Source organism: Halomonas urmiana (genome assembly GCF_005780185.1).
GTDB classification, from domain to species: domain Bacteria; phylum Pseudomonadota; class Gammaproteobacteria; order Pseudomonadales; family Halomonadaceae; genus Halomonas; species Halomonas urmiana.
Genome location: NZ_VBUI01000012.1, coordinates 1 through 56,570, shown reverse-complemented (window position 1 = coordinate 56,570; position 56,570 = coordinate 1). Strand labels below are relative to the sequence as shown.

Genomic DNA, 56,570 nt, shown 5'->3' with positions numbered 1-56,570 from the left:
CGCAGCGCCTTAGCCTGGCGAATCAGGTAGCCGCGCTCCACCAGGGTCTCGAGGATGCCGGCCCGGGTGGCCTCGGTGCCCAGGCCGTCGTGCTCGCGCAGGGTGCGGCGCACGGCCGGGTCGTCGACGTAGCGGGCGATGTTCATCATCGCCTTGATCAGGCTGGCATCCGTGAAGGGCTCGGGCGGGCGCGTCTCGCGATCTTCCACCTCGGCCTGCTCGACCCGGCAGGTCTCACCCTCGGTGAGCGATGGCAGGGGCGGCGCCTGCTCGCGGGTAGTGAACAGCGGCTTCCAGCCGGGGTCGAGGATCTCCTGACCCTTGGCGCGGAAGTGCTCATCGAGGATCCGGAAGTCGGCCTGTATATCGCGCACGGCGAGGGGCGGATAGAACTGGGCCAGCACGTTGCGGGCGATCAGTCGGAAGACGTCCGCCTCGGCCTTCTCGAGCCGCGAAAGATCGGCGGGCTTGCCGGTGGGTGCCAGGGCGTGGTGCGCGCCGACCTTGCGGTCGTTCCAGGCCTTGGAGCGGCGCGAGAAATCCGCGCCGCCGAGCCAGCCGCGCAGGGTGTCGTCGGCACGACAGGCGCCCTCGAGGGTGGTGCGGGCGGCAGCGAAATGCTCCTCGGGCAGGTAGCGACAGTCCGAGCGCGGGTAGGTGATCAGTTGATGGCGCTCGTAGAGGCGCTGGCAGACGTCCAGGGTCGCCTTGGCCGAGAGTCCATGGCGTCGGGCGGCGTCCACCTGCAGTGCCGAGAGCGAGTAGGGCAGGGGCGCGGCCTGGCGCTTGTCGCGGCTCTCCAGCTGGGTCAGCCGGCCCTGAGCGCCGGGCAGGCGCTCGGCGAGGGCGGCGGCGGGTTCCCGCGCCAGCAGCCGCCCCTGATCGTCCAGGGGGTGGGGCTCCCCGGGTTGCCACCAGACGCGCAGCCGGCCCCGGGCGACGGCGAGATCGGCCCACAGCACGAAGAAGGGCCGGGGCCGGAAGTCGCGGATCTCGGCGTCGCGGCGCACGACGAGCCCCAGTACCGGTGTCTGCACGCGACCCACCGACAGCACGCCGTCGTGGCCGGCCTGTCGCCCGCTCACCGTCCAGGCGCGGGTCAGGTTGATGCCGTACAGCCAGTCGGCCCGGGCCCGGGACTGGGCCGCCCGATAGAGAGGCGTGAAGCGGGCATTGTCCTCGAGTCGTCCCAGCGCCCGCTGCACCGCCGGGCGGTTGAGGTCGCTGACCAGCAGCCGCGAGACCGGGCCCTTCCAGCCCAGGTGCTCGATCACCTCCTGCACCAGCAGCTGGCCCTCGCGGTCCGGGTCGCCGGCGTGAACCACCTCGCGGGCCTCCTTGAGCAGCTTGCGGATCACCGCCAGCTGACCGCGCGCCTTGGGTCGGGGCATCAGTTTCCAGCGGCCCGGCAGGATCGGCAGATGGTCGAGGCGCCACTGCTTGAGGGCGGGATCGTAGGCGTCCGGCGGGGCCTGCTCCAGCAGGTGCCCCAGGCACCAGGTGACGGTGGTGTCGCCGACCACGACGGCGCCGTCCTGGCGGCGCGGGTGGCCGGGCAGCGCGTCGGCGATGGCCCGACCCAGGCTCGGTTTTTCGGCGATGATCAGGCGCATAACGGCTCGTCGGCGGGAATGACATGGACATTCTTCCAGTATTCTCGGCGCCTCGCCAGGTGTAAGCTGATCAACAGATGTACAATGGTTGTACAAAATTATTGTGAGGAGATAAGGCGATGCGCGAACATGGCCGAACTCGACGCCTGCTGGGCCTCGGCGCCCGCACCGGCGGCGCGCTGATCCGCACCCGGCTGGGCGGGCAGGCCGACTGGCGGGCCCTGGGCGAGGCGCTCTTCGAGGGGCTCTCCGAGCTCAAGGGGCCGGCCATGAAGCTGGCCCAGATCATGTCCCAGTGGGACGACCTGCTGCCGCCGGATCTCGCCGAGGAACTCGCCCGCCTGCAGCGCCAGGCCGAACCGATGCCCTGGGCCGACATCCGGCGCACCCTGGTCGAGCAGTACGGCGATCTCGACGCCCGGTTCCGCGAGATCGAGCAGCGCCCCTTCGCCAGCGCCTCCATGGGGCAGGTGCATCGTGCCGTGACCCACGACGGCGAGACCCTGGTGCTCAAGGTCCAGTACCCCGGTCTCGCCGAGGTACTGGAGAGCGATCTGGCCCAGGTGCGGCGCCTGATGCGCCTGGGGCGCTGGTTCAAGGTGCCCCAGGCGCGCCTCGATGCGCTGTTCGAGGAGCTGGCGGTGAGCCTGCGCGGCGAGCTCGACTACCACGCCGAGGCCGAGGCGCTGGCCCGCTATCGTGCGCGCTATGCCCATCTCGAGCGCCTGGTGATCCCCGAGCCGCTGCCCGAGTTCTCCGGCCCGCGGGTGCTGGCCATGCGCTACGTAGCCGGCACGCCGCTGCGCGAGCTGGAGCAGGCCGACCATGAGCGGCGCCAGCAGGTGGCGACCACGCTCGCCGACTGGCTGACCGAGGAGCTCTTCACCTTCGGGGAGCTGCACGCCGATCCTCACGCCGGCAATTTCGCCGCGGACGAGGCGGGACGCCTGGTGATCTACGACCTCGGGGCGGTGATCCCGGTGCCCGAGGCACGCCTCACGGCGATGATGCGTCTGCTCGAGGCGACCCTCGAGGGCGATGCCATGGCCATGGATGCCGCGCTGCTCGAGCTCGGCGGCCGCCAGGGACAGGGGGCGCCGCTGTCGCTCTACCGCGAGTCGGCCGAGGCGGTATCGCCGCTCTTCCAGCCCGGCGAGCAGGACTTCGGCGACGTTCGCGTGCACCGTCGGCTGCGCGAGCTCTCCCCGAAGGTGTGGGCGGCCATGGATCGCCTGCAGCCGCCGGCGGATACCCTGCTGCTCTCGCGCACCCTCAATGGCCACTACTGGAACCTGGTGCGCCTCGGCGCGCGCCTCGACATGCACGCCCGCACCCGCCCGCTGATGCCGAGCGCGCCGGCCTGAGCCACCTGCCCAGCCCGGCGGCGGACTGGTAGACTGTGCTATTTTGTGGATTGCGGAGAGTGTGATGCTGGCAGTATGGGTGGAACAGCTGCTGGGCTTTGCCACGGGCGCCTTGGGAGCCATTCGCCAGGATGAGCGCTATCCCACGCTGATGGCCTGGGCCCGCGAGGAGGGGCCGGCGCTGGTCGGCGGCGATGCGGCCCTGGCCCAGGCGCTGGCCCCGGAGCTATGGTCACAGACGCCGCTGGCGCGGCTCGACTTCGCCGCCGAGTCGCTGGCCCGGCCGGGACGCAACGAGCCCTGCTGGTGCGACTCCGGGCGCAAGACCAAGCGCTGCTGCGGGGCGGTCAGCCTGCCCGGGCACGTGCCGACCCACCTGATGTGGATGCTCTCGCTGCGCGACTGGAAGGGCGCCACCCTCAAGGCGGCGCTGGCCAGCGGCCGGGCGCCGGCCCAGGCCCTGCTGGAGGCCGGGCTGATCGCCGCCGAGTCGGGCCAGCGCGGGCGCGCTCAGCAGATCCTCGAGTCGCTGTTCGAGCGTGCCGACTGGCTGACGCTGCCCGAGCAGGCCGAGCCCGCCTTCGAAATCCTCATCGATCTGTATCAGGAGCGCGGTTTCAACCGCAAGCGCGAGGCGCTGCTGGACGCGGTGCTCGATCGTGGGCCGCTGTTCCTGCGCGGGGTGGCCCTGGAACGCCTCTGCCTGATGCATCTGGACAACGATGATCTGGACAGCGCCCGGGCCGCCTTCGTGCGCGCCCAGCAGGCGCTGCCCGATTCGCCGACGCTGGCCTACATCGAGGCCATGCTGCTGCTGCATGAGGGGCACGAGCAGGAGGCCGCGGAGCGCTCGCGCTTCTGGTTCCGGCGCCTGGCGCGGCAGGGTGACCTGGACCCCGACCAGCTGCAGTTCCTGGCCGACCTGGCCGAGAATCCCGGGGCGACCCTGGCCGACCAGCTGCTTAGCGCCGAGGAGGACCTGGCCGAGCCGCTGGTAGCGCTCCAGGCGCTGCTCGCCGAGCTGCCCGTTGCCCCGCGCCTGGAGATCCGCCGCGACGCCGAGGGCGGCCTCGAGTATCACTCCACCGCCCGCGAGGACACCCTGTTCGCCGCCTGGCAGAAGGTCTTCACGTCCCGGGTCGAGAGCGACGCGCCCATGGGCTTCGACGAGGACCCCTGGGCCTACGCAGGCGAGTGGCTCCCCGCGCTCTGTGCTCACCCCGAGTGGCTGGATTCACCCGCCGTGCTGCAGGCCCTGGCGCTGGCGCTCGCCAGCCGCTTCGGCAGCCTGCCGTGGATGGCGCCGAGCCTGTTCGAGCCGCTGGCGACCCGGCTAGAGCGCTGGCTCGAGCAGGTCCGCGCCGAGGGCGAGGGCGGCTTCCTGTGGGACAGCGCCGATAACGCCGTGCTGCTGCGCTCGGGCCTCGCCCTGGTGGTCGGCATGGAACGCGGCGCCCGTGCCCGCTCGCGGGAGCTGGCCGAGCATCTGCTGACCCTGGACGCCCAGGACAGCCTGGGACTGCGCGAGCTGGTGCTCGACCAGTTACTCAGGGAAGGACGCGACCGCGCGGCGTTGGCGCTCAGCGTGCGCGAACTCGAGGGCGAGGACGACGAGGCGCCGCCGCTGGGGCTGTTGATGGGGCGGGTGCTGGCGCTCTATCGCCTGGAGCGCCGCGATGAGGCCGACGCGGCGCTGGCCGAGGTGCGTCGCCACAATACCCATGTGGTCCCTATGCTGTGTGCCGAAAACCCGCGGCCAGTCGGCAACGGCGGTGACGGGGTCGCCGCGCCCGGCTCCCGGGCCGAGGCCTGGCAGTATCGTACCCTGATGCGCGATCAGTGGCGTACCACCCCGGGCGCGTTGGACTGGCTGCAGGGCCGGCTGGGCGAGTGACCGGGCGCCGGCCGCGCCGAAGCGGCTTGGGTGCCGGCGAGCGAGCCACCCTCAGGCCGTCTGCGGCGACGGCATCAGCGCGCGGTCGCGGCTGATCCAGATCGCCAGCAGTACTGCCGGCGCGCCCAGGGCGGTGGAGATCAGGAAGAAGGTGGCGTAGCCCTCGGCGTTCACCAGCAGGCCGCCGAAGCCGCTCAGGAACTTGCCGGGCAGGGTCATCAGCGACGAGAAGAGCGCGTACTGGGTCGCCGTATAGGCCCGTGAGGTGAGGCTCGAGAGGAAGGCGATGAAGACGGCGCTCGCCAGGCCGTTGGCCAGGTTGTCGCCGACGATGGCCATGACCAGCATGGGCAGGTTCTGTCCCGCCAGCGACAGGGCCACGAACAGCAGGTTGGTCAGCGCCGCCGCCGCCGCGCCCAGCACCAGGATCGGCCCGATGCCGTAGCGGGCCACCAGGAGTCCGCCGAGAATGCCCCCGCCGATGCTCATGGCGATCCCGAAGACGTTGGTGATGTTGGCGATGGTCGCCAGCGAAAACCCCAGGTCGATGTAGAGCGGGTTGGCCATCGAGGCCATCGCCAGGTCGCTGATCCGGAACACCGCCACGAACGCCAGCAGCCAGATCGCCTTGCGACGGTGGCGGCTGAAGAAGTCGGTGAAGGGGCAGACGATGGCGCCGATCACCCAGGCGATCAGGCGGCGCAGCGGCTTCGGCCGCCCGCGAGAGGCGCGCAGGAAGGCGCGCACCCGCGGCTCGTGAATCAGTTGCGTGCCGAGCGAGGTCCGCTCGGGTTCCGGGCGCAGCAGCACCGTGATCGCCCCGACGCCGACCAGCGCCGCCATGCAGAGGTAGGCGGCCTCCCAGGAGATCAGCGAGGCCACGTAGAGGGCCCCGGCGCCGGCGGCCAGCAGTCCCCCGCGGTAGCCGATGATGTAGGTCGAGGCCATGGCGGCCTGGACATCGTCCGGGGCCGACTCGATGCGAAAGGCGTCGATGGCGATGTCCTGGGTCGCGCTGCCGAAGGCCACCAGCAGCGCAAGGGCGGCCACCAGCGGCAGATGATCGACCGGGTCGACGCCGGAGAGCCCCACCAGGCCCGCGGCGATCATCGCCTGGGCCAACAGCATCCAGCCGCGACGCTGACCGAAGCTGCGGGTCAGCAGCGGCAGGGCGAGTCGGTCCACCACCGGTGCCCAGAAGAACTTGATCGAGTAGAGCATGCCGATCCAGGCGAAGAAGCCGATGGCCGCCACCTCGACGCCGCTGCTGCGCAGCCAGGCCGAGAGCGTGGAGAACACCAGCAGGAAGGGCAGGCCGGCGGAGAAGCCCAGGAACAGCATGGTGATGACCGGTGCGCGCAGATAGATCACCAGGGCGTCATGCCAGCTGCGGCGAGCGGTGGGGGGCGGCATGTCGGGCAGGACTCCTTGCGCCGGGGCGTGTGTCGGGACTCGAGGGCGGTCACGCAGGTCCCCGCCATCGATGATAAAATTATGACTCAGTCGCCGGGCCAGTGGCCGTTCGACCCATGTCGTCCGCGGGCCGTTTCCCGGGTCGACATGCGGTGGGATTGTTGCAGAGCGCCGGCAGTGATTCTAGGAGCCTGTCGAACTTAACGCTGATCTGCTGCGAGATCCGGTCTTTCGGCCAACGTCATTCGATCTGATTTATGAAATAGCGCGCTATTCGCCTCATCAGATCGATGACCTTGTCTCGACATCCGCATCTCTCGCGACGATCGGTCAAATCCGACAGGCTCCTTGCAGGAAGCCGATCAGGAGCCATATGAGCGATTCAGAGATTCGTCACGACGAGGCCGATGATGCCGTCCCCCGCTGGTACGCCGTTCAGTGCAAGGGCGGCGAATCCTTCCGCGCCGCCGAGCACCTGACCAACCAGGACTACGAGATCTTCCATCCCGTGCTGCAGGTGCAGAAGAAGCGCCGCGGCAAGCTCGAGTGGGTCAATGAACCGCTCTTCCCCTACTACCTGTTCATCCGGCTCGATCGCCTGGCCAGCAACTGGCGCCCCATCCGCTCTACCCGCGGGGTGCTGAAGATCGTCACCTTCGGCCTCGCTCAGCCGGTGCCGGTCAGCGATGCGCTGGTCGAGGCCTTGCTCGAGCATGGCAGCGACGCCGACGACGCGACGGCGAACGTCTACTTCCGCGCCGGCGAGGCGGTGGAGATCACCGAGGGCCCCTTCAAGGACCTGCAGGCGGTGTTCGCGAGCCATAAGGGCGAGGAGCGCGCCATCGTGCTGCTCAATCTGCTGCACAAGCAGCAGCGCCTGGAGATGCCCGTCGGCCAGCTGCGCCGCCGCGACTAGGCGACCGCCTCGCCCCCCTCTTTATCCCATCGCCCAAGGAGACCCCATGACCATCGACTCTCAACGCGTCGTGACCCTGCACTACGTGCTCAGCGATAGCGACGGTAACGTCCTCGACGACTCCCGGGCCCGGGCGCAGCCGCTCGAGTACCTGCACGGCCATGGCAACATCATGGCCGGCCTGGAGCATACCCTGGCGGGCCGAGCCGTTGGCGCCGAGCTCTCCGTCACCCTGCTGCCGGCCGAGGCCTACGGGCTGCGCGACGAGGCGCTGGTGCGCGAGGTCGGGCGAGACGCTTTTCCCGCCCCCGACCTCGCCCCCGGCATGCGCTTCCAGACCCCCGGCGACGACGGCCCCGAGATCGTCACCATCCTCGAGGTGCGCGACGACGGCGTGCTGATCGACACCAACCACCCGCTGGCCGGCCACACCCTGCGCTATCGCCTCGAGGTGCTCGAGGTCCGCGAGGCGACCCGCGCCGAGCTGGCCAAGGGCCATCCGCTGCCGCCCGGCACCGAGCCCGGTGAGGTCGAAGACAAGAAGATGGTCTGAGTGTCGGCGTCGGTCGACAATGCCCCGGACGCGATCCGGCGTCGCCTGCCGGTGGAGGCGACCGGGTTGATCGCGCTCGATGTCGAGCGCTAAGCACGGCGTTTCGGCGCCGAATCTGCCGTAGGCGCCCCCGAATCTGACCTGCGTCAAGTCTCGCCGGCCTTCGACCCCGGGGCCGGTGACAAACTTGATGCAGGTCAGTTTACGTCCCGCGATGCCGCGCTAGAGTGCACTCAACACATCGCGACGGGAGGACACACCATGTATCTGGATGACGCCGTAATCTTTGGACTCGTTACCGTCGCGATGATGATCGCTTTCATGGGGGGCTGGGTCGCGTTCATCGTTCGCGATCATCATCGCAAGAACAAGCACTGATCCAGCCGCTTCACTAGTCGTCAGGGGAGGGGGGAGCTTTCCCCCCAGTAGCCGACCCACTTGGGTCGGCTTTTTTTCGTCTGTGCGTTGCGCGCTCCGCCCTTACACTGCTAATTCAGCGCCGGGCGGTGGCGCGGCTGGCGTCCTGCAGCGACCAGCGGTTGGCCAGGGCGCGCATCACCCGTTCCGGGTACCAGGTCTTGCCGAGGCTGCCGTTGTAGCGCGCCAGTGCCCGAGTCAGGTCGCCGCGCTCCACGGCCAGGTAGTGGGCCAGGATCGTGCAGCCGTAGCGGAGGTTGCGATGCGGGTCCTTGAGATCGTCGGCGGGCAGGCCCAGCTCGCGGACCCAGAACGGCATGATCTGCATCAGCCCGACGGCGCCGGCCGAGGAGACGGCCTCGGCCTGGAAGGCGCTCTCGACCTGGATCACCGCCAGCACCAGCGCTGGGGCAAGGCCCGCCAGGCGCGCCTCGTGGTGGATGCGGCCCAGTAGCGCCCGGCGACGCTGCGCCTCCGGGACGTAGCGGGCGAGACGCGGCTCCATGGCGTTGAGCCACTGGCGCGCGGCCCAGATATCGGCGGGCGGCACCGGCGCGTCGCGCACGGTGTCGAGGGTGTCGCGTAGGCTGGCGGGCGCCGAGGGCAGGGCCTGCACGAAGGAAACGGGGCGATCGGAGGAGAGCGCCGACGGCACGAGTTCGGCGACCTGGTGGTCGGCGGGCAGGGCGGCAAGGAAGTCCCGGTCGCCCTGGCCCAGGGCCATCACGGCGGGCAGGAAACAGGCCACCGCCAGGGCGGCGTCCCACAGGCGCCTAGATCGCGACCTTCTCGCGCAGGAAGTCGATGATCTCTCCTGCCGGTACCATGGTGGCGTCACTGTCACGGCGTCCCTTGTATTCGAGCTCTTCCTTGTCCAGCCCCCGGTCGCCGACGACCAGGCGGTGGGGAATGCCCATCAGCTCGTGGTCGGCGAAGCGCACGCCCGGGCGCAGGTCGCGATCATCCAGCAGCACCTCGAGGCCGGCGGCGGTGAGCGCCTGGTAGAGTCGCTCGGACTCCTCGCGCACTCGCTGCGACTTGTGGGCGTTCATCGGCACCATGGCGACGTGGAAGGGCGCAATGGCGTCGGGCCAGATGATCCCGGCCGCGTCGTGGTTCTGCTCGATGGCGGCGGCCACGACCCGGGTCACCCCGATACCATAGCAGCCCATCCAGGGATGCACGGCACGACCTTCGTCCCCCAGCACGGTGGCGTTCATCGCCTCAGAGTATTTCTGGCCGAGCTGGAAGACGTGGCCGACCTCGATGCCGCGCTTGATCGCCAGTTCGCCCTGGCCGTCCGGCGAGGGATCGCCCTCCACCACGTTGCGCAGGTCGGCGACCTTGGGCAGCGCCACGTCGCGCTCCCAGTTGATGCCGAAGTAGTGCTGGCCGTCGACGTTGGCGCCGGCGCCGAAGTCGCTCATCATCGCCACGCTGCGATCGATGATGATCGGCATCTCGAGGTTCACCGGACCCAGCGAACCGGGGCCGGCGCCCACCACCGCGCGGATCTCCTCCTCGGAGGCCATGGTCAGCGGGGCGGCCACCTCGGCCAGGTGCTCGGCCTTGATCTCGTTGAGCTCGTGGTCGCCGCGCACCAGCAGGGCGATCAGCCCGCCCTCGGTGCCGTGCACCATCAGTGTCTTGATCGTCTTCTCGATGGGCAGCCCGTGCTGCTCCACCAGGGTGGCGATGGTCCTGGCGTGGGGCGTGTCGACCAGGCGCAGTTCCTCGGTGGGCGCGGCAGGCTCGAGCACGGTACCCAGCGGCGCCGGCAGCGCTTCCGCCTTCTCGATGTTGGCGGCGTAGTCGGACTCGGTGGAGAAGACGATATCGTCCTCGCCGGAGTCGGCCAGCACATGAAACTCGTGAGAGTCGGTGCCGCCGATGGCACCGGTGTCGGCGAGCACCGGACGGAAGTCCAGTCCCAGGCGGGTGAAGATACGCACATAGGCGTCATACATCACCTGGTAGGTCTCCATCAGCGAGGCCTCGTCCACGTGGAAGGAGTAGGCGTCCTTCATGATGAACTCGCGGGAGCGCATCACCCCGAAGCGCGGCCGGATCTCGTCGCGGAACTTGGTCTGGATCTGGTAGAAGTTGGCCGGCAGCTGCTTGTAGCTGGCGATCTCCTTGCGCACCAGGTCGGTGATCACCTCCTCGTGGGTGGGGCCGACGCAGTAGTCGCGCTCGTGACGATCCTTGAGGCGCAGCAGCTCCGGGCCATACTGCTCCCAGCGGCCCGACTCCTGCCACAGCTCGGCGGGCTGCACCGCCGGCATCAGCACCTCCTGGGCGCCGGCGCGATCCATCTCCTCGCGCACGATGCGCTCCACCTTGCGCAGCGTCTTGAGCCCCAGCGGCAGCCAGGTATAGAGGCCGGAGGTGAGGCGGCGGATCATCCCGGAGCGCAGCATCAGCTGGTGGCTGACGACCTCGGCGTCGGCGGGGGTTTCCTTGAGGGTGGCGATCAACAGTTGGCTAGCGCGCATGGGTCCGGCGGTTCCTCGAGCGTGTTCGTGCGGGTGACGGAAGCGGGGCCGCAAAGGGCGGCGGCAATGACCGAGCATTGTACGGCCCGCCGTCCGGGGCGGCAAAAGCTTGTGCCTGCCCGGTGTGGCGGGCCGGGTGACTCTCGGCCCCTTCAGCCCTCGAGCAGCAGCAGGCGCACCAGCATGCCCAGCACCAGGGTGGTGGAGACGCTGAGCAGGGTGCCGAGCAGCACGTATTCGGTGAGCTTGCGGTCGCGGGAGTCGCGCAGGTCGCCGAAGCGCAGCACCGACTTGGCGGCGAGCAGGAAGCCGACCGCGGTGAGCTGGTCGAGCAGCACCAGGGTCAGCACCAGCAGCCGCTCCAGCACGCCGATGCGCGCCCCGGCGCTGGCCAGGGTGCCGGTCTCCTCGAGCTGCTCGCTCCAGCGCTGCATGACCAGGGCGATGGCGATCGACAGCGGACGCGTCACCACCAGGTAGGCGGTGGCCACCCCCAGCACCGTGGGCGTGGCCAGCCAGGCGCCCAGCGCCGCCAGCGGGGCGAGGCTCTCCTGCCAGGCCAGCCACAGCCCCAGCAGCACCAGCAGGTGAGCGGCCTGGTCGAGCAGGAACCAGCGCAGCTCGCCGGCCGGCCGTCGCGACTTGGCCAGGTCGATCAGCCAGTGGCTGGCGGCCACCGTCAGGGCGCCGAGCAACACCGCGGCGAGGCCCCGGGGCATGGCCGCAGTCGCCACCAGCAGCACGCCCCCGGCGAGCAGCCCGTGAAGGCCGGCATGCTGGAGCAGGCGCGGGGAGCGGTGGCGCAGCCGGTAGCGCTCCTCCACCCAGGGGCGCGGCTGCAGCAGGAAGTCGCCGACCAGGTGGGCAAGGAGCAGGCCCATGAGCAGTGACAGGGCATCGGCGCTCATGGCGCTCCCTCCTCGTCGGCGAGGCGCTGCCGCAGGTAGTCGAGGGTGTCGGAGAGCAGGGTCCAGCGGGCGGCACGCAGGCGCTTGTGCACGCTGGGCTGGCGAATGCCGAGACGCTCGGCCAGGGCCTGCTGGGAGGCGTCGTGGTGCAGGCTCAGCCCGACGACCTCGGCGGAGTAGGGCGACCAGCCGTCCAGCAGGTCGTCGATGAAGCGGACCAGCAGGGCGAGGCCGGGATCCTCGGGGGCCTCGAGCCGGGCCAGCGACAGGTGGGCGCTGCTATCGGCCAGGGCATCCAGGGCGCGTCCCGAGGCGACGAAGGTGGCCCCGTCGGCCGCGGCGATGCCGCGCTCCGCCGGCCCGACCGCCACGGCGATACGGGCATCCCAGCGCTGGTCGGGCTCGGAGTGCTCGATCAGCGCCGCCCGCAGGGCCACCGCCGCCTCCATGGCCGGCGCTGCTCGGGGCAGGGCGAGCTGGAAGCCGTCGCCCCGGAAGCGTTCGCCGTGGCCGCCATGCCGGGCGGCCAGCTCGGCCAGGCGCTCATCCAGCAGCCGGTAGAGGCGAGGGCGATCCCCGACCTTGCGCGAGTCGATCACGTCGCCGGTCAGCACCGCGATGCGCTCTGGCATGGGTCTCCTCCCTCCTTCGGGGGCGTGTCTCGAGTATAGCCCGTAAGGGCTATTTGTCGCCATGATAGCCCTTTAAGGCTATATTCATGACAAATAGCCTTTGAGGGCTATATAAGGCCTACCGGGCCAGTTCCCGCATGGCGCTTTCCAGCCCCTCGAGGGTCATGGGGTACATGCGGTCGTCGATCAGCTCGCGGATCAGTTGGGTGGAGTGGGTGAACGCCCAGGCGCGCGGCGGCATGGGGTTGAGCCACGCTAGGCGCGGGAACTTCGCCGTCAGGCGCTGGAGCCAGGCGGCCCCGGTCTCGTCGTTGAAGTGCTCCACGCTGCCGCCGGGATGGGTGATCTCGTACGGCGACATGGCGGCGTCGCCGACGATCACCACCTGGTAGTCGTCGCCATAGGTGTGCAGCACGTCCAGCGTCGGGATGCGCTCATGATGGCGGCGAGAATTGTCGCGCCACAGCCCCTCGTAGGGGCAGTTGTGGAAGTAGTAGGCCTCCAGGTGCTTGAACTCGGCGCGCGCCGCGGAGAAGAGCTCCTCGCAGGTGCGGATGTGGTCGTCCATGGAGCCGCCCACGTCGAGCAGCAGCAGCACCTTCACCGCGTTGTGGCGCTCGGGGCGCATCTGCACGTTGAGAAGCCCCGCGTCGCGGGCCGTCTCGCGGATGGTGGCGTCGACGTCGAACTCCTCCGCCGCCCCCTGGCGGGCGAACTTCCTGAGCCGACGCAGCGCCATCTTGATGTTGCGGGTGCCCAGTTCCAGCGAATCGTCGTAGTCGCGGAAGCGCCGCTCGTCCCACACCTTCACCGCCCGGCGGTGGCGGGAGCCCTCCTGGCCGATGCGGATCCCCTCGGGGTTGTAGCCGTAGGCGCCGAAGGGGCTGGTGCCGCCGGTGCCGATCCACTTGTTGCCGCCGGCGTGGCGCTCCTGCTGCTCCTCCAGGCGCTGCTTGAAGGTCTCGATCAGCTTCTCGAGCCCCCCCAGGGACTCGATCTGCGCCTTCTCCTCCGCGGAGAGCTGCTTCTCGAACTCCCGGCGCAGCCAATCGTCGGGGATCAGCGCCTCGATGGCGGCGTTCATGTCCTCCAGTCCCTCGAACCAGGCGGCGAAGGCACGATCGAAGCGGTCGAAGTGGCGTTCATCCTTGACCATCACGGTGCGGGCGATGCGGTAGAAGGCCTCCATGTCGGCGAATACCACGCCGCGCGCCACCACCGCATGGAGGTCGAGCAGCTCGCGCAGCGACACCGGCACCCCGGCACGCTTGAGGGTCTCGAACAGGCCGATGAACATGGCTCAGCGACTCTTGCGGCGCATCATGAAGGCCAGCCGTTCCAGCAGCTGGGTATCCTGCTCGTTCTTGACCAGCGCCCCGGCCAGCGGCGGGATCGCCCTGGCCGGGGCGCGCTGGTAGAGCGCCTCCCGGGCGAGCTCGTCACTCATCAGCAGCTTCAGCCAGTCGACCAGCTCCGAGGTCGAGGGCTTCTTCTTCAGGCCCGGCGCCTGGCGCAGGTCGAAGAACACCTCCAGCGCCTCGCCGACCAGCCTCGGGGCGATCTCGGGGAAGTGCACGTCGACGATCGCCTGCATGGTCTCCCGGTCGGGGAACTCGATGTAGTGGAAAAAGCAGCGGCGCAGGAAGGCGTCGGGGAGCTCCTTCTCGTTGTTGGAGGTGATGACGATGATCGGGCGGTGCCTGGCGCGAATGGTCTCGCCGGTCTCGTAGACATGGAACTCCATGCGATCCAGCTCCTGGAGCAGGTCGTTGGGGAACTCGATGTCCGCCTTGTCGATCTCGTCGATCAGCAGCACCACTCGCTGATCCGCGGTGAAGGCGTCCCACAGCTTGCCGGGCTTGATGTAGTTGGCGACGTTCTCCACCCCCTCGACGCCCAGCTGGGAGTCGCGCAGCCGGCTCACCGCATCATACTCGTAGAGCCCCTGGGCGGCCTTGGTGGAGGACTTGATGTGCCAGGTGTGCAGCTCGGTGCCCAAGGATACCGCCAGCTCCTCGGCCAGCAGGGTCTTGCCGGTGCCCGGCTCGCCCTTGATCAGCAGCGGTCGCTCCAGGGTCACGGCGGCGTTGACCGCCTGCTTGAGGGCCTCGGTGGCCACATAGGTGGAGGTGGAATCAAACGCCATGGGTCATGCCTCGGCAGGTCGAAGATGGGAAAGTCAAACGAGTGTACGGAAGGGAACCAGGGGCGACAAACCCCGCTGCCTCACTCCGCATAGATCATCCGCCGGGTCATGCCGCCGTCCACCACCAGGTTCTGTCCGGTAATGAAGCCCGCCTGATCGGAGAGCAGGAAGGCCGCCATGGCGGCGATATCCTCGGGGCGTCCCACGCGCCCGACCGGGTGCTGGTCGCGATCGATCTCGCGATGCTCCACCGGGGCGCGATGGGCGGCCTTCTGCCAGTCGCCGACCTCGATCCACCCCGGGCTGATGGCGTTGACGCGTATCTCGGGGCCCAGGCTCACCGCCAGCGCATGGGTGAGCGCGACCACGCTGCCCTTGCTGGCGGCATAGGCCTCCGTATCGGGCTCCGACTGCAGCGCCCGGGTGGAGGCCATCAGCACCATGGCGCCGTGGCTCGCGCGCAGGTGGGGCACGGCATGCTTGGCGCAGAGCATCGCCCCGGTAAGGTTGGTGTCCAGGTAGGCCTGCCAGGTGGCGAGATCCAGAGACTCCACCAGGCCCTGGAAGGGGTCGGCCAGGCCGGCGTTGTGGATCACCCCGTCCAGCCGGCCGAAGCGTGCCACCGTCGCCTCGAGGCTCTCCGCGACCCGCGCCTCGTCGCGCACGTCCGAGACCATGGCCAGCAGGCGCTCGGCATGACCCAGGCGCTCGCGGCACTCGGCCAGCGCCGCGTCGTCGATGTCAGTCAGCGCCACGCAGTCGCCGCGGGCCAGCAGGTGCTCGGCGATGCCCAGGCCGATCCCCTGGGCGCCGCCGGTGAGGTAGACCACCCTGGGCTCGCTCATGCCTCATCCCCCTCGCCGACGGGGCGATAGGCCTCCACCAGGATCGCCGGGTCGTGCTCGGCGTGGCCGCGACTGGCATGGGCACGCATCAGCTGGGCGGCCAGACCGCTCATCGGGGTGGCGCTGTGGCTGCGCTGGCTCTGGGCCACCGCCATGTCCAGGTCCTTGAGCAGGGTACGCAGGTGCCAGGGCGGGTCGGCGAAGTCGCTCGCCGCCATGCGCGGGGTGAGGATCCGGAAGGGGGTCGAGTCGGCGAAGCCGCCGGCGAGCGCCTCGACGAGCCGGGTGGCATCGACCCCGCTCGCCTCGGCCAGCGCCACCATCTCGGCCAGCACCGCCGCCTGGCAGCCGACCACCATCTGGTTGCAGACCTTGGTCACCTGGCCGCTGCCCACGGGGCCCATAGGGGTCACCCGGGAGGCGAGGGGTGCCAGCAGTGGCCGGATCGCCTCGATATCCTCGGCGTCGCCGCCGCACATAATGGCCAGGCTGCCCGCCTCGGCGCCGGCGACGCCACCGGAGACCGGCGCATCCACCCAGCGCATGCCGCATTCGCTCTCGAGCCGGTCGGCGAAGTCACGGGTCGCGGCGGGGTCGCTGCTGGAGAGGTCGACCAGCCGCTGGCCGGCGCGGCCGTGCTGGGCCACGCCTCCCTCACCGAACACCACCTCCTCCACCACGGCGGTGTTGGCGAGGCAGAGCAGTACCGCGTCGACCCCCTCCACCAGGTCGGCGATGGAGCCGGCCACCCGGGCACCGGCCTCGCCCAGGGGGGCGGCCTTGGCGGGGGTGCGGTTCCATACGGTCACGTCGAATCCCGCGGCCAGCAGTCGGCGCGTCATGGGGTTGCCCATCAGGCCGATGCCGATGAAGCCGAGGCGAGGCTGGGTCATGGAGGGTCTCCTGGCGAAGTGGACGGGAAAGGCAGCATGTGTCGCTTGCAGTAAAAGGCTGCAAGGATTCACAAATAGCTTGCATAATTTGCAGCATAAGCCTGCATGGTCTACCTTGCTTAGTAATCTTACACGGACATGGTAGCAAGCTATGTACCGGCGCCGCCTTAAGCATTCCCGCGTCAAGAACTTGTACAAGTTCGCTAGCCCTAAGATAAATAGGGTGCTAACTGTAGAGTCTTCGCTAGAATTCGATGCGTGTTTCCATTTCGAGTATACATCCACTATCAGCTCTTATGAAGCTCAGCCTGAAGGCTTCTACTATTTCTGGGGTGAGAAGCAACTACCCTATACCCCAGACTTTCTAGTGGTGGATAAAGATCGAGGTTCTAGATTCATCGAAGTAAAGCCATACACTGAGCTTGAGAATGAAGAATTTAGGGACAAATTTAGTTGCCGCCAAAGAAGTGCTCTGGAACATGGGGTTCCGCTATTGCTGGTAACAGAAAAACAAATCAGAGTGAATCCAATCCTGAGCAATCTTAAACTTCTCCATCGATATTCCGGATTAAAGACGTTGACGCCTCTCCATCTGATGCTACTGGATATCGTTAGGAAGAGTGGGAAGGTGCGAGTTCGAGATTTGGTGCATGAAACGGGTGAATCAAGCAGTACTGTACTTTCATCTGTTATTTCTTGGTTGGCAATTGGAGAGATAAGTAGTGATCTCTCAGCGGCTAAGCTCGGGATTGACTCGATCGTATGGTGATAATGTGGATGATTATGATCAAGATCTCGGTCTGGATCTTTTTGAAGATGAATTCATAGAGTCTCACGACTCTACCACTCAGTCGGCTACCGCTAATCCTTCCGATAAAGATGTTCTTGCTTGTAAACCTTGTTTCTTTGAATCCGAATACAACAGTGGCAAGCCTCTTGATACGTATCCTGATGAGCTTCGATATGAAGCGCTAAGACGCTTGTCTTATATTAAGTGGTTTGAAAAAAGAATCAGTGGTGGTTGGACGGAGAAGAACCTCCAGCCATTACTGGACGAGGCTGAGTTTTTACAAGCCCTAGGGAAACGCTGCACAAATCCCGCCACAGCTGCCTGGCAGCCGTCGGCGGGGTAAAATCTGGCCACCCTGTCACCACCTGACCGAGCCACCCGATGAAGCAGATCTCTTTCGCCCAGGCAGAGCACCAGAACAGGAAGAAAGTGACCCGCCGCGAGCGGTTCCTGGCCCAGATGGAGGTGCTGGTGCCTTGGCAACGGCTCATCGACGCGCTGTCGCCGTCCTACTTCCCGAACGCAGCGGGCAAGCGCGGCCGCCCGCCTATTGGCTTGGAGCGCATGCTGCGGATCTACTTCTTGCAACAGTGGTATGCGCTCGCCGACGAGGCGCTCGAAGATGCGATCTACGATAGCCAGGCGATGCGTGACTTCGTGGGTATCGATTTGGCCATCGAGAGCGTACCGGACGCGACCACGCTGCTGCGCTTCTGTCATCTGTTGGAGAAGCATGCACTGACCCAGCGGATCTTCGAAGAGATCAACGCCCACTTGGCTGAGCAGGGCCTGTTCATGCGCGAGGGCACCATCGTCGACGCCACCATCGTGGCAGCGGCTCCTTCCACCAAGAACAAGGCCAAGCAGCGCGATCCGGAGATGAAGCAGACCAAGAAGGGCAACCAGTGGTACTTCGGCCTGAAGGCCCATATCGGCGTCGATGCCGTCACCGGACTGACTCACAGTGTCGTCGCGACCTCGGCCAACGTCGCCGATGTCACGATGGCCGGCGCTCTGGTCCGGGAGGATGACAAGCGGGTATACGGTGACGCGGGTTACACCGGCATGTGGAAGCATCTCGACGAAAAGAAGGATGCCCCGGATTCCAAGTGCTGCGTTGCCGCCAAGCGCGGCGCGATCAAGAAGATGGACGACAGCCCGATGAAAACGCTCCTCCTGGCGATCGAGAAGGCCAAGGCCAGCATCCGCGCCAAGGTGGAGCACCCGTTTCATGTCATCAAGAACCTCTTCGGCTACCGGAAGGTGCGCTACAAGGGGCTGGCCAAGAACCAGGCGCAGCTGTTCACCCTGTTTGCCCTCGGCAACCTGGTGCTCGCGGGAAGGTGCGAGGGGGATGCCGGCGGGGCCAGTGTGTCTTGAATTTGGCTTGGCAGCCGGAAAACCGGCTGCCAGGAATAACGGACCACTTAAAGTGGTCATGTAATGACCGCTGAGACGATGATCTGGCCAGGCTGAACGGTTCAGCCGCGCAGAACCGATTTATTCAGTGGTTCCCTTGTTGGCCGTTGTCACGATCAAGGGGTACTTGTAGGCCATGGTATTCACCGGGTTCTCGTCCGAGATGCCGGCCCCCACGGTTTCTGCGAAGGGCTGGAAAAACGGCGCCACATCCCGAATACGCGCCCAGGCCTCTTCATCCTCGGGAGGGATCCCTACCCAATGAATGCCCCTCGGCGACTGCTCGAGCTCATAGAGTTGGCTGGTGGTCGTCAGGGCACAGGTCGCATCGGCCTCATTTTGCGCCATGGAGCTCATGGCGGCACCGTAGGTCGGGAACATGACAACCTCGACATCGTCACGGCTCAGCCCCCCCGCGGCGAGCAGCGCATCGCACTTGACGCTGGTTGACGGGTTGCCAGCCACGTAGGCGATGCGTTTGCCCGCAGCATCGGCGATCTCTCGAATGCCGGCGTCTGCTGCCGTGGGCATGGCGAAGGAGGAGGGCCGGCCGGCGACAACACGGAGGTCCTGCGGCCCCCAGCGACGCGAGGCGAAGTCATGGGTACCTTCCGTCGCGAAGTAGGTTTCGGTGGCGAGGTAGCCGAAGTCGGCACGACCCTGCAGCACCGGCTGCAGGCGGCCGATGGCGGAGCCCGAGGGCTGAATCCGCACCCGGGTGTCATACTCGCGGCCGAAGGCATCGGCGATGGCCGAGGCCTCGGCATAGCCGGCCGAGCCGACATCGTAGGAGGTCCAGATCATCGACGGCGGAAGCTCTGCCGCATGCACGGCGCCTGCCGTGGTGATCACGCCGGCGATGGCGAAGGAAGTGAGGTGACGTGTTGTTGTACGCATTGTGCTTTCTCCTTACCAGATCAGGAAAACTGATCATGAGTTTATCGTTGTTGTGGTGGTGGTAGGCCCCTATTCAGGGGCGCTGGATGGACTTGTATTCCAGGAACTCCTCCAGGCCATATCGTCCTAGCTCGCGCCCATGCCCCGACTGCTTGAACCCGCCGAAGGGGGCATAGAGGTTGAAGGGCGCGCCATTGATATCGACTTGTCCGGCACGGAGCTTTCTGGCGACCGTCATGGCACGCTCTTCGCTTGCCGACCAGACGGCACCGGCCAGCCCATACCGGGTATCGTTGGCGATACGCACGGCCTCGTCCTCGTCGCGATAGGTGATGATGGAGAGGACGGGACCGAATATCTCTTCCTGCCCCATCGTCGAATGCGGCATGACACGGCCGAGAATCGTGGGTTGCACGTAACACCCTTTGGGCAACTCGGCGGGAGGCTCGGCACCTCCGATCAGCAGCTCGGCGCCCTCTTCCAGCCCTGTGCGGATGTAGGCCTGTACGCGCTCCTGTTGAACCTTGGACGCGACCGGCCCCAGCTTGCCCGCATCGCTGAGCGGGTCACCGAGCGTGAAGGAGGATGCGACGTCCCGCGCCAGCTCGGCGGCTTCCTCGTAGCGGTGCTCGGGGACGAGCATGCGGGTGAGGGCGTTGCAATTCTGTCCCGAGTTGAGGAAGCAGTTGTTGACCGTGGCTTTCACGGCCGTCGGGAAGTCGGCATCCTCCATCAGGACGGCCGCCGACTTTCCCCCGAGCTCCAGGGCGACCCGCTTGATGGTGTCGGCAGCCAATGCCGAGATGCGCTTGCCGGCGGTGGTCGAGCCGGTGAAGGAGATCATGTCGACGTCCGGGTGGGTGACCAAGGCCTCGCCGGCCTCCGGCCCGTGGCCCGTGACGAGATTGAATGCCCCCGCCGGCAGGCCGGTATCGTGAATGACTTCGGCCAGGATGAAGGCGTTGAGGGGGGCCACTTCCGAAGGCTTCAGCACGACACTGCAGCCGGCGGCCAGTGCCGCGGCCACCTTGGCGGCCGTCTGGTGAAGGGGGTAGTTCCAGGGGGTGATGCAGCCCACCACACCGACCGGCTCTCGGGTGACCAGCGAGTTGCCGACGGTTTCCTCGAAGGGGAACTCGGCAAGGAGCTTGGCATACATGCCGAAGCTGGCGATGGGCAGGCTCGCCTGAATGCGGGTTGCCATCTTGAGCGGCATGCCCATCTCCGCGGCGATGGTGCGTCCGATCTCCTCCTTGCGCGCCTTCAGCCCGTCATGAATCTGCTGCAGGAAGGCGGCTCGCTGCTCGGGCGTGGTCTGACTCCAGGGAGTCAGGGCGGCCTTCGCGGCCTCGACCGCATCGGAGACATCCTGTGCGCTCGCCGCCGGCACCGAGGCGATGACGGCTTCGGTGGAGGGGCTCACGACCTCGATGGTCGCTTTCCCCTGCGGCGTGGTCCATTTCCCCGCCATGTACAGTTCGTTGTGGTGAATCATCTCGTGCGCTCCGGGGTGAGTTGTTGGCATCTGTGTCAGGAGGTAAGCGCCTCAGCGGCCCTGGAAGACCGGCTGACGCTTCTCGACGAAGGCTCTGGCGCCTTCCAGATGGTCGTCGGTCATGCCGCAGCGAGTGTGATGCCAGGCTTCGAGCTCCATGACCTCCGCCAGGCTGCTCACTTCGGCTGCATTCAGATTGCGCTTCATGTAGCGCAGCGCGATCTCGGGCCCCTCGGCGAGGCGATGGGCGAGCTCCAGCGTCACCGTCTCGAGCTCGTCATCGGTCGTGACCCGATTGACGATGCCCCAGTCCAGGGCTTGTTCCGCCGAGAGTCGCTCGGAGAAGAAGTACAGTTCCTTGGCCTTGGCGGGACCGACCAGGTGGGTGAGGAAATAACTGCCACCGAAGTCACCGGAATAGGCGACATCCTTGAAGGCCGTGAGCAGGCGCGTACTGGTCGAGGCAATACGCAGGTCACAGGCCAGGGCAATGGACAAGCCGGCACCGGCGGTCGCTCCATGCAGCATGGCCAGGGTCGGCTTGGGCATGTCATGCAGCAGCCGTGCGCACTCCATGGCGCGTCGGAGCGTCTGGGCACGCCCCTCCAGAGTGGGCTCGGTGAACTCATCACCCGAGGCCATGCCGGCGACATCGCCCCCGGCGCTGAAGGCACGCCCTTGGCCGGTCACGATCACCACGGCGACATCATTGTCGTAGGCGAGCCGGGCCAGGGTATCGCTGAGTTCGAGGAAACCGTTGGTGGTCAGGGCGTTCAACTTCTCGGGGCGGGCGAGGGTCACCCTGGCCACACGGTCGTGAATCTCGAGGGTCACTTCTTTGCTCATGCGGAGGCCTCCTGATGATGAAGCATGGGGGTATCGTCGGCGTCGGCGGTCGCCTTCACCGAAATCAGTGCGTCGACGATCACGGCTCCCTGCCCGGCTGGCTTGATCAGCACCGGGTTGAGATCGATCTCGTCGAGGGTGGGGGTCACGGCTAGGGTGTTGCCGAGTCGAACCGCGGCATCGCAAAGCGCCGCGATGTCGGCAGGCGCATCGCCGCGGACGCCTTCGAGGATCGGCCAGATCCGAGTTTGCTGGAGGGCTTCGCGGACTTCGGCTGCGGTGAAGGGAGGCACCAGCAACCGATAGTCCTTCACCGCTTCGACATACTTGCCGCCGTCCCCCACCAGTACCACGGGGCCCAGCACCGGATCTTGACGCCCCCCCAGGGCAATCTCACGCAATCCCGATTCCTGACGGGCGACGATGACGGTCCCCTCGATGCCCAGGGCCTCGAGCCGGGTGAGGCAGTCGCCATAGGCCTTCTGGACAGCCGTTTCGGAAGCGAGATTCAACCACACCAGCCCATGCTCGGACTTGTGGGGAATGGCCGGGGTACACGCCTTCAGTACGCAAGTCCCGCCGAGTCGCTGAAAGGCCTCTCGAGCCTGCTCGGCACCATGACAGACGTGATGATCGACGACCGGGAGCCCCATGGCGTCGAGCAGACGCAGGCTGGCGGCTTCATCCATGCCGTCGCCGGCGGCCCCGATCTGTAGCGCAGGAGGTGCGTCATCAATCGGCGGTGGGGCCTGCTGCATGAGACGCCGGTGATGGACGACCTGATGGACCTGTCGAATGACCTCGGTGTCACTCTGATACGTCAACAGGCCCTGGGCCGCGAAGTGAGACAGGATGGCGCGCTGGGGCCCGGAGACGATCACCGGCTTGCCGCTTCGCTCGCTGGCGTCCCTGGCGGCGCGGGCGAAGCCTTCGACGTCGTAGCCTTCGCCTGCCACCGGCATCCCGATATGAAGGATGTCCAGGCGAGGGTCGGCGCAGAGCACGTCGAGGGCCTTGCCGAACAGGGTGCCATCACTCAACAGGCCGGCCGTCAGATCCAGGGGGTTATGGATGGCGCCGAAGGCCGGCATGATCTCGCGCAGGCGCTGGACAGTGGCATCACTCAGGTCGGGGAGGACCACCCCCAGTCGCTCCGCCGCGTCAGCACAGATCACCCCGACGGCCCCGCTGTGGCTCATGGTCAGCATCTGGCCACGGCCAAGGGAGGCGTTCGCCAAGTACAGCTCGCTGGCGGCAGCCAGGTCCTGGATGTCGCGAACGCGCCATATCGCATGACGGCGGAAGAAGGCATCGACGACGGCATCCTCTGTCGCCAGCGCGCCGGTATGGGAACTGGCAGCCGACTGGCCCTTCCGGCTGGTGCCAGACTTGAGGGCCACGATGGCGACACCTCGCTCACGAGCTCGCTGCGCGGCTCGGGCGAGCGAACGCGCATCCTTGATCGCTTCCAGGTAAAGCAGCACCAGGCGAATGTCGGGATCCTCGAGCACCGCCTCGATCAAGTCGGCACTGGTCACATCGGCATCGTTGCCGGTGGCCGCGAGATACCTGACGCCCAGTCCACGCTCGCGTAACAAGGCATAAGGCATGACGCTTGCGGCACCGCTTTGCCCGATGATGGCGATGTTGCCGTCCTGAGGCGGCACTTCCATGAACATGGTCGAGAAGTTGGCGACGACCCCATCCCGGAAGTTCGCGATGCCCTGTGAGTTTGGCCCGATGAGGCGTATCCCGGCCTCCTGGGCGATCGCGACGAGTTCCTGCTCGGCTTGGCGGCCGGCGTCTCCGGTTTCACTGAAACCGGAGGACATCATGACCACACTACGAACGCCTCGTTGGGCACAGGCTTGCATCGCTTCCGATGCCCGCCTGGCGGATACCGCGATGATGACCAGCTCCGGCGACGTGGGTAGGGCGTCAAGACTGGGGTAGCATTTCAAGCCCTGAACCTGTTCGCGTTTAGGGTTCACGGGAAAGAGCACGCCGCGATAGCCGAACCGTGTCATATAGTGGATAGGTCGGCCACCCACACTATTGGGGCTCTCCGAGGCACCGATGATGGCAATCGAACGCGCCTGAAAGGCATGTTCCATCAGCGAGTGTGTCGTCTTGTTATGGCTCATGAGAATACTGTGCTCTGAAGGGAAATTATGCGCTTTTCGTCAGGAAGCGTTGCATGATGGCCTGAGGCTCTCCTGTCAGGTAGCGTTCGTACTGATATCGGACCAGATCCGTACAGGCGGCATCGAACGCCGATTGTGACTGTGCGCGAAAGCGTTGTTTGCTGAGACGCACGGCTTCGCTCGGTAGAGCGGCGAACTCTTCTGCCAGCGTCCAGGCGGTGGTTACTACTTGCTCCTTGGTCACCAGGCGGTTCAGCAGGCCGATATCATGGGCTCGCTGGCCCGTGATCAGATTGCCGAGCAGGGACAATTCGCTGTTGAGGGCATGGCCGAGATGGAGCGCCATCAAGCTGGAGCCCATGATGCTTGCCAGCCCGACCTTGACCTCGGGTTGACCGAGTCGCATGTCCGGGTAGCCGACACGCAGATCCGCCAGCAGGCCAAGCTGGAAACCGACGCCTGCCGCCACGCCGTTGAAGGCCGCGACGGCTGGCTTCTCGAGGTCGCGCATGGCCTGCAACAGTCGGCACTGGTGGGTCATCCAGGCCTCCACCTCTTCGGGCGAGAAGGCGGCGGCCTCGGCCAGGTCCTGGCCGGCGGAGAAGGCCCGATCCCCGGAGCCCGTCAGCACGATGGCTTTCACCGAGGCGTCCTGGTTGAGCTCCTGAAAGGCTTCGATCAAGGCATCACGCATGGCGCCATTGATCGCATTGAGGACACTCGGGCGATTGAGGGTGAGAGTGGCAATATCGCCTCTGCTTTCCCGGACTACAAGTTGTGACATGAGCGGATCTCTTGATTGCTGGTGGTTTCTTATAGGTTTTGACCTGAGGGTTAGGTTCACGGCCTGCGCGTTGAGCGTGGCGGTTGCATCAGGACTGTGGTGACTATGGTCCCCGGTCTTGCTATTTGTGAATAGCATGGCGAACATACCAGGTATGCGTTTTGTGGATATCTGGTCATGAACCTGAAAAACCTAGAAATTTTCTTGAGAGTCCATGAGTCGGGCAGCCTGACCAAGGCTTCGGCCCAGCTCGGCATCACCCAGCCGTCACTCAGTCGGGCCATCAGTGCCCTGGAGGAGGAGCTCGGAGGAGCGTTGTTCCACCGCACCGGACGAGGGGTTGCCCTGACCGAACTGGGAGAGGCGGCGCTGCCCCGCATTCGTAGCCTGATCAGCCATGCCGACGAGGTGGCCTCGGATCTTCGTGATCTCGGAGGATCGCCCACCGGGATCGTGACACTCGGGGTGTTGCCATCCATGACGACGCCACTGGTGGCAAGGCTGTTTAACGAGACCCGGAAGCGGTTTCCGGGCATTCAGCTGCGCATCTATGAGGGATTTAGTGACCAGATTGAACACTGGGTCGCAACGGGGCACGTGGATATCGGGGTGCTGAGCCGCTATCGCGCGGCCAGGCAGGAAAAGGAAGAGGTGCTGCTGGATTCGGGGTTGATGCTTGTTGCACCCCTTGGTGACCCATTGACAGGCTCGACCGTGGGTTTCCAGGCCCTGCAGGGGTTGCCACTGGTCTTGCCGATCTATCCCAATGGTTTAAGAGTCTTGGTGGATGACACTGCCAAGCGCCAGGGAGTGAGGCTTAACATTGTGTTGGAAGCCGATTCGCTGAGGGTTCAGAAGGATGTGGTGAAACAGCATGACTGTTTCACCATTTTGAGTCCCCAGGCGGTGTTCGAGGAAGTGGCAGAAGGGCACCTGAGTGCCAGCCACATCGTCAATCCCGTCTTGACCCGCCAGGCCATCTTGACCAGTACCACAAGCCGTCCCATTAGCCGGGGGGGCAGGGAGGTCATCAAGATGGTCAAGAATATCGTTCAGGGCTTGCGTGAAGAGTTCGATTGGTGAGGATCGTCTCCGAGAGCTGGCTGAACAACCGCGCGACCAACCTCACCCGGGGGCGTATGCTGGCTGTCTGCATGGTGGTCATGTACCTCGGCCAGGGCGGTGGACAGCTGCTGCTGAACGTGGCCGCCCCCTCGGAGGCCGATCTCTTCATCCTGTCGTCGACCCTGATTTCCGTCGCCCTGTTACCGCTGCTGCTCAGCGCCATGCCGGCCCCTGACGTCAGTCTCGCGTCGCGCATGTCCGTGAGCCGGCTATGTCGTATCTCGCTGTTCGGTGCCCGGGGCGTCTTCGTTGCCGGTCTGATCAACGGCACCATCATGGGGATGGGCGCGGTCTATGCCCACGACGCCGGCCTTTCTGTCGCCCGTATTGCCCTGTTCATGGGGGCAGTGATCTGCGGCGGCAGCCCTGCTGCAATGGCCATTGGGGCGACTCTCCGAGCGCATGGATCGGCGCTGGGTCATTCTCGGGGTGACCTTTGCGGCGGGCGAGGCCCGCCGGGCACCATCGGGGGAGCTAGAGGATGCCGCGGACAGGGAAGAACCGCTGCAGGAGCGGCCCTCCGAGACTCCCTAACATCCGGCGTGGCGCCTGGGTCGGTCACCCGGCCGGGGTCGAGGTTTCCCACCGCGGCGACAGGGGGAGGGGGCCTGTGAGGCAGGACCGCTGGTGAACATTGCCTACCGGCGGAGAATATCCATGACGTGGGGCACGGTTTCGGTGCCCCAGACCATTCGGTGCCATCGTCATCTGTCCGGTGGTGATCGGCGCCAACAGTCCGCCGATGGCTCCGATCCTCTACATGTACGTGGCCTGTCGCATCGGCCGGGCCACCCACCGGAAGTTCTAGCCGGCGCTGCAGCTGATGGCTTTCATCGGCACCCCGGTGATGCTGATCACCTCCTTCAGTGCCCGAGCTGTCGCTGTTCCGGCTGCGCCTGCTGGGCTTCCTCTCGTCGCCGAACCGTCGCCAGAGGCGGAAGGCAGTGCCGGCCTTCCGTCTGGGTAAACAGGCGCACCGGCACCATCTCGCCAGCCCTTGATGAGCGTCAACGCCGTCATAGTGCATGCGAAGTACGATTTAACTTCCCAGAGGCGAACCCGCCTTCTCGAATTCCCCAATGGACGGTCCCAGTGAGCGATACCCCGAACAGCGCCCGGCGAGTACTGACCATCGCCGCCATCCTCATCAGCCTGTTGGCGCAAATGCAGGCCATGGGGCTGCTCGGCATTGCCATCCCGCTTTCCCTGGCAAATCAGAGCACTCCCATCGGCGAGATTGGCGCTGTGATGGCCTTCTACTCCGTGGGCCTGATCCTGGGCTGCTGGCAGGGTAAGCGATTGATTCGGCATGTCGGTCATATTCGCGCCTTTGCCGGCTTTGCCAGTCTGGCCACCATGGTGGGCATACTCCACGCCTTTGGCGGGGATGCCCAGCTCTGGGGGCTGTTGCGCCTGAGCAGCGGTTTTGCCGCCGGGGTGATGCTGATCGTACTGGAAAGCTGGTTGAGCAGTTTCGCCGGTCCTCGAAACCGGGGCCGACTACTGGCATTACACCAGATGGTCTTCTACCTGGCACTGGGCTCGGGCCAGCTGTTGATTAACTTCGCAGCCCAGGAGCCGCAGCGGGCTTTCCTGATGGCCGCCCTGCTGAGCGCTTTCGGCGCACTGCCCCTGGCCTGGGTTCGAACACAAAACCCTCCTCTGCCCGATAGCCGGACCATGCCACTGACGGCCTTGTTGCGCCGGGCCCCGGTCGGTGTACTGGGGGCCGTGGGGGCGGGGTGTGCCGTGGGAGCCTTCTACAATCTTGCACCCCTTTATGGCCGGCAAACAGGCCTGTCCACTTACGAGATTTCGATCTTCATGGCGGCGCTGGTGTTCGGCGGCATGCTGCTGCAATATCCGGTCGGCCGCCTGGCGGACCGATACGGTCGCACCACCGTTCTTATGCTGCTGCTCGGTCTGGTCGCCATCACGGCCCTGTCGCTGGTCGGCGCCAAGCCCTCATTCCCCTTGCCAGTGGTGGCCCTGGCTCTGGGCAGTCTTCTGGGCTGCATTCAACCCACCAGCGTCGGCGTGGCCCACGATCGATTGCCCTCTGAACAGCTGGTGGCTGCCAGCAGCGGACTGTTGATCGGCTACGCCATCGGTGGCGTTGCGGCCCCGATTCTGGCCTCGGCCAGCATGGCCCAGTGGGGGCCCACGGCGCTTTTTGCCTTTGTGAGTATCTTTGAAGTGAGCATATTGCTGGCCATCGGCACTTGCTTGATGTTGCGCCATGCCGGTATCGGCGTTTCGCCAGAACGGTTGCAGAGCAATGAATGACAGGCCTATCCCCCCAGTGTCAGGGAATCTGCTGCCTGGAGGCATTGCTTGGCGGGGGTTCATAGCCGAGAGAGCTTGCCCGCCGGTGCAGGCCTTGCGATAGCCCCTGCCGGGCGGGGCCCTTCGAGGTTTCGTGTCATGCTAGGGTTTGAATGTGACAAACCCTGCTTTACTCTCAGCGATGGTAAGATGCTCTCGATTTCAAACAGGTATGACCCATGAAGCGCAAGCCCGCCGTGACATCTCGGGAGGTGGCAGAACTCGCCGGCGTCTCCCAGTCGGCCGTCAGCCGCTGCTTCTCGCCCAAGGCGAGCATTTCCGAGAAGACGCGGCGCAAGGTGCTGAAGGCCGCCAAGGAGCTTGGCTACCGTCCCAACAGCATCGCCAGGTCCCTGATCACTCGCTCGTCACGCACCATTGCCCTGGTGCTGTCGACGCTGGACAACATGTTCTACCCGCTCGCCGTCGAGAAGGCCTCGCTGCGTTTCCAGGCGGAGGACTACCATTTGCTGCTGTTCGTGGTCCCCGAGGACGGCGATTTCGCGGGCGTCATGGATCGGATCCTGCAGAGTCAGGTCGATGGCATCCTGATGATGTCGGCGCTGTTGACTTCCTCCCTCGCCGAGGAGTGCGTGGAGACCGGCGTACCGGTGGTGCTGCTCAACCGCAACGTGGCGTTCGAGGGCGTCAGCCAAGTCTACAGCGATAACTACCACGGCGGCTTCTGGGCCGGTAGCTATCTGGCCATGGGGGGGCACCAGCGTGCGGCGTTCGTGTCCGGGCTGGAGTCGTCGTCTACCAGCCGGCGTCGCCACCAGGGCTTCGTCGATGGGCTAGCCTCCCATGGCCTGACCTGTCATGCCGTGGTCCATGGCAACTACGACTTCGAGCAGGCTCGCCAGGCTACCCGTGAGCTGTTCGCCATGTCTCCCCGTCCCGATGCCATCTTCGTCGCCAGTGACCACATGGCGGTCGCCGTGCTGGAGACGTTGCGCCACGAGCTCGGGCTACGCGTGCCCGAGGACGTCTCTGTGATCGGCTTCGATGACACGCCGGTATCTGCCTGGCCGAGCTATCGGCTGACCACGGTCCGCCAACCCGTGGACCAGATGATCGAAGAGGCGACGACCCTGCTGCTCAAGCAGATTCGCGAGGAGGCCGTCGTCGCCGAGCACCGTGTCTTGCCGGTAACGCCGATCCTGCGCGCCACTGCCCGTCGCCCCGTGGCCGCTTCCGTCGACTGAATCTGCTGACGGGGCTAGACTTTGGTCTAGTCGCGATGCCTCGCTTCCTCCCCGGGGGCTATTTCTATCCTATTGAAATGAAATGCTGCTCTTAGCCACTCGGTGACGCCCCTCGTCACAGCAGCTTTCGGGCCTGTTTTGCAAACGTATTCATTTTGTGCCACGTTTAGCTTTACACCCTGACCGACACTCCGACAACGATACGGAAGCCTGTGATGGAAAATTTCGGCGTACTCAACTGGACGATCCTGATCGTCTATCTGCTCGTGAACCTGGTGATGGGTTCGGTGCTGAGCAAGAAGGTCCACAGCGCCGAGGACTACTACCTGGGCAACAAGACCACTCCCTGGTGGGCCATCGGCCTCTCGGTGATGGCCACCTACGTCAGCGCCATGTCCTTCCTCGGCGGTCCAGCCTGGTCCTATGGGAGCGGCATGGGCGTGATGATGATCCAGATCAACTACCCGCTGGTGGTCTTCCTGGTGATCACGCTGTTCCTGCCGTTCTTCTACAACAGCGGCGTCGTGTCCATCTACGAGTACCAGGAGCGGCGCTTCGGCAAGAAGGCCCGCGGCGTCATGTCGATCATCTTCATGATGACCCAGGCGCTGTCTTCCGCGGCGGTGCTCTACGCGACGGCCCTGGTGATGGCTTACATCACCGGCGTCGACGTGGTCACCGCCATCGTGGTGATCTCGCTGATCGCCCTGGTCTACACCATGATGGGCGGCATCACCGCGGTGATCTGGACCGACGTGCTGCAGGCGGTCATCCTGCTGATCGGCGCGGTGATCATCTTCTACGCTCTGATCGATCGCATGCCCGAGTCGCTGGGCGCTTCCCTGGAGGCGCTGCAGGCCAAGGGCAAGATGAATATCCTCGACTGGTCCTTCGACCTCGGCGTGTCGGCCACCGTGTGGTCCGGCGTCATCGCGATGACCCTCTACCACGTCACCGTCTACGGCGCTAACCAGATGGTGGTGCAGCGCGCGCTGGCCGCCAAGAATATCGGCGACGCCAAGAAGTCCTTCATGTTCATGGGCTTCGCCGCCTTCTTTATCTATTTCCTGTTCCTGCTGATGGGCGTGCTGTTCTTCCATTACTACGATGGCCGCGAGTTCGAGAACAGCAACACCATCGTGCTGCAGTTCGCCGCCGAATACGGCCTGCCGGGGCTGCTGGGCATCGTGGCCGCCGCCGTGGTGGCCGCGTCCATGTCCAGCCTCGACTCCGCGCTGAACTCCCTGGCCACCGTGACCACGGTCGACTTCTACGAGAAGTACTTCCGCAAGGACGCCAGCTCCCAGCACTACCTCAAGGCCTCGCGGTGGTTCACCGTGGTCTGGGCCGTGCTGATCGTGGTCCCGGCGATCCTGTTTGCCCAGAACGAGGGCTCGGTGCTCGAGTTGCTGACCAAGGCCGGTTCCTACTTCGTCGGCGCCAAGCTGAGCATGTACGGCCTGGGCTTCTTCTCCAAGCACACCACCGAGCGTGGCCTGCTGGTGGGGGTCGCGGCGGGCTTTGCGGTGGTCTGGTTCGTGGCCACCAGCACTGAGGTCACCTGGCCCTGGTTCTGCGCCATCGGCGCCGGCGTGAACATCACCGTCTCCTGGCTGGCCAGCCTGCTGCTGGACGGCCGTCAGGCCGAGTACTCCGAGTACACCATCAAGGGGCAGAAGGCGATGTTCCGCGAGCAGGGGCTGGCCACCGAGGAGGGCGGCTGGTCGCGGCTGCCCGGCAAGGTGGACAACGTGAGCTGGCTGCTGGTGGTGTTCTTCTTCGCCACCATGATCGCCCTGTACCTCTTCACCGTCGGTATCTGAGTCTCCCTTGGCCCCGCGCCGTGAGGCGCCGGGTCTTTTTCTCAAGCTGTATTGCATTCGTATGCAGTAAGTGCCAGATTGACACCATGCACCGCCGGTGTGGCCTCGGTCGCCACCTCCGGCCCCCTGACAAGACCCATTAACGACAGCCGTGAGGACACTCCCATGATTCGTCATCTCAAGACCGGCGCTGCCGCCGATACTCGTGCTGAGGCCGACCGCAAGGTCCGCGAGGTGGTCGAGACCACCCTGGCTGATATCGAAGCCCGCGGCGACAGCGCCGTGCGTGAGCTCTCGGAGCGTTTCGACGGCTGGTCGCCGGAGAGCTTCTTCCTGACCCAGGAGGAGATCGACCAGGCGATCAGCGAGGTCGACCCCCAGGCGCTGGAGGACATTCGCTTTGCCCAGGCCCAGGTGCGCCGCTTCGCCGAGGCCCAGCTGGCTTCCATGCAGGAGATCGAAGTCGAGAACAGCCCCGGCATCATCCTGGGCCACAAGCACGTGCCCATCGAGGCGGTGGGTTGCTACATCCCCGGCGGCGGCTATCCGATGGTGGCCTCGGCCCACATGAGCGTGCTGACGGCCAAGGTGGCCGGCGTCAAGCGGGTGGTCGCCGCCGCGCCTCCCTACAAGGGCAAGCCGCACCCGGCCATCGTCGCCGCCATGCATCTGGCCGGCGCCGACGAGATCCTGGTGCTGGGCGGCGTCCAGGCCGTGGGCGGCATGGCCATCGGCACCGAGAGCATCGCGCCGGTGGACATGCTGGTCGGTCCGGGCAACGCCTTCGTCGCCGAGGCCAAGCGCCAGCTGTTCGGTCGCGTCGGCATCGATCTCTTCGCCGGCCCCACCGAGACCCTGGTGATCGCCGACGACAGCGTCGACGGCCTGCTGTGCGCCACGGACCTGCTGGGTCAGGCCGAGCACGGCACCAACTCGCCCTGCGCGCTGCTGACCACCTCCGAGCAGCTGGCCAGGGACACCGAGGCCGCCATCGCCGAGCTGCTCGAGAAACTGCCCACCGCCGAGGTCGCGCGCCAGTCGTGGGAGAATTATGGTGAGATCATCGTCTGCGACACCCACGAGGAGATGCTCCAGGTCGCCAACGAGATGGCCTACGAGCACGTCCAGGTGATGACCGAGAACCCGGACTGGTACCTGGAGAACATGGTCAACTACGGCGCGCTTTTCCTGGGCCCGCGCACCAACGTCGCCTACGGCGACAAAGTCATCGGCACCAACCACACCCTGCCGACCAAGAAGGCGGCGCGCTACACCGGCGGCCTGTGGGTCGGCAAGTTCCTCAAGACCTGCACCTACCAGAAGGTGCTGACCGACGAGGCCTCCGCTCGCATCGGCGGCTACTGCTCGCGGCTGTGCGCCCTGGAAGGCTTCGCCGGCCACGGTGAGCAGGCCAACGAGCGCGTGCGCCGCTACGGCAAGCGTGACGTTCCCTACGCCGGTCAGGTGGAAGCCTGAGGCGACCCGATAAGGAGGCAACCATGACACTCCCTCAGACACCGAGTTCGCGCCTCGACGGGCGCACGGCCCTGGTCACCGGTGCCAGCAAGGGCCTGGGGCTGGCGGCGGCCTGCGCCCTGGCCCAGGCCGGCGCCCATGTGATCCTGGTGGCCCGGGACGCCGCGGTGCTGGACGAGGCGGTGGCGGCGATGGCCGCCGCCGGCCTCGACGCCGAGTCGCTGGCCCTGGACGTTACCGATACCGCCGCGGTGCGGGCCGCCTTGGCCGGTCGGTCCATCGACGTGCTGGTCAACAATGCCGGCACTAACCGGCCCAAGCCCCTCGCCGAGATCGATGAGGCGGACTATGCGGCGGTCATGGACATCAACGTCCGCGCCGCCTATTTCCTGGCCCAGGCCGTGGCCGAGGCGATGCCGGAAGGCGGCTCGATCATCAACATGTCCTCCCAGATGGGGCATGTGGGTGCCGCCAACCGGACTCTCTACTGCACCTCCAAGGCGGCGGTGGAGGGCATGACCCGGTCCATGGCGGTGGAGCTTGGCCCCCGCGGCATCCGCGTCAACAGCGTCTGCCCGACCTTCATCGAGACGCCGATGACCCGGCCCTTCTTCGACAAGCCGGGCTTCCGTGAGGAAGTGCTGGCGAAGATTCCGCTGGGGCGTCTGGGGCAGATCGAGGACATCATGGGGCCGGTGGCCTTCCTCGCCTCGGATGCCGCCGCCCTGGTGACCGGCGGCGCCCTGATGGTAGACGGCGGCTGGACCGCCCACTGACCCCAAGGAGAATTCCATGAGCCTGTCCGGCTTCGACAAGCGCTTCGACGACCTGCGCGACTACATCCTCACGATCACCGAGTGGATCTGGGAAGGGCGCGGCATCGACCTGATCCGCGACTACTACGCCGAGGACTGCCCGGTGAAGACCCCGGCCGGGGCCTTCAGCGGCGTGGAGGGCGTGATTCGCGGCACCCTGGAGACCCTTCAGGAGTTCCCGGACCGCACCCTGCTCGGCGAGGACGTGATCGACAGCGAGGATGCCCCCGGCACCTACTATTCCTCCCACCGCATCTTCTCCCACATGACCCACCAGGGGCATGGCGCCTTCGGCGCGCCCACCGGGGTGCGGGCCGGGGTGATGACCGTGGCCGACTGCCTGTGCCGCGGCGACCGCATCGTCGACGAGTGGCTGGTGCGCGACCAGGCCGGCCTGGCCCTGCAGCTGGGCCATTCCCCCGAGGCCATGGGCCAGGCCCTGGCCGAGAAGGCCCCGATGCCCGGCCGGGAGGCACTGGTCGACCGCTGGCGCGGGCCCGAGGGCGACCTCGACATCGAAACCCTGGGACCGGTCGCCGAGCGCTACCGGGATCTCTGGCAGCACGGTCGCCTGGAGCGGCTGCGCACCGGCTACGACCGGGCCATCGACGCCAAGGTGCCCGGCGCCCGGACCCTGCGCGGCCACGACGACCTGGAGCGCTTCTGGTTCGGCTACAAGGCCGCCTTCCCGGCCGGCACCTTCCGGATCCACCACTGGATCGACCGCGAAGACGCCGGCGCCCCGCGTCGCATCGCGCTGCGCTGGTCCCTGGAGACCGCCCACCAGGGCGGCGGCGTGTTCGGCCCGGCCAGCGGCGCCCCGGTGGTGCTGTTAGGCATCACCCACGCCGAGCTGCGCGGCGACGTCGTGGTGCGCGAATGGCACCAGCTCGACGAGATCGCCATCCATGCCCAGATCGCCCAACATCGCCTGCAGGAGTCCTGATGACCGGCGCCGGGGGGCGGCGAGTAAGGCCGCTGAACTCGCGCTGGAGGCCGCCGAGCCCTTTACCCCTCGCCAGGGCTGGCCGCAGCACCTCGAGGTCGATATCGACGTCGGGGTGGGGCGTGGGGAGGGGGACTTGTGACGACTCATGATGGTTACGCATGCAACAGGATTCCCTTCGCCAAACTGCGGCTGCGATCCTCGGATTCCTGTGGGACGAGTGCTTTTGGTACCTCAGATTGTGATGATTGGCCTGAAACCCCGGCATGCCACCGGGCGCGTGCCCCATCGAACGCAAGATCCGTGGCACGTGGTGAGGCGCTAACCCAAGCACAATGATTCGTCATAAGCATGTACCCAAAACATACGTGTTGCATCGAAAAATAGATTGCAAGCCTGAATGTTTTAGGTCTACTCTCATTGCATACGTATACAAACAAATAAAGTGATGCTCATAGGGGATCTTATGGCTGAAGTAACACTCAAGAATGTTGGTAAACGCTGGGGTTCATTTGTCGGCGTCGACAACTTCGACCTCACCATCGCCGACAAGGAGTTCCTGGTACTTCTAGGTCCTTCGGGATGCGGAAAAACCACTACCATGCGGATGATCGCGGGACTCGAAGATGCCACTGAGGGTGACATTCTGATTGGCGGGGAGCGTGTCAATGACATGGAGCCCAAGGACCGGGATGTGGCGATGGTGTTTCAGTCCTACGCGCTCTACCCCAACATGAGTGTCTACGACAACATCCGTTTTCCGCTGAAGGTGCGCGGGGGCGATTCCTCGACACATGACGAGAAGGTCCGCCGCGCCTCCGCGATGGTCGAGCTGGACGACTTCCTGCATCGCAAGCCGTCGGAGCTGTCCGGTGGCCAGCGCCAGCGTGTCGCCTTGGCTCGGGCAATCGTTCGCGAACCCAACGTCTTCCTGATGGACGAGCCACTGTCTAACCTCGATGCCAAGCTGCGCGTTTCAACCCGCGCCCAGATCAAGAATCTCAGCCATGAGTTGGCGGTGACGACGATCTACGTGACCCACGACCAGATTGAGGCGATGACACTGGCCGACCGGGTCGTCGTGATGAAAAACGGCGTGGTACAGCAAATCGGAAGCCCGACCGAAATCTATGACAACCCGGTCAATATGTTTGTCGCCAGCTTCATCGGCAGTCCGGCGATGAACTTGATTGATGGTCATGTAGAGGGCGGTACCTTCCGCGCATCGCATGTAGAAATTCCCGGCTTGAGTGTGCAGGACGGCCCCTTGACCCTGGGGTTCCGCGCTGAGGATTCCGGCATCGCGTCACCGGGAAAGGGCCAGATCAACGCCCCAATCTACACGCTGGAGATGCTGGGCGATGCGACGATGATCTCGGTGCGCGTTGGCGGTTCGCTGGTCTCGGTCAAGGCGGACAAGAATTTCCGTGCCGAGATCGACGACATGGTGTCGATCTCAGTGCCGCAGGAAATCTGCCACTTGTTTGATGGTCAAACCGGCGTGCGGATCGAGGGTGATCGTGCCCCCTGTCATGTTCCCAACTCCCGGCGTCCATCGTATGGATGCAATCAGATTGGCGCCTAATCTAAAACCAAAACAAGGACAATGACAATGCTATCGAAAAGGCTTGCTGCCGCATCACTGGTTTCCGGCTTGATGTGTTCGTCGGCTTTTGCCGCTGACTGTGGACCGGAAGGGCAGTCCATTCGCATCCTGGCGAGCGACTTCCCGGCGATCCGCGCCGTCGTGGACCAGGCGAGAGCGAACTGTGCAGAGTCCGCCGCCGAGTTTAGCGTCAACCATACCACCGAGGCGCGCCAGATGATGAACGCGGCGCTGACGCCGAACCCGGCGGAATATAGCTCGGTGATCCTGGCCAACTCGACGCTGACCCAGCTGATGAACGATGGGTTGGTAAGGCCGTTGAACGATCTGGTCGAAAAATACGAGGACAACATCCCGGAGCATCTGCGGATCACCATCGATGGCGACGTCATGGCCGTGGCCTTCATGGCCAATTCGCAGCACCTGTTCTCGCGTCAGGACATCCTGCAGCAGGCCGGCGTGGACAGCATTCCGGCGACCTATGAAGAGGTACTGGCGGCGGCGGAAAAGATCCGCTCCGCGGGGGTCATGGAGCACCCGCTGGTGATGAACCTCCAGACCGGGTGGAGCCTGGCCGAAGCGTTCAACACGATCTATCTCGGTCACGATGGCGAGTTCTTCGAGTCGGGGTCCGCCGAGCCTTCGGTCAGCAGTGAGGAGGGCATCGCCACGCTGCAAACCATGAAAGCACTGGTCGAATATGCCCATCCGGATCATTTGACCCATGCCTCGAACGAGACCCAGGGCCTGTGGGAGTCCGGACAGGCGGCGCTGGGCATCATGTGGGGCTCTCGCGGGGCTCCCATCCTGGAGGAAGAAGGCTCCGCCGAGGCGGTGGCGTCGAACACGGTGCTGTCGGCGGCGCCCACCGTCGGCGGTGGCTCGACCCCTTCGGCCACCCTGTGGTGGGACGGAATCTCCATTGCCGCCAATGTTCCGGATGAAGACGCCGAGGCAACATTCGCCGCGCTGGTCAGTGCGCTGACCCCGGAGATGGTGGCGGAAAACAACGATGATGCCGTCTGGATGATCGATGGGTTCGAGCCCGGGCCTGCGGCTGCGGGCGTGACTGCCACGATGCAGGGCGGGGCGCGTCCCTACCCGATGATCCCGCAGATGGCGCTGCTGCATGCGGCACTCGGTTCGGAATTGACCGACTTCCTGAAGGGTAACGAAAGCGCCGAGAAGGCGCTGGCAGATGTCGAGAACGCTTATCGCACCTCGGCCAGGGAAGCCGGTTTCATCAACTAAGCCTTTCGGCTGGAGGGGGCGATCGGCTCCCTCGTTATTTTCCGGACTGAACACCGAGGCGCCTGTCATGAAGCACCGCACCTTCTTCTGGTTCATCCTGCCGACGCTTTCCGCGATGATCCTGTTCATCGCGCTGCCCATCGTTTCGGTTGCCATCCAGTCGCTGTTCGTCGAGAACGAGCAGGTACTGGTGGTATCCGAAAACTGTGGCCCGTTCGGCTGTACCTCCACCACCAAAGTCGATGCCGAGGCGACGGCCCAGCTGCAGGAAGAGCAGCCCCTGGGCCAGTTCAACGGGCTCGGGACTTACCTCAATCGTTCGCACCTGGCCTTTGCGGAAGTCGGCGAGGCCTGGCGTGGCACCGACACCCTGGGCGAGTTCTGGGGGCAGGTCTCCAACCTGCCTTTCTACCGCGCACTGTTCTTCACGCTGACCTACACGGCCGTGGTGACTCCGGTAGTCATCGTTCTGGGCCTGGCGATTGCGGTGGGCGTCAACAACCTGCCCAGGTTGCTCAAGGGGCCGTCGATCTTCATCTCGCTGTTGCCCTTTCTCGTCACGCCTTTGGTGGGCGCGTTGATCCTGTTCTGGATGGTCGATGGCGACGGCGTTATCGGCGCCACTATTCAGAGTGTCTTTGACGATCCCACGCTCAGCCTGAAGGCCTCGACGGCACTCACCTGGACCATGCTGATCGTGTATGGCGTCTGGCACACCCTGCCGTTCAGCTTCATCACGTTCTACGCAGGGCTTCAGACCGTGCCCGAGGACACCATGGAAGCCGCCAAGATCGACGGCGCGTCCAAGTGGCAGCGCATGATCCATGTGGTGGTGCCGCATCTGGCTCCGTTGATGTCCTTCGTGACGCTGATGCTCCTGATGGACAACTTCCGGGTCTTCGAGCCGATCGTCAGTTTCAAGGCCGAGGCCCATGCCACGTCGCTCAGCTGGATCATCTACAACGACCTGCGCGAAAGCGGCAATCCCCTCTACGGTTCCGCCGGGGCGACCTCGATGTTGACGATCATCGGCGTGGTCATCCTCCTGACACCGGTGTTGATTCGCACCTGGCGCGATTTCAACCGTAAAGCACACTGAGGGCACGACCATGACAACCAAAGCACAATCCCGCATCGCAGACTCCGCGGTGAGCAGTAAAGCCCGGTTCCGCTTGTCGCCGCTCACCGTCATCTCCCTGGCTCTCGTAGCGCTCTGGCTGATCGTCGCGGCCTTTCCCTTTTTCTGGACCTTCTGGGGCAGCTTCAAGGTTCAATCGGACTTCTTCTCCAAGGTTGACTGGCAGAACGCCATCTACGGGGTCAACACGATCAAGGAGACCGGCAGTGCCTTTACCCTGGCAGGCTACTACGGCGCCTGGGTCGACGAAGCGTTCTGGCGCAATGTCATCAACTCGGGCATCGTCGTGTTCTTCACGGTGATCATCTCGCTCACCATCGGCACGCTGGGCGGCTACGCGCTGGCTCGCTCCGGCCGCCGCTATGCCTTCTGGCTGCTGATGGCCGCACTGGCATTTCGCGCCATGCCGCATATCACCCTCGTCTCGGGCTATATGCTGCCCTTCTTCGAGTGGAACATCTGGGGCATCCTGCCGACCACCATCATCGTGCTGGTGGCAATCAATCAGCCCTTCACCCTGTGGATGCTGCACTCGTTCTTCCTCAACATCCCCAAGGACATGGACGAAAGCGCCATGGTCGATGGCTGTACCCGCTTCCAGGCCTTCCGGCACGTGATCATTCCGGTCATGTGGCCCGGCGTGATCACCACCGGCCTGTTCAGCTTCCTGCTGGCCTACAACGACTTCGCGGTGACCGCGATGCTGCTGAGTTCGGAGAACGAGACCATCATTCCCGCGATCAACAGCTTCCTGGGCACGACCCAGGTCGAAGGCAAGGTCATGTACGCCGTCGCCGCCGTGGTCTCGGCCACCGCCCCGCTGTTCGTCCTGATCCTGTTCTTCCAGCGGCAGATCGTCAGCGGCCTGACCGCCGGGGCGGTGAAAGGATGATCGTTCACGCCCCCAGGCCATGTCGGGGGGCGGTTCTCCGCATCATTGAAGGTTTCATTGGCACCGCTGGACAAGGCGATATCCACGACCGCCGGCTTGGCGGCAAGAATGTGAGCAATGGAGAGGTTAAAGAATGACCACGGACACCCATACCCAGAACAAAATGATGATTGCCCCGATGCGGGAAGCGATGCGCGATTTTAGCGAGAAAGGCGTTCGAACCGCGCTGGAGGGGCTGATCGCCCCGGACGCGGTGGTGCACATGTGCCACCCCTTCGGCGATCTGGCCGGTCCGATGGAGCTTTACGACAGCTGCTATGCGCCGCTGTTCGAGTCCATGCCCGACCTGGAGCGTCGTGACTGGATCGTCATGGGCGGGCGCACCGAACATGGTGGTGACTGGATCGGTTGCGGGGGCCATTACTATGGCACCTTCGTGAAGCCCTGGCTGGATATTCCACCGACCGGCCATTTGACGCACATGCGCTTCCATGAATTTTATCGCTTCGAGGAAGGCCGGGTCGTCGAGATCCAAACCATCTGGGATATCCCAGAGGTAATGATGCAGGCAAAGGCCTGGCCGCTGGCGCCTTCCCTCGGTCTCGAGTTCTGCATTCCTGGTCCGGCAACGATGGATGGCGTTGTGCCGGGTCCCTGGGATGAGGAGAAGTCAAAGGCCTCCTGCCGCCACATCGTAGAGATGCTGGACCATATGAAGAAACATCCCAGCCAGGGCGGGCCGGAAGTGATGGAGATGCCAAGGTTCTGGCATGAGCGGATGAACTGGTACGGTCCGGCCGGCATCGGCACGGGCCGTGGCATCGCCGGTTTTCGAAACTGGCACCAGATTCCCTTCCTGAGCGGCATGCCCGACCGCGGTCAGTATCTGGACGAGATCATCTATCACTTCTTCGGCGATGGCGATTACGCGGCGGTCACCGGCTGGCCCAACATGATGCAGACGGTGACCGACGATGGCTGGTTGGGCATCGCGCCCTCGGGCAAGAAGATCGCCATGCGATCGCTGGATTTCTGGCGATTGGAAGACGGCAAGATCCGGGAAAACTGGGTGACGGTCGATCTACTGGATGCCTATCGCCAGCTGGGCGTGGACGTCTTCGCGCGTCTGCGCGAGTTCAACAAGGCCCGCGTGGTTGGCGACATTCCATTTCCCGTCGGCGAAGCTTGACATGACCACTCTTCCCAGCACCCCCAGTTTCAGCCTGAAGGGCAAGCGCGCCTGGGTCCTGGACAAGATCAAGCTCGGCCGCCCCGGCGAGATCGAGGACATCATGGGCGCGGTGGTCTACCTGGCATCGGATGCCTCGGCGCTGGTGACCGGCACCGCGATGATGGTAGACGGTGGCTGGACGGCAGGCTGATGGGGGCAAGCAAGGTCACATCCATGCACGTCGCCCACCTGGCTGGGGTCAGTCAGTCAGCGGTCAGCCGAGTCTTCACGCCCGGGGCTTCGGTCTCGAAGAAGACCATCGAGAAGGTGCGCAAAGCGGCCGATGAGCTGGGCTACCGGCCCAATGTCCTCGCCCGCGCCATGGTATCCGGCAAGAGCGGGATCATCGGGCTGGTGGTTGCCTACCTCAACAACCAGTTCTACCCCGAGGTGCTGGAGAAGCTCACCAACGTGCTGCAGGAACGGGGCTACCACGTGCTGGTCTTCCTCGCCTCCCATGCGGCGGGAAACATCGACCGCGTGGTCGAAGAGATCCTGGACTTCCAGGTCGACGGCATCATCGCGGCCTCGGTTGCGCTGTCCTCGGACCTCTCCGCGCGCTGCCAGTCGGCCGGCGTGCCGATGGTGCTGTTCAACCGGGTGCAGGATGATCCGTCGATGTCGACCGTGACCTCCGACAACATCGCCGGCGGGCGCAAGGCGGCCGAGTTCCTGCTCGCGGGCGGGCACAAGAAGGTTGGCTATATCGCCGGCTGGGAAGGCGCCTCGACCCAGCGTGACCGTGAGGCCGGCTTCCGCGCAGGACTGCAAGAGGCCGGAGTCACCCTCCATGCCCGCGAGGTGGGGAATTTCGTCACCGAACAGACCCAGGAAGCCACCCGCCGCATGTTCGCCAGCGATCCGCCCGATGCGCTCTTCGTGGCCAATGACCACATGGCCCTCGCTGTCATGGACACCCTGCGCTTCGAACTGGGCCTCAGCGTGCCAGGCGACGTCTCCGTGATCGGCTACGACGATGTGACCGCCGCCGCCTGGCCCACTTATAACCTCACTACCGTGCGGCAGCCCGCCAACCGCATGGTGGCCGAAACCGTCGATATCATTCTGCGCAAGATCGAAGACGCCGAAGCGCGCCCGCGGCGGGTCGAGATCGACGGCCCCTTAATCATCCGCGGCTCGGCCCGCCTACCTGGAGGATGGAAGAAATGAAGGGTTTTGATCCCAAATTCAAGGACTTCCCAGATTACATCATTGGCATCACCAAGGAGATTTGGGAAGACCGCGGCATCGCCACGCTGCACGATTACTACGCACCGGACATCGTCGTGCGATCACCCGCCTCGGTGGTGGTGGGCAACGAGGGCGTGATCGCCGCCACCATGGCAACGCTCGCCGAATTCCCAGACCGCACCCTGCTGGGGGAGGACGTGATCTGGTCCGGTACGCCGGAGGACGGCATGCTGTCATCACACCGGCTCTTGTCCACGGCGACCCATCTGGGTGACGGGGTTTACGGCAAGGCCACCGGCAATAAGCTCACCTATCGGATCATCGCTGATTGCCACGCCATCGACAACCAGATCAATGACGAATGGCTTATCCGGGACCAGGGCGCGATCGTGCGTCAGATGGGCTGGGACTCCAGGGACTATGCCCGCGATCTGATCGCTCGGGAGGGCGGCCCCGAGGCCTGCGTCCAGCCCTACACGCCTGCCAACGAACAGCCTGGCCCCTACAAAGGCCAAGGCAACGACAATGAGTGGGGCGAGAAATACGCCGGTATCCTGACTCGGATCATGAATGCCGACATGCGTGTGATCGAGGCCGAGTACGACCGGGCAGTGCAATCCGAATACTCCGGCGGCGTTACCGGCCACGGCAGGGGGCCGGTGGACCGATTCTGGATGGGACTGCGCGCCTCTTTCCCCAATGCCGAGTTCAAGCTCCATCACCAGATCGGCTGCGACGATCCGATGATGCCGCCGCGCGCCGCGCTGCGCTGGACGCTGCACGGCAAACACGACGGCTGGGGGGTCTTTGGCAAGCCGACTGGAGCCGAGGTCTTCGTGCTGGGCGCCAGCCACGCCGAGTTTGGCCCCTGGGGCCTGCGCCGCGAATACACGCTATTTGACGAAACCTCGATCTGGAAACAGATCCTGCTGAAAACGGGCGATCTCTGAATGACACCTAGTTGTATGGTCCCGAGAAGCAGCGGATAGGGCTTCGTGAAATCTCTCGAGCTCATCCTGCCAGCGCTCAAGAATGAAGCCAACGGGTGTTTTACCCTTCAACGTCCGTAACGGACGTGCACTGTTATAAGCCCATAGGTAGTTCTGCAGTTGGGAGCCGATCTCCTCCAGGATGACGTAATGAAAGCTGCGAATAGTCGCTTCCTTGATCATGTGGTTCATCCGTACGACCTGCACGTTGGTCCGAGGGGGGATGCGGTAAGCTGGCGTCGTGGCGCGCCAGCGACGACGCTGGCGTCAAGCGCCGGGCATTCTTCGACATCATATTGCATTCGTATTCAAAAAGTGCCAGATTGATGTGACACCCACTGGAGAGGCGTCTAACGCTCATCCGGCCCCCTGACAAGACAACCCCAATGACAGCTATGAGGACCCCACATGATCCGTTATCTCGAGTCCGGCGCTGCCGCCGATACTCGTGCTGAGGCCGACCGCAAGGTCCGCGAGGTGGTCGAGACCACCCTGGCTGATATCGAAGCCCGCGGCGACAGCGCCGTGCGTGAGCTCTCGGAGCGTTTCGACGGCTGGTCGCCGGAGAGCTTCTTCCTGACCCAGGAGGAGATCGACCAGGCGATCAGCGAGGTCGACCCCCAGGCGCTGGAGGACATTCGCTTTGCCCAGGCCCAGGTGCGCCGCTTCGCCGAGGCCCAGCTGGCTTCCATGCAGGAGATCGAAGTCGAGAACAGCCCCGGCATCATCCTGGGCCACAAGCACGTGCCCATCGAGGCGGTGGGTTGCTACATCCCCGGCGGCGGCTATCCGATGGTGGCCTCGGCCCACATGAGCGTGCTGACGGCCAAGGTGGCCGGCGTCAAGCGGGTGGTCGCCGCCGCGCCTCCCTACAAGGGCAAGCCGCACCCGGCCATCGTCGCCGCCATGCATCTGGCCGGCGCCGACGAGATCCTGGTGCTGGGCGGCGTCCAGGCCGTGGGCGGCATGGCCATCGGCACCGAGAGCATCGCGCCGGTGGACATGCTGGTCGGTCCGGGCAACGCCTTCGTCGCCGAGGCCAAGCGCCAGCTGTTCGGTCGCGTCGGCATCGATCTCTTCGCCGGCCCCACCGAGACCCTGGTGATCGCCGACGACAGCGTCGACGGCCTGCTGTGCGCCACGGACCTGCTGGGTCAGGCCGAGCACGGCACCAACTCGCCCTGCGCGCTGCTGACCACCTCCGAGCAGCTGGCCAGGGACACCGAGGCCGCCATCGCCGAGCTGCTCGAGAAACTGCCCACCGCCGAGGTCGCGCGCCAGTCGTGGGAGAATTATGGTGAGATCATCGTCTGCGACACCCACGAGGAGATGCTCCAGGTCGCCAACGAGATGGCCTACGAGCACGTCCAGGTGATGACCGAGAACCCGGACTGGTACCTGGAGAACATGGTCAACTACGGCGCGCTTTTCCTGGGCCCGCGCACCAACGTCGCCTACGGCGACAAAGTCATCGGCACCAACCACACCCTGCCGACCAAGAAGGCGGCGCGCTACACCGGCGGCCTGTGGGTCGGCAAGTTCCTCAAGACCTGCACCTACCAGAAGGTGCTGACCGACGAGGCCTCCGCTCGCATCGGCGGCTACTGCTCGCGGCTGTGCGCCCTGGAAGGCTTCGCCGGCCACGGTGAGCAGGCCAACGAGCGCGTGCGCCGCTCCGGCCAGCGTGACGTTCCCTACGCCGGTCAGGTGGAAGCCTGAGGCGACCCCGATAAGGAGGCAAGCATGACGCTACCTCAAACACCCAAATCTCGCCTGGATGGCCGCACGGCCCTGGTCACCGGGGCCAGCAAGGACCTGGGGCTGGCGGCGGCCGGTGCCCCGGTGGTGCTGTTCGGCATCATCCACACCCAGATCACCCAACACTGCCAACAGGAGGCCTCATGACCTGGACCCTGAACGCCCTGGCCGAGCGCCGCGTGCGCTACCCGGACCTGGTGCCTTGCCGCAATGCCTTCGTCGACACCCGCTCGCCGGGGTCGGATCGCAAGGAAAACTTCACCATCATCGGGCCCGGCGTGGCGGAGAGCGCCGACCAGCACGTGCACATCTCCGAGCCCCATGGCTTCAACGTCGGCGGTGCCCGCCAGCCTGACGGTTGCCTCAACTCTCAGCACTCCCACGAGGAAGCCGAGGTGTTCGTGGTGCATACCGGCCGCTGGCGGCTGCTCTTCGGGCCCGAGCGCGAGGACGGCACTCTCGACATCGGGCCGGGCGACGTGGTGAGCGTGCCGATCCACATGTTCCGCGGCTTCGAGAAGCTTGATGCCGGCACCGGCTTCCTCTGGGTGGTGCTGGGCGGCGACGACCCCGGCCGAGTCCGCTGGGCGCCCAGCGTCTTCGACCTGGCCCGGGAGCATGGCCTGGTCCTGCTCAAGAACGGTCAGCTGGTGGACCTGGCGGGCGGCGACACCCTGCCCGAGGACGCCGAGCTCGAGACGGCGCCGGATGCCGACGAGATCGCGCGGCTGGTCACCCCGTCTCCGGACCGCCTGGCTAAGTGCCTGGTACGCCACGAGGATCTGACGCCCAGCGCCACCTCGCCGCTGGCAGGGGAGGGCGTCGAGGAGTGTCCGGTGATCGCCCCGGTCGCGGCTGCCGACGGCCTCGGTCCCGGTCCGATCACCGGCTGGTGGCCCCACGGCTTCCAGCTGCGCGTGCTGCGCCTGGCGGCCGGCGCCGCGACCCCCGACTACCGCTGCGAGGAGCCGGAGGTGCTGTTCGTGCAGTCCGGCCAGGCGCGCGTCGTCAGCGAGGCCGGCGAGCTGACGCTGGAGACCGGCGACACCTTCACCTCGCCCCAGGGCTGGGATCACCGGGTCATCGCCGACGCCGACGCCGAGATCGTGGTGGTGCGGGGCGGCGATGCACCGATTGGCCCGCGCCTCGTGGCCTGAACAGGGAGACACCATCATGTCCGAGCGACATTCCCTGGTGTTGATCCCTGGCACCCTCTGCGACGAGCGGCTCTGGGCGCCGCAGATCGAGGCCCTGAGCAGTCAGGCGGAGATCCTGGTGCCGCGGATCGACAGCTGCGATGACCTGGATGCCCTGGCCCGGGACATTCTCCGCCAGGTCCCCTGGCCGCGCTTCAATCTGGCGGGACTGTCCATGGGCGGGATCCTGGCGCTGTCCATTCTGCGTCAGGCACCCGATCGGGTCGCGCGCCTGGCGCTGCTCAACACCAACCCCTTCGCCGAGGCCCCGGAGCGTCAGGCCCAGCGGATCGACGACATCGCCCAGGCCGAGGCGATGGGCCTTGCCCGCTATGCCCGCGAGGTGCTCGCACCTCTCTATCCCGCCGAGGGCGCTCCCGCCGATCTAGCCCACACCGAGCTGGTGGTGGCCATGGCCGAGCGGGGAGGGGTCGAGACCTTCCGTCGCCAGTCCCTGGCCCTGCGCGATCGGCCCGACGGCAGCGCGGCGCTCGCCGCCATCACCCAGCCGACCCTGGTGCTGTGCGGCGATGGCGACCGGCTCTGCCCGCCGGCGCGCCACACCTACCTGGCCGAGCACATCCCCGACGCCGAACTGATGATCCTCGAGGGCGTCGGCCACCTCAGCACCCTGCAGGCGCCGGAGGCGGTCAGCGAGGCGCTGGCTCGCTGGCTGGACCGCGACCCGAACCCCCAGACCCGGAGAGACCCATGACCCTGAGCCCGGAACTGCTCGAGACGCTGCGTCGCTTCGACACCCCTACCGTGGCCAACGCCCTGGACCTGGTCCGCGGCACTCGCAGCGCCGAGGGCTTCACCCGTCGGCCGCTGGTGGCCGCCGATCCCCAGGCCGCGCCCCTGGTCGGCTATGCCCGCTGTGCCAAGATCCGCGCCCTGACGCCGCCCGAGGAGGACGTCGCGGTGATCCGGGAGCGGCGCCTTGCCTACTACCGCTACGTGGCCGAGAGCCCCGCCGACAGCCTGATGGTGATCGAGGACGAGGACGGCGAGGACGCCGTGGGCGCCTACTGGGGCGAGGTCAACACCTGCCTGCACAAGCGCCTCGGTGTAAACGGCGTGCTGACCAACGGCGTGATTCGCGATCTCGATGACCTGGAGCCCGACTTCACCGTGCTGGGCGGCCGCGTCGGTCCCTCCCATGCCTATGTGCGGGTCACCGCCGTGGACGAGCCGGTGGAGGTGTTCGGGATGCGCGTGGCCCCCGGCGACCTGCTGCATGCCGACCGCCACGGCGCGGTGCGCCTGACGCCGGAGGAGGCCCAGGCCCTGCCCGAGGCCATCGAGCGGATCGTCGGCGCCGAGCGCGAGTTGCTGGCCAGCGCCCGGGCGCCCGGCTTCGATTTCGACAAGCTGCTCGACGCCTGGGAGGCCTTCGAGAAGCGTCGCGTCTAGTGGTGCCCGTCCCCGGCCCCGGTTGTCTGACACGCCGCCGGCGTGCGCGATCCGCGCGAGCGGACGCCCATCATTGCCCCCTGGATCGATGTAGCGACAACGACAGGAGACCCGGACTAACTGTTCGATCCGCCAACCGAGCAGCGCTTCTAGTTCGACACCGTCGAGCATGGCGGGCTGCAACCCTGCAGTCAGGGGTTGGCTCGCCTGTCGGCCAGCAGGTCGGCACCCACGTCTCGATGTCGGGGAGGCATCGAGGCGGCACCGCCTGGCGGTGTATCGCCGTCAACGGGTTTGCCGTTGCGGCTTCCTCCCTCACTGATGAATGCACAATCACAAATTAAGGGACACATAATGCATTTCAAAGTACCGGCCCTTGCCCTGGGGCTGCTGACCCCCTTTTGCCTGTCTTCCGCTCAGGCGTTCGATCTGTATACGGATGCCGACACTTCCCTGAGTTTCGATGGTCGTGTGCAGTTTCGCTACAACACCTACCAGGATGACAGTCACCGTTGGGATGGTGACTCCCGATGGGCTCTGGTGGCGACCCAGGCCATCAATGACGAACTCGACTTCCTGGCCAAGGGTGAATGGTCGGTCTATGCCACCGAGGATGACTATGATGATGACCAGCACGTCACTCAACGCCTGCTCTATGCCGGACTCGATCACGACCGCTACGGTGAACTGACGGTCGGCAAGCTGTGGGGCGTGGTCTACGACGTGGGCTGGTGGACCGACATGGGCCGCAAGTTCGGCAGTCGTGCCTTCGGGGTCTACAACTTCGACGACTGGGGCCAGGTGAGTGGCGCCGGGCGAGCCGACAACGCCGTGGCCTGGCGCCAGAGCTTCGGCGACTGGAAGCTCGGGCTGCAGTACCAGGGGCGCCGCGGCGACAAGGAGCTGGCCTTTGGCGTCGAGGCCGACCTCACCGAGGGGATCGGCGCCTCGCTGCGTCGGCCGGTGGGCGAGAACCTGGAGGCCGGCGTGGCCTACATCCAGAACACCTACGAGGATGTGACGCCGGGAAGCGGTGTTTCGGATGGCGACAAGGGTCGCCTGTGGCTTGCCGGCATCAAGTACGCCACCGATCACATCCATGCGGCGATGCACGTCGGCTACAGCCAGGACTGGGAGATCGCTCCCAACGGTCAGTTCTACGATGCCCTGGGCATTCAGGCCTACAGCTACTATCACTTCGCCAACGGATTACGGCCCAACGTCAATTTCAACTGGCTGGACGACACTGGCGAGGACAGCGAAGGATATCGCCGCCTGACCTACAGCTTTGGACTGGAATACCACTTCATCCGTGATCGCTTCCTCGTGTGGAGCGACTACCAGATTAATCACGGCAGCAATGGCTGGGACAGCCAGGAGCGGCACTACGGCGATGCCGACAGCGAGTGGGCACTGGGTATCCGCTACGATTTCTGAGCGGTGCGCCATGGTTCTCGCTGTTATGCATACGTAGTACATTGTGGGTGACATCACCGCGCTCGGCGACTGAGGTTGCCGAGCGCTCTCGATTCCATTCCCGTTCGGAAATTGATCATGACCGTACATCAAGCCAACAAGGCCCTGATTCTCGACTTCTATCGCGAGCTGGAAGCTGCCACGCCGGAAAGCGTCACCGACATTCTCGCCACCTACACCAGCGCCGATAGCCATTGGCGTGGCGTTCACCCCTTCGGTGAGCAGTACGGAGCGGAGGCCATTGCCGAGGCCTTCTGGCAGCCTTTCCTCGCTAGCTGGTCCTCGGTCCAGCGCCGTCAGGATGTGTTCTTCGCCGGCACCAACGCCGCCGACGGTAGCGACTGGGTGGTCAGCATGGGCCACTTCATGGGGCTGCGAGACCGCCCCTGGCTGGGTATCCCGGCGACCCGCAAGATCGGCTTCCTGCGCTACGCGGACTTCCACTGTATTCGCGACGGCAGGATCGTGCGCAGCGGATTCTTCTGCGACATCATCGATGTGATGCACCAGGCCGGGATCCAGCCCCTGCCGCTCCAGACCGGTGCCTCCTTCGTCTATCCCGGCCCCCGAACTCATGATGGCCTGCTGTTCGACGACCAGGCCCCCGCAGAAGGCGAGAAGACCCTGTCGCTGGTCAACCGGATGGTCGATGACCTGACTGCCCTCAACAAGAGTGGCAACGACCGCTGTCCCCCCGAGGTGTTGGCGCGCAGCTGGCACGACGACATGATCTGGTACGGCCCCGCCGGCATCGGGGCCACCTACACTATCCCGCGCTATCAGGAACAGCATCAGTATCCCTTCCGTCAGGGCCTGAAGGGCAAGATCTTCAACGGCCACATCACCCGCTTCGCTGAGGGCAACTACGCCGGTTTCTTCGGCTGGCCGAATCTTACCAACACGCCCACCGGGGGCTTCCTTGGTTTGCCCGGTGGCGAGGTGCCCGCCGATATGCGGGTCGTCGATATCTATCGCCGCGAGGGCGACAAATTGGCTGAAAACTGGGTGTTGATCGATCTGCCATATTGGCTGAAGCAGCAGGGGCTCGACATCCTCGAGCGTACCGCCGGGCTGGTGGGCACCGATTACTCGTAGGTGACGACCAGGAAAGCCAGCAGCTCGTCGTCGCTGACGTTCTCGATCACGTGTTCCTGGTCGGCGTGATAGTGCGCTGAATCCCCCTCCGTCAGCTGGCAGTCGCTGTCGCCGGCCACCACCCGGGCACGGCCCCGGGTGATGGTCAATAATTCCCGTGTGCCTTCAAAGTGGGGGGCACTGCGCAGGCTGGCCCGTGGGGCGATGCGCAGTTCGTAGAACTCCACGTGCTTCTCGAGATGCAACGGCGAGAGGGTCCGGATGCGGCACTCCCGATCGTCGCGGAACAGGTGGGTGGCATCGTCGCCGCGCACCACCTCGATGGTGGAGGCGGTCCAAGGCTGGTCGACGAGATCGCCGATGCTGAGCCCGAAGGCCTGGGCGATGCGCAGGGTCACCGCCAGGGTGGGATTGGCGCGTCCGCGTTCGATCTGGCTGAGCATCGAGCGGCTAACGCCGCAGGCGGAGGCCAGCTGGTCCAGTGTCAGGCCGCGCTTCTTGCGCAGCTCGATGACGCGGTCGCAGAGCAGCTGGCCGCCCTGTGGCGGCTGGTGGGATGCCTCTGATGGCGTCATGGCGTCATGGCGTCATGGCGTCGGGGTGCGTGTTGGTCACTCTTGGACTCCTATCCAATATAATGGAATTTTTTTCTTTCATAAGGGATGTTTTCCATTATGCTGGAATTAATTCCTTCATGGTAATCATCCCGGCAGAGATTGCCAGCCATGGGGGCACTCAAGAAGACCACTCACAATTAGTAGGAGAGGCGCATGAAGGCGTTGGTCAAGCGAGAAGCAGCCCCCGGTCTATGGCTGGAAGACGTGCCGATGCCTGAGGTCGGCATCAACGATGTGCTGGTCAAGGTGAAACGCACGGCGATATGTGGGACCGATCTGCATATCTATAAGTGGGATAACTGGGCGGCTAAGACCATCCCGGTGCCCATGGTGGTCGGTCATGAGTTCGTCGGCGAGATCGTCGAGGTCGGTTCCAACGTCAATGATTTCCACCCTGGCCAGATTGTGTCGGGAGAGGGGCATGTCGTTTGCGGGCGGTGCCGCAACTGCCTGGCAGGGCGTCGCCATCTCTGTCCCCACACCCCTGGCATTGGCGTCAATCGCTCCGGTGCCTTCGCCGAATACGTGTCGTTGCCGATGTCGAATGTCTGGGAGCATCGGCCGGGTATCGACCTGGATGTGGCGTCTCTGTTCGACCCGCTGGGCAATGCGGTGCACACAGCGCTGCAGTTCGACGTCCTGGGGTAAGACGTCCTGATCACCGGCGCCGGACCGATCGGGGCCATGGCGGCGGCCGTCTGTCGGCATGCTGGGGCGCGTCATGTGGTGATCACCGACCTCAATCCGGATCGCTTGGCCTTGGCCAAACGACTGGGGGCCACGCGCACCGTCAATGTGCAGGAGGAGAGCCTGGCCGAGGTCCAGCAATCGCTGGGCATGAGCGAAGGCTTCGATGTCGGGCTTGAGATGTCGGGCAGCCCCGAAGCCCTGAAGAGCATGCTGGCCAGCATGTGTCACGGCGGTCGGGTCGCCATGCTCGGCATTCCTGCCGAGGACACGGCGATCGATTGGAACACCGTGATCTTCAACATGCTGACCATCCGTGGAGTCTACGGGCGCGAGATGTACGAGACCTGGTACAAGATGTCCGTGTTCGTCGAGTCCGGGCTTGATATCTCGCCGGTGATCACCCATCGCCTGCACTACACCGAGTTCGAGCAGGGCTTCCAGGCGATGCTGGAGGGGGAGGCCAGCAAGGTGGTCCTGAGCTGGGACTGAGCCTCCGCGAGGCGTGGTGACGAAGACGGACAACCAAGGACTGCACATCATGTACGGTAATTTTCAGGAACATCTGCGCAACGAGCTTGCTGAAATCGAGTCAGCCGGCCTCTACAAGCGCGAGCGCGAATTGGCTACGGCTCAAGGGGCGCATGTCGGCGTGGCAAACGACGGAGAGGTGCTGAATCTCTGCGCCAACAACTACCTGGGGCTGGCCCAACACCCGGCGGTTCAGTCGGCCGCCCGGGAAGGGCTGGATACGTGGGGATATGGTCTGGCGTCTGTGCGCTTTATCTGTGGCACTCAGACATTGCACAAGGACCTCGAAGCGCGGCTCAGCGAGTTTCTCGGCACCGAGGACACCATCCTTTATCCGTCCTGTTTCGATGCCAACGGTGGGCTCTTCGAGACCCTACTGGGTCCCGAGGACGCGGTGATCTCCGATGAGCTCAATCACGCCAGCATCATCGACGGTGTACGCCTGTGCAAGGCGCGTCGCTATCGCTATCGCAATAGCGATGTTCTGGTCAAGTCAGAGCGGACACATTTTCAAGCTACAGCTGCCAATTCAATCTCCCTCGGCGTCTGGTAGCCCAGGGTCGAGTGGAGCCGGCAGCTGTTGTACTCCATCTCGATGTAATCAATCACGTCCCGCCGCGCTGCCTGTCGGCTCGCATACCGCTGGCCCGCCAGCCACTCGCTTTTCAGTGAGCCGAAGAAGCGCTCCATGACCGCGTTGTCCCAGCAGTTCCCCTTGCGGCTCATCGAAGCCTGGAATCCATGCCGGACCAGCGTGCCGCGGTACTCATGCGACGCGTATTGGCTGCCGCGATCGCTATGATGGATCAGCCCTCTCAAGGGCTGCCGGCGACCTACGGCCATTTCCAAGGCGTTCAGGACCAACTGCGTGCGCATGTGATCGGCCATCGCCCAGCCCACCAACTGCCGATCGTGGAGGTCGAGTACCGCCGCCAGATAGAGCCACCCTTCCAGCGTCCAGATCGCCGTGATATCGGCCACCCAGGCCCGATTCGGTGCCGCCACCATGAACTGGCGGTTCAGTAGGTTGGGCGCCACCGGCAGACTGTGCTCACTGTCGGTCGTATGTCGCCAGCGGCGCCGCTGACGTGCCTCTACACCGGCTTCCCGCATCAGGCTGCGGGCCTGGTAACGGCCGACGTCGTAGCCTCGGCGTCGCAGTTCTCTGGCCATGCGGCGGCTGCCATAGCTGCCACGCTTCTGGCGATGAATCTCTCTGACTTCGTGGAGCAGGGCCTGATGCTGGTCATCAGGGCCACGTCGTCGCCAGGCATAAAAACCACTCCGGCTGACCTGCATGACCCGACACAACACGGCCACGGGATAGGTGGCCTTCTCCGACTCGATGAACTGGTATCTCAGCTCGACTCTTTGGCGAAGAAGGCCGCCGCCTTTTTTAAAATATCCTTTTCAATCTGTAGCTTACGCACTTCTTCGCGGAGCTTTTTGATCTCGGCGTCGCGATCGTCCTCCTGCCGCTCCAGGCTTCCGGCGTCCTGCTGACGGTGCTTGCGGCACCAGCGGTCCAGTACGCTGCGCTCCACGCCCAGGCGTCGAGCAGCCTCGGATACGGAATACCCCTGATCGATCACCAGGCTCACCGCATCCGCCTTGAATTCATCGGAAAACCGACGTCGAGTCTTCTTGGTCATGAACACCTCCATTGCCTCCATTATGAGGCTTATCGGGGTGTCCGCTCCAATTGGACCACTTCACGATATGGCGGACCTGGAGGCACTATAGAGCGACAATTACTCTGACCGGTGGACGACAACTATTCTGACCGGTTGCCCTAAGCTTGACCGCTCGTCCGACCCACCAGGGAGCCGGTATGGCGGTCACCAGCCAACAGGTCACGCTCTATATGTCGCAACGTCAGCAAGGCCAGGCCCAGGAGGTCGCCGCCGCCAAGGCCGGCCTCTCCGTCAGCACCGCCCGCCGCCTCGAGCGACGTGCCGAATCCCCCGAGCCATCGGCCCCTCGCCAGTGGCGAACCCGGCCTGATCCCTTCACCGATGTGTGGGACGATGTGGTCGTCCCCCAGCTGACGACTACCCCGAACCTGCAGGCTCTGACCCTGCTGGAGTGGTTGCAGGAGCAGTATCCCGGCCAGTACCCCGATAGCCTGCTGCGTACCCTGCAGCGCCGGGTCAAGGGCTGGCGGGCCGCCCATGGGCCGGACAAGGAGGTGATGTTTCCGCAGACCCATGGCCCGGGGCTGCGCGGTCTCTCCGACTTCACTGAGCTCAAGGGTCTCGTCATCACCGTCGCCGGGGAGCCGCTGGAGCACCGGCTCTATCACTTCCGCCTGGCCTTCAGCGGCTGGTGCCACGTACGCGTGGTGCTGGGCGGCGAGAGCTACACGGCCCTGGCCGAAGGCCTGACCGGTGCGCTGGAGCGTCTCGGCGGTGTCCCCGCAGAGCACCGTACCGACAGCCTATCGGCGGCCTTTCGCAACCTGGGGCGTGATGCCGAGACGGATCTCACCGAGCGCTATGCCGCCCTGTGCGCCCACTACGGCATGACGGCGACCCGCAACAATCCGGGGCGAGGGCACGAGAACGCCAGCATCGAGTCGCCGCATGGCCACTTCAAGCGGCGTCTCCAACAGCGCCTGACGCTGCGTGGCTCCCAGGCGTTCGCCAGTCTCGACGCCTACCAGGCGTTCCTTGATGAGGTGGTCACTGCCATCAACCGCCGCAATGCGGCGCGCATCGCCATCGAACGCGATGCCCTGAGGCCGTTGCCCAGTCGACCGGGCACCGATTACACCGAGCTGACGGTCAGCGTCACCACCTCCAGCACTATCCAGGTGCGCAAGGTGCTCTACTCGGTGCCATCCCGGCTGATCGGCGAGCGTCTGCGGGTGCACCTCTACGACGACCGCCTGGTGCTGCATCACGCCCAGCAGGTGCTGCTGACGCTGCCGCGTCTGCATGCCACCCCGGCGAGTGGCCGCCTACGGGTGATCGACTATCGCCACGTGATCGGCTGGCTGGTCCGCAAGCCCCGTGCGCTGGCGGGGCTGACGTTCCGTGAGGAGCTGTTGCCGGGCGCCGACTGGCGTGAGCTGTACGCACGGCTGACCGCCGCCTGGCCGGTCGCCGAGGCCTGCAAGCGCATCGTCGGGGCCCTGGCGCTGGCGGCCGAGCAGGACCAGGCCGAGGCCATCGCCACCTACTGGCTGGGGGCCCTGAAGCACGGGGAGCGCCCCACACTGGCCGACCTCCAGGCGCGCTTCGCTGCCAAACCAAAGGGCGTGATCGCGCTGCCTCAGGTCACGCAGCATGAGATCGCCAGCTATGACGTCCTGCTCCCCTCCACCTCGGCCACGGAGGTGCGCCGCCATGCCTGACGCCCAGACCCTGCCGCTGCTGCTGCGGCAACTGCGCCTGCCCACCATGGCCGCCTGCTGGTCCCAGCTGGAGACCCGCGCCCAGGCCGAGGGCTGGAGCCTGCCCCAGACGCTGGCCGCCCTGTGCGAGCACGAACTGGCCGAGCGCGAGCGGCGCCGACTGGCCCGCCACCTCAAGGAGGCCCGGCTGCCGGTGGGCAAGACCCTGGAGACCTTCGAATTCGACGCCATCGGGGCTGAGCAGCGCCGGCAGCTGAGCGCTCTGGCGGGGGATGCCCAGTGGGTCGACCAGGCCCACAACCTGCTGCTGTTCGGGCCCTCCGGCGTGGGCAAGAGCCATGTGGCCGCCGGGCTCGGTCATGCACTGATCGACCAGGGGTACCGGGTCCGTTACGCCACGGCATCGGGCCTGGTGCAGGAGCTCCAAGCCGCCAAGCAGGCCCTGCGGCTGAGCGACGTGCTGACCAAGCTCGACAAGTACGCGGTGCTGATCATCGACGACATCGGCTACGTCCAACGCAGCGAGGCCGAGACGTCGGTGCTGTTCGAGCTGATCGCTCACCGTTACGAGTCGGCCAGCCTGATCATCACCGCCAACCAGCCGTTCAGCGCCTGGGACAGCATCTTCCCCGACAGCATGATGGCGGTGGCCGCCATCGACCGGTTGGTACACCACGCCACGCTGATGGAACTGAGCGGAGAGAGCTACCGGAAACGCGCCTATCAACGTCAACTACAAGGACGAAAAGTCGCGTCGTCAGACTGACGACAACTACCCACCCAACCGGTCATTTTAATTGTCGCCGACCGGTCAAAGTAGTTGACGTCGCATAAGGCACAGTTGCAGGCGGCCGATGAGGCGGGAGCGCGCTTCAAGCTGATCACCACCGATGGCGTCTTCTCGATGGACGGCTATATCGCTCGGCTGGATGAGATCTGTGACCTGGCCGAGCGCTACGGGGCGCTGGTGCATGTCGACGACTGTCATGCGACGGGCTTTCTCGGCGACGGCGGTCGCGGCACCCATGAGTACAAGGGGTGCCTGGGACGCGTGGATATCCTCACTGGCACCCTGGGCAAGGCCCTGGGGGGAGCCAGTGGCGGTTACACCAGCGGCCGTCGCGAGATCGTCGAGCTGCTGCGTCAGCGCTCGCGTCCCTACCTGTTTTCCAACACTGTGGCGCCGCCGGTCGTGGCCGGTGCGCTGAAGGCCCTGGAGCTGGCGGCAACATCCCGGGAGTTGCGTGATCGCCTGAAAGACAACACGGCCTACCTGCGTCGGGGACTCGAGGCGCTGGGCTTTGAGCTGCTTCCCGGTGAGCATCCCATCGTGCCGGTGATGCTGCATGATGCCGCCCTCGCGGCGCGCTTCGCCGAGGAAATGCTGAAGGAAGGCGTCTATGTCATCGCCTTCTCTTACCCGGTCGTGCCCAAGGGCAAGGCACGGATTCGGACGCAGATGTCCGCCGCCCTGACGCAGGACGATCTGGATGAGGCGTTGGCCGCTTTTGGCCGGGTCAAGGAACGCCTTGGGCTCTAGCCTTTGTCACTCCCGCGTCATGCGCCGCTCACGACTGGTCGGGTAACGAGCGGCGTACGTGGGCGCGGTAGTGTCGGGGGCTGAGCCCGGTCAGCGCCTTGAAGCGTTTGCTAAAATGGTAGGCATCGCAGAAGGCGAGTCGCTCGGCGATGTCGGCGATGCTGGCATCGCCGTGCACCAGCAGCGACATGGCCCGTCGCATGCGCCTTTGTTCGAGGTACTGCTTGGGGCTCATGCCGAGCGCGGCCTTGAACAACTCGCCGAAGCGGTTGCGCGATAACGCGCAGTGCTCGGCCAATTCGGCCACGCTTGGCAATGGCGCAGGACGTTCTTCGATCAGCCGTAGGGCCCCCAATGTCAGGATGAGTGTCGTGCCCTCTGATACCCTGTTCTTATAAACCGATCAGGGGGCGAAAGGAGACGCT

General features: G+C 65.2%; 51 protein-coding genes and 4 pseudogenes (1 of these 55 running past the window's edge). 36 read left to right on the top strand and 19 right to left on the bottom strand.

The annotated features are described in order from the left end of the window. Positions 1–1,613, bottom strand: the 5' portion of a protein-coding gene (locus tag FEI13_RS09150; protein WP_138181231.1) for a DNA topoisomerase III. It extends 310 nt beyond the left edge of the window; 1,613 of the gene's 1,923 nt are visible here — the first part of the coding sequence; the start codon lies at positions 1,611–1,613; the stop codon falls past the left edge of the window. Positions 1,614–1,732: 119 nt separating this feature from the next. Between FEI13_RS09150 and FEI13_RS09145 the strand changes: the two genes are divergently transcribed. Together FEI13_RS09145 and FEI13_RS09140 are read left to right on the top strand one after the other, a co-directional pair. Then, positions 1,733–2,977 (top strand): ABC1 kinase family protein, encoded by a 1,245-nt coding sequence (locus FEI13_RS09145; protein ID WP_138181230.1) that lies wholly within the window; start codon positions 1,733–1,735, stop codon positions 2,975–2,977. Between the two features lie 64 nt (positions 2,978–3,041). Further along, positions 3,042–4,871 (top strand): SEC-C domain-containing protein, encoded by a 1,830-nt coding sequence (locus tag FEI13_RS09140; protein ID WP_138181229.1) that lies wholly within the window; start codon positions 3,042–3,044, stop codon positions 4,869–4,871. A gap of 51 nt (positions 4,872–4,922) precedes the next feature. On the opposite strand, the gene FEI13_RS09135 is transcribed toward FEI13_RS09140, so the two are convergent. Continuing rightward, on the bottom strand, positions 4,923–6,284 hold the full coding sequence (locus FEI13_RS09135) for an AmpG family muropeptide MFS transporter (RefSeq protein ID WP_138181228.1): 1,362 nt from the start codon (positions 6,282–6,284) through the stop codon (positions 4,923–4,925). Positions 6,285–6,657: 373 nt separating this feature from the next. Here FEI13_RS09135 and rfaH point away from each other — a divergent pair, with 373 nt between their 5' ends. The 3 genes from rfaH (at position 6,658) to ccoM (ending at position 8,131) form a co-directional block, all read left to right on the top strand. Continuing rightward, positions 6,658–7,200: a transcription/translation regulatory transformer protein RfaH gene (gene rfaH, locus FEI13_RS09130; RefSeq protein WP_138181227.1), complete on the top strand. Its 543-nt coding sequence runs from the start codon at positions 6,658–6,660 to the stop codon at positions 7,198–7,200. A gap of 46 nt (positions 7,201–7,246) precedes the next feature. Continuing rightward, positions 7,247–7,753, top strand: a complete 507-nt coding sequence (locus FEI13_RS09125; RefSeq protein ID WP_138181226.1) for an FKBP-type peptidyl-prolyl cis-trans isomerase — start codon at positions 7,247–7,249, stop codon at positions 7,751–7,753. A gap of 261 nt (positions 7,754–8,014) precedes the next feature. Further along, positions 8,015–8,131 carry a cytochrome c oxidase subunit CcoM gene (gene ccoM / locus FEI13_RS19705; protein ID WP_338035081.1) on the top strand — a complete coding sequence of 39 codons (117 nt, stop codon included), beginning with the start codon at positions 8,015–8,017 and terminating at the stop codon, positions 8,129–8,131. Positions 8,132–8,246: 115 nt separating this feature from the next. Here the strand turns inward: ccoM and FEI13_RS09120 are convergent, their stop codons facing one another. From FEI13_RS09120 to FEI13_RS09080, 8 genes are all read right to left on the bottom strand, one after another. Beyond that, positions 8,247–8,918, bottom strand: coding sequence for a lytic transglycosylase domain-containing protein (locus FEI13_RS09120; RefSeq protein ID WP_338035080.1), 672 nt, complete (start codon positions 8,916–8,918; stop codon positions 8,247–8,249). A gap of 25 nt (positions 8,919–8,943) precedes the next feature. Then, positions 8,944–10,665, bottom strand: a complete 1,722-nt coding sequence (locus FEI13_RS09110) for a proline--tRNA ligase (RefSeq protein WP_138181225.1) — start codon at positions 10,663–10,665, stop codon at positions 8,944–8,946. A 152-nt stretch (positions 10,666–10,817) separates the two neighbouring features. Continuing rightward, the gene (locus FEI13_RS09105; protein WP_138181224.1) at positions 10,818–11,573 is read right to left on the bottom strand and encodes a DUF3307 domain-containing protein; all 756 of its coding nucleotides are present in this window, start codon (positions 11,571–11,573) and stop codon (positions 10,818–10,820) included. Next, entirely contained in the window at positions 11,570–12,205 is a 636-nt protein-coding gene (locus FEI13_RS09100) for a hypothetical protein (protein WP_138181223.1), read from the bottom strand. Before FEI13_RS09100 ends, FEI13_RS09105 begins: the two co-directional genes overlap by 4 nt. Positions 12,206–12,323: 118 nt before the next feature. Beyond that, the gene (locus tag FEI13_RS09095) at positions 12,324–13,502 is read right to left on the bottom strand and encodes a vWA domain-containing protein (RefSeq protein ID WP_138181222.1); all 1,179 of its coding nucleotides are present in this window, start codon (positions 13,500–13,502) and stop codon (positions 12,324–12,326) included. A gap of 3 nt (positions 13,503–13,505) precedes the next feature. Continuing rightward, complete coding sequence (locus tag FEI13_RS09090) at positions 13,506–14,351, bottom strand: AAA family ATPase (RefSeq protein ID WP_138181221.1); 846 nt, start codon at positions 14,349–14,351, stop codon at positions 13,506–13,508. A gap of 80 nt (positions 14,352–14,431) precedes the next feature. After that, positions 14,432–15,196, bottom strand: a complete 765-nt coding sequence (locus FEI13_RS09085) for an SDR family oxidoreductase (RefSeq protein ID WP_138181220.1) — start codon at positions 15,194–15,196, stop codon at positions 14,432–14,434. Beyond that, positions 15,193–16,089 (bottom strand): NAD(P)-dependent oxidoreductase, encoded by an 897-nt coding sequence (locus FEI13_RS09080; RefSeq protein ID WP_138181219.1) that lies wholly within the window; start codon positions 16,087–16,089, stop codon positions 15,193–15,195. Before FEI13_RS09080 ends, FEI13_RS09085 begins: the two co-directional genes overlap by 4 nt. Before the next feature lie 223 nt (positions 16,090–16,312). Here FEI13_RS09080 and FEI13_RS09075 point away from each other — a divergent pair, with 223 nt between their 5' ends. Genes FEI13_RS09075 through FEI13_RS09065 form a run of 3 tightly spaced genes read left to right on the top strand, consistent with a single transcriptional unit; the run spans position 16,313 to position 18,259 of the window. After that, complete coding sequence (locus FEI13_RS09075; RefSeq protein WP_158294534.1) at positions 16,313–16,858, top strand: TnsA endonuclease N-terminal domain-containing protein; 546 nt, start codon at positions 16,313–16,315, stop codon at positions 16,856–16,858. Positions 16,859–16,862: 4 nt separating this feature from the next. Then, positions 16,863–17,222, top strand: a complete 360-nt coding sequence (locus FEI13_RS09070; RefSeq protein ID WP_138181217.1) for a hypothetical protein — start codon at positions 16,863–16,865, stop codon at positions 17,220–17,222. Between the two features lie 38 nt (positions 17,223–17,260). After that, entirely contained in the window at positions 17,261–18,259 is a 999-nt protein-coding gene (locus FEI13_RS09065; RefSeq protein ID WP_138181216.1) for an IS5 family transposase, read from the top strand. Positions 18,260–18,379: 120 nt separating this feature from the next. On the opposite strand, the gene FEI13_RS09060 is transcribed toward FEI13_RS09065, so the two are convergent. From FEI13_RS09060 to FEI13_RS09040, 5 genes are all read right to left on the bottom strand, one after another. Beyond that, on the bottom strand, positions 18,380–19,195 hold the full coding sequence (locus FEI13_RS09060) for a TAXI family TRAP transporter solute-binding subunit (protein WP_138181215.1): 816 nt from the start codon (positions 19,193–19,195) through the stop codon (positions 18,380–18,382). Positions 19,196–19,268: 73 nt separating this feature from the next. Continuing rightward, positions 19,269–20,690, bottom strand: coding sequence for an aldehyde dehydrogenase family protein (locus FEI13_RS09055; protein WP_138181214.1), 1,422 nt, complete (start codon positions 20,688–20,690; stop codon positions 19,269–19,271). 51 nt (positions 20,691–20,741) lie between these two features. Beyond that, on the bottom strand, positions 20,742–21,536 hold the full coding sequence (locus FEI13_RS09050) for an enoyl-CoA hydratase (RefSeq protein ID WP_138181213.1): 795 nt from the start codon (positions 21,534–21,536) through the stop codon (positions 20,742–20,744). After that, entirely contained in the window at positions 21,533–23,680 is a 2,148-nt protein-coding gene (locus tag FEI13_RS09045; protein ID WP_204758388.1) for an acetate--CoA ligase family protein, read from the bottom strand. The genes FEI13_RS09050 and FEI13_RS09045 overlap by 4 nt, the downstream gene beginning before the upstream one ends. 25 nt (positions 23,681–23,705) lie before the next feature. Then, a complete protein-coding gene (locus FEI13_RS09040; RefSeq protein ID WP_138181212.1) occupies positions 23,706–24,464 on the bottom strand; it encodes an enoyl-CoA hydratase/isomerase family protein in 759 nt (252 codons plus the stop codon). A gap of 177 nt (positions 24,465–24,641) precedes the next feature. Between FEI13_RS09040 and FEI13_RS09035 the strand changes: the two genes are divergently transcribed. The 16 genes from FEI13_RS09035 (at position 24,642) to FEI13_RS08955 (ending at position 42,438) form a co-directional block, all read left to right on the top strand. Continuing rightward, on the top strand, positions 24,642–25,547 hold the full coding sequence (locus FEI13_RS09035) for a LysR family transcriptional regulator (RefSeq protein WP_138181211.1): 906 nt from the start codon (positions 24,642–24,644) through the stop codon (positions 25,545–25,547). Further along, positions 25,541–26,203: an MFS transporter gene (locus FEI13_RS09030; RefSeq protein ID WP_138181210.1), complete on the top strand. Its 663-nt coding sequence runs from the start codon at positions 25,541–25,543 to the stop codon at positions 26,201–26,203. Before FEI13_RS09035 ends, FEI13_RS09030 begins: the two co-directional genes overlap by 7 nt. A gap of 478 nt (positions 26,204–26,681) precedes the next feature. Continuing rightward, a complete protein-coding gene (locus tag FEI13_RS09025; RefSeq protein WP_138181209.1) occupies positions 26,682–27,875 on the top strand; it encodes an MFS transporter in 1,194 nt (397 codons plus the stop codon). Positions 27,876–28,093: 218 nt separating this feature from the next. Beyond that, positions 28,094–29,119 carry a LacI family DNA-binding transcriptional regulator gene (locus FEI13_RS09020; RefSeq protein ID WP_138181208.1) on the top strand — a complete coding sequence of 342 codons (1,026 nt, stop codon included), beginning with the start codon at positions 28,094–28,096 and terminating at the stop codon, positions 29,117–29,119. Between the two features lie 215 nt (positions 29,120–29,334). Further along, entirely contained in the window at positions 29,335–30,942 is a 1,608-nt protein-coding gene (locus FEI13_RS09015; RefSeq protein ID WP_138181207.1) for a sodium:solute symporter family transporter, read from the top strand. A gap of 165 nt (positions 30,943–31,107) precedes the next feature. Then, the gene (gene hisD / locus FEI13_RS09010) at positions 31,108–32,418 is read left to right on the top strand and encodes a histidinol dehydrogenase (protein WP_138181206.1); all 1,311 of its coding nucleotides are present in this window, start codon (positions 31,108–31,110) and stop codon (positions 32,416–32,418) included. Between the two features lie 23 nt (positions 32,419–32,441). Next, entirely contained in the window at positions 32,442–33,194 is a 753-nt protein-coding gene (locus tag FEI13_RS09005; RefSeq protein WP_138181205.1) for an SDR family NAD(P)-dependent oxidoreductase, read from the top strand. A gap of 16 nt (positions 33,195–33,210) precedes the next feature. Beyond that, positions 33,211–34,179 carry a nuclear transport factor 2 family protein gene (locus tag FEI13_RS09000; RefSeq protein ID WP_138181204.1) on the top strand — a complete coding sequence of 323 codons (969 nt, stop codon included), beginning with the start codon at positions 33,211–33,213 and terminating at the stop codon, positions 34,177–34,179. Between the two features lie 466 nt (positions 34,180–34,645). Continuing rightward, entirely contained in the window at positions 34,646–35,764 is a 1,119-nt protein-coding gene (locus FEI13_RS08990) for an ABC transporter ATP-binding protein (RefSeq protein ID WP_138181202.1), read from the top strand. A gap of 27 nt (positions 35,765–35,791) precedes the next feature. Then, the gene (locus FEI13_RS08985) at positions 35,792–37,036 is read left to right on the top strand and encodes an ABC transporter substrate-binding protein (RefSeq protein WP_138181201.1); all 1,245 of its coding nucleotides are present in this window, start codon (positions 35,792–35,794) and stop codon (positions 37,034–37,036) included. 67 nt (positions 37,037–37,103) lie between these two features. Beyond that, on the top strand, positions 37,104–38,135 hold the full coding sequence (locus tag FEI13_RS08980) for a carbohydrate ABC transporter permease (RefSeq protein ID WP_138181200.1): 1,032 nt from the start codon (positions 37,104–37,106) through the stop codon (positions 38,133–38,135). Positions 38,136–38,145: 10 nt separating this feature from the next. Next, positions 38,146–39,066, top strand: coding sequence for a carbohydrate ABC transporter permease (locus FEI13_RS08975; protein WP_138181199.1), 921 nt, complete (start codon positions 38,146–38,148; stop codon positions 39,064–39,066). Positions 39,067–39,199: 133 nt separating this feature from the next. Then, the gene (locus FEI13_RS08970; RefSeq protein WP_240036482.1) at positions 39,200–40,255 is read left to right on the top strand and encodes an ester cyclase; all 1,056 of its coding nucleotides are present in this window, start codon (positions 39,200–39,202) and stop codon (positions 40,253–40,255) included. Between the two features lies 1 nt (position 40,256). After that, complete coding sequence (locus FEI13_RS19270) at positions 40,257–40,448, top strand: SDR family oxidoreductase (protein ID WP_240036481.1); 192 nt, start codon at positions 40,257–40,259, stop codon at positions 40,446–40,448. Positions 40,449–40,471: 23 nt separating this feature from the next. Further along, complete coding sequence (locus tag FEI13_RS08960) at positions 40,472–41,467, top strand: LacI family DNA-binding transcriptional regulator (RefSeq protein ID WP_204758386.1); 996 nt, start codon at positions 40,472–40,474, stop codon at positions 41,465–41,467. Further along, positions 41,464–42,438 carry a nuclear transport factor 2 family protein gene (locus FEI13_RS08955; RefSeq protein WP_138181197.1) on the top strand — a complete coding sequence of 325 codons (975 nt, stop codon included), beginning with the start codon at positions 41,464–41,466 and terminating at the stop codon, positions 42,436–42,438. Before FEI13_RS08960 ends, FEI13_RS08955 begins: the two co-directional genes overlap by 4 nt. Here FEI13_RS08955 and FEI13_RS19735 read toward each other — a convergent pair. Beyond that, positions 42,382–42,660, bottom strand: coding sequence for an IS3 family transposase (locus FEI13_RS19735; RefSeq protein ID WP_158294533.1), 279 nt, complete (start codon positions 42,658–42,660; stop codon positions 42,382–42,384). The two genes, FEI13_RS08955 and FEI13_RS19735, sit on opposite strands and share 57 nt — an antisense overlap. 225 nt (positions 42,661–42,885) lie before the next feature. On the opposite strand from FEI13_RS19735, the gene hisD (FEI13_RS08945) reads away from it, so the two are divergent. The 7 genes from hisD (FEI13_RS08945) (at position 42,886) to FEI13_RS08915 (ending at position 49,415) form a co-directional block, all read left to right on the top strand. Beyond that, a complete protein-coding gene (gene hisD, locus FEI13_RS08945) occupies positions 42,886–44,196 on the top strand; it encodes a histidinol dehydrogenase (RefSeq protein WP_138181195.1) in 1,311 nt (436 codons plus the stop codon). Between the two features lie 24 nt (positions 44,197–44,220). Continuing rightward, positions 44,221–44,382, top strand: coding sequence for a hypothetical protein (locus FEI13_RS19450; RefSeq protein ID WP_240036480.1), 162 nt, complete (start codon positions 44,221–44,223; stop codon positions 44,380–44,382). Next, positions 44,379–45,392 (top strand): cupin domain-containing protein, encoded by a 1,014-nt coding sequence (locus tag FEI13_RS08935; RefSeq protein WP_138181194.1) that lies wholly within the window; start codon positions 44,379–44,381, stop codon positions 45,390–45,392. Before FEI13_RS19450 ends, FEI13_RS08935 begins: the two co-directional genes overlap by 4 nt. Positions 45,393–45,408: 16 nt before the next feature. Continuing rightward, positions 45,409–46,146 (top strand): alpha/beta fold hydrolase, encoded by a 738-nt coding sequence (locus FEI13_RS08930; RefSeq protein ID WP_138181193.1) that lies wholly within the window; start codon positions 45,409–45,411, stop codon positions 46,144–46,146. Next, entirely contained in the window at positions 46,143–46,844 is a 702-nt protein-coding gene (locus tag FEI13_RS08925) for an RraA family protein (RefSeq protein WP_138181192.1), read from the top strand. Before FEI13_RS08930 ends, FEI13_RS08925 begins: the two co-directional genes overlap by 4 nt. A 354-nt stretch (positions 46,845–47,198) precedes the next feature. After that, positions 47,199–48,281 carry a porin gene (locus tag FEI13_RS08920; protein WP_158294532.1) on the top strand — a complete coding sequence of 361 codons (1,083 nt, stop codon included), beginning with the start codon at positions 47,199–47,201 and terminating at the stop codon, positions 48,279–48,281. A gap of 117 nt (positions 48,282–48,398) precedes the next feature. After that, positions 48,399–49,415 (top strand): nuclear transport factor 2 family protein, encoded by a 1,017-nt coding sequence (locus FEI13_RS08915; RefSeq protein ID WP_138181190.1) that lies wholly within the window; start codon positions 48,399–48,401, stop codon positions 49,413–49,415. On the opposite strand, the gene FEI13_RS08910 is transcribed toward FEI13_RS08915, so the two are convergent. After that, entirely contained in the window at positions 49,406–49,990 is a 585-nt protein-coding gene (locus FEI13_RS08910; RefSeq protein WP_166462128.1) for a helix-turn-helix domain-containing protein, read from the bottom strand. The genes FEI13_RS08915 and FEI13_RS08910 overlap by 10 nt on opposite strands. A gap of 195 nt (positions 49,991–50,185) precedes the next feature. Here FEI13_RS08910 and tdh point away from each other — a divergent pair. Together tdh and FEI13_RS08900 are read left to right on the top strand one after the other, a co-directional pair. Beyond that, positions 50,186–51,211 (top strand): annotated as a pseudogene (tdh, locus tag FEI13_RS08905) (L-threonine 3-dehydrogenase). Positions 51,212–51,260: 49 nt separating this feature from the next. After that, positions 51,261–51,734: pseudogene (locus FEI13_RS08900) on the top strand (aminotransferase class I/II-fold pyridoxal phosphate-dependent enzyme); the annotation flags it as partial. 26 nt (positions 51,735–51,760) lie between these two features. Here FEI13_RS08900 and FEI13_RS08895 read toward each other — a convergent pair. Next, positions 51,761–52,902: pseudogene (locus FEI13_RS08895) on the bottom strand (IS3 family transposase). A 179-nt stretch (positions 52,903–53,081) separates the two neighbouring features. Here FEI13_RS08895 and istA point away from each other — a divergent pair. The 3 genes and pseudogenes from istA to FEI13_RS08880 all read left to right on the top strand — a co-directional run. Continuing rightward, positions 53,082–54,605, top strand: a complete 1,524-nt coding sequence (istA, locus tag FEI13_RS08890; protein WP_420841584.1) for an IS21 family transposase — start codon at positions 53,082–53,084, stop codon at positions 54,603–54,605. Further along, on the top strand, positions 54,598–55,371 hold the full coding sequence (gene istB, locus FEI13_RS08885) for an IS21-like element helper ATPase IstB (protein ID WP_138181188.1): 774 nt from the start codon (positions 54,598–54,600) through the stop codon (positions 55,369–55,371). Before istA ends, istB begins: the two co-directional genes overlap by 8 nt. A gap of 66 nt (positions 55,372–55,437) precedes the next feature. Then, positions 55,438–56,145: pseudogene (locus FEI13_RS08880) on the top strand (aminotransferase class I/II-fold pyridoxal phosphate-dependent enzyme); the annotation flags it as partial. A 28-nt stretch (positions 56,146–56,173) separates the two neighbouring features. On the opposite strand, the gene FEI13_RS08875 reads toward FEI13_RS08880, so the two are convergent. Further along, positions 56,174–56,443 (bottom strand): helix-turn-helix transcriptional regulator, encoded by a 270-nt coding sequence (locus FEI13_RS08875; RefSeq protein ID WP_204758385.1) that lies wholly within the window; start codon positions 56,441–56,443, stop codon positions 56,174–56,176. Positions 56,444–56,570 lie beyond the last annotated feature (127 nt).

Coding starts and splice junctions, on each gene's coding strand:
- FEI13_RS09145 (WP_138181230.1), top strand. CDS start 1,733: ATGCGCGAACATGGCCGAACTCGACGCCTGCTGGGCCTCGGCGCCCGC.
- FEI13_RS09140 (WP_138181229.1), top strand. CDS start 3,042: ATGCTGGCAGTATGGGTGGAACAGCTGCTGGGCTTTGCCACGGGCGCC.
- FEI13_RS09135 (WP_138181228.1), bottom strand. CDS start 6,284: ATGCCGCCCCCCACCGCTCGCCGCAGCTGGCATGACGCCCTGGTGATC.
- rfaH (WP_138181227.1), top strand. CDS start 6,658: ATGAGCGATTCAGAGATTCGTCACGACGAGGCCGATGATGCCGTCCCC.
- FEI13_RS09125 (WP_138181226.1), top strand. CDS start 7,247: ATGACCATCGACTCTCAACGCGTCGTGACCCTGCACTACGTGCTCAGC.
- ccoM (WP_338035081.1), top strand. CDS start 8,015: ATGTATCTGGATGACGCCGTAATCTTTGGACTCGTTACCGTCGCGATG.
- FEI13_RS09110 (WP_138181225.1), bottom strand. CDS start 10,665: ATGCGCGCTAGCCAACTGTTGATCGCCACCCTCAAGGAAACCCCCGCC.
- FEI13_RS09105 (WP_138181224.1), bottom strand. CDS start 11,573: ATGAGCGCCGATGCCCTGTCACTGCTCATGGGCCTGCTCCTTGCCCAC.
- FEI13_RS09100 (WP_138181223.1), bottom strand. CDS start 12,205: ATGCCAGAGCGCATCGCGGTGCTGACCGGCGACGTGATCGACTCGCGC.
- FEI13_RS09095 (WP_138181222.1), bottom strand. CDS start 13,502: ATGTTCATCGGCCTGTTCGAGACCCTCAAGCGTGCCGGGGTGCCGGTG.
- FEI13_RS09090 (WP_138181221.1), bottom strand. CDS start 14,351: ATGGCGTTTGATTCCACCTCCACCTATGTGGCCACCGAGGCCCTCAAG.
- FEI13_RS09085 (WP_138181220.1), bottom strand. CDS start 15,196: ATGAGCGAGCCCAGGGTGGTCTACCTCACCGGCGGCGCCCAGGGGATC.
- FEI13_RS09080 (WP_138181219.1), bottom strand. CDS start 16,089: ATGACCCAGCCTCGCCTCGGCTTCATCGGCATCGGCCTGATGGGCAAC.
- FEI13_RS09065 (WP_138181216.1), top strand. CDS start 17,261: ATGAAGCAGATCTCTTTCGCCCAGGCAGAGCACCAGAACAGGAAGAAA.
- FEI13_RS09060 (WP_138181215.1), bottom strand. CDS start 19,195: ATGCGTACAACAACACGTCACCTCACTTCCTTCGCCATCGCCGGCGTG.
- FEI13_RS09055 (WP_138181214.1), bottom strand. CDS start 20,690: ATGATTCACCACAACGAACTGTACATGGCGGGGAAATGGACCACGCCG.
- FEI13_RS09050 (WP_138181213.1), bottom strand. CDS start 21,536: ATGAGCAAAGAAGTGACCCTCGAGATTCACGACCGTGTGGCCAGGGTG.
- FEI13_RS09045 (WP_204758388.1), bottom strand. CDS start 23,680: ATGAGCCATAACAAGACGACACACTCGCTGATGGAACATGCCTTTCAG.
- FEI13_RS09040 (WP_138181212.1), bottom strand. CDS start 24,464: ATGTCACAACTTGTAGTCCGGGAAAGCAGAGGCGATATTGCCACTCTC.
- FEI13_RS09035 (WP_138181211.1), top strand. CDS start 24,642: ATGAACCTGAAAAACCTAGAAATTTTCTTGAGAGTCCATGAGTCGGGC.
- FEI13_RS09020 (WP_138181208.1), top strand. CDS start 28,094: ATGAAGCGCAAGCCCGCCGTGACATCTCGGGAGGTGGCAGAACTCGCC.
- FEI13_RS09015 (WP_138181207.1), top strand. CDS start 29,335: ATGGAAAATTTCGGCGTACTCAACTGGACGATCCTGATCGTCTATCTG.
- hisD (WP_138181206.1), top strand. CDS start 31,108: ATGATTCGTCATCTCAAGACCGGCGCTGCCGCCGATACTCGTGCTGAG.
- FEI13_RS09005 (WP_138181205.1), top strand. CDS start 32,442: ATGACACTCCCTCAGACACCGAGTTCGCGCCTCGACGGGCGCACGGCC.
- FEI13_RS09000 (WP_138181204.1), top strand. CDS start 33,211: ATGAGCCTGTCCGGCTTCGACAAGCGCTTCGACGACCTGCGCGACTAC.
- FEI13_RS08990 (WP_138181202.1), top strand. CDS start 34,646: ATGGCTGAAGTAACACTCAAGAATGTTGGTAAACGCTGGGGTTCATTT.
- FEI13_RS08985 (WP_138181201.1), top strand. CDS start 35,792: ATGCTATCGAAAAGGCTTGCTGCCGCATCACTGGTTTCCGGCTTGATG.
- FEI13_RS08980 (WP_138181200.1), top strand. CDS start 37,104: ATGAAGCACCGCACCTTCTTCTGGTTCATCCTGCCGACGCTTTCCGCG.
- FEI13_RS08975 (WP_138181199.1), top strand. CDS start 38,146: ATGACAACCAAAGCACAATCCCGCATCGCAGACTCCGCGGTGAGCAGT.
- FEI13_RS08970 (WP_240036482.1), top strand. CDS start 39,200: ATGACCACGGACACCCATACCCAGAACAAAATGATGATTGCCCCGATG.
- FEI13_RS19270 (WP_240036481.1), top strand. CDS start 40,257: ATGACCACTCTTCCCAGCACCCCCAGTTTCAGCCTGAAGGGCAAGCGC.
- FEI13_RS08960 (WP_204758386.1), top strand. CDS start 40,472: ATGCACGTCGCCCACCTGGCTGGGGTCAGTCAGTCAGCGGTCAGCCGA.
- FEI13_RS08955 (WP_138181197.1), top strand. CDS start 41,464: ATGAAGGGTTTTGATCCCAAATTCAAGGACTTCCCAGATTACATCATT.
- FEI13_RS19735 (WP_158294533.1), bottom strand. CDS start 42,660: ATGATCAAGGAAGCGACTATTCGCAGCTTTCATTACGTCATCCTGGAG.
- hisD (WP_138181195.1), top strand. CDS start 42,886: ATGATCCGTTATCTCGAGTCCGGCGCTGCCGCCGATACTCGTGCTGAG.
- FEI13_RS19450 (WP_240036480.1), top strand. CDS start 44,221: ATGACGCTACCTCAAACACCCAAATCTCGCCTGGATGGCCGCACGGCC.
- FEI13_RS08935 (WP_138181194.1), top strand. CDS start 44,379: ATGACCTGGACCCTGAACGCCCTGGCCGAGCGCCGCGTGCGCTACCCG.
- FEI13_RS08930 (WP_138181193.1), top strand. CDS start 45,409: ATGTCCGAGCGACATTCCCTGGTGTTGATCCCTGGCACCCTCTGCGAC.
- FEI13_RS08925 (WP_138181192.1), top strand. CDS start 46,143: ATGACCCTGAGCCCGGAACTGCTCGAGACGCTGCGTCGCTTCGACACC.
- FEI13_RS08920 (WP_158294532.1), top strand. CDS start 47,199: ATGCATTTCAAAGTACCGGCCCTTGCCCTGGGGCTGCTGACCCCCTTT.
- FEI13_RS08915 (WP_138181190.1), top strand. CDS start 48,399: ATGACCGTACATCAAGCCAACAAGGCCCTGATTCTCGACTTCTATCGC.
- FEI13_RS08910 (WP_166462128.1), bottom strand. CDS start 49,990: ATGACGCCATCAGAGGCATCCCACCAGCCGCCACAGGGCGGCCAGCTG.
- istA (WP_420841584.1), top strand. CDS start 53,082: ATGGCGGTCACCAGCCAACAGGTCACGCTCTATATGTCGCAACGTCAG.
- istB (WP_138181188.1), top strand. CDS start 54,598: ATGCCTGACGCCCAGACCCTGCCGCTGCTGCTGCGGCAACTGCGCCTG.